At 70.3% G+C, this 57,671-nt stretch carries 37 protein-coding genes and 2 pseudogenes (2 of these 39 cut by a window edge); 17 read left to right on the top strand and 22 right to left on the bottom strand.

Annotation, left to right across the window (positions count from 1 at the left end):
- The 12 genes from QCN29_RS00425 to QCN29_RS00370 form a co-directional block, all read right to left on the bottom strand.
- Positions 1 to 839, bottom strand: partial view of a hypothetical protein gene (locus QCN29_RS00425; RefSeq protein ID WP_279925408.1) — the 5' portion only. The gene continues 460 nt to the left of window position 1, outside the view; only the first 839 of its 1,299 coding nucleotides appear in the window; it begins with the start codon at positions 837 to 839; its stop codon lies beyond the left edge, outside the window.
- A 281-nt stretch (positions 840 to 1,120) separates the two neighbouring features.
- Positions 1,121 to 1,447, bottom strand: a complete 327-nt coding sequence (locus tag QCN29_RS00420; RefSeq protein WP_279925406.1) for a helix-turn-helix domain-containing protein — start codon at positions 1,445 to 1,447, stop codon at positions 1,121 to 1,123.
- Complete coding sequence (locus QCN29_RS00415) at positions 1,444 to 2,565, bottom strand: tyrosine-type recombinase/integrase (protein ID WP_279925404.1); 1,122 nt, start codon at positions 2,563 to 2,565, stop codon at positions 1,444 to 1,446. The genes QCN29_RS00420 and QCN29_RS00415 overlap by 4 nt, the downstream gene beginning before the upstream one ends.
- 100 nt (positions 2,566 to 2,665) lie before the next feature.
- On the bottom strand, positions 2,666 to 3,037 hold the full coding sequence (locus QCN29_RS00410) for a DUF6415 family natural product biosynthesis protein (RefSeq protein ID WP_279925403.1): 372 nt from the start codon (positions 3,035 to 3,037) through the stop codon (positions 2,666 to 2,668).
- The gene (locus QCN29_RS00405; protein WP_279925402.1) at positions 3,034 to 3,234 is read right to left on the bottom strand and encodes a hypothetical protein; all 201 of its coding nucleotides are present in this window, start codon (positions 3,232 to 3,234) and stop codon (positions 3,034 to 3,036) included. Before QCN29_RS00405 ends, QCN29_RS00410 begins: the two co-directional genes overlap by 4 nt.
- Entirely contained in the window at positions 3,231 to 3,542 is a 312-nt protein-coding gene (locus tag QCN29_RS00400; RefSeq protein ID WP_279925401.1) for a hypothetical protein, read from the bottom strand. Before QCN29_RS00400 ends, QCN29_RS00405 begins: the two co-directional genes overlap by 4 nt.
- 38 nt (positions 3,543 to 3,580) lie before the next feature.
- Positions 3,581 to 3,964, bottom strand: coding sequence for a hypothetical protein (locus tag QCN29_RS00395; RefSeq protein WP_279925400.1), 384 nt, complete (start codon positions 3,962 to 3,964; stop codon positions 3,581 to 3,583).
- Between the two features lie 136 nt (positions 3,965 to 4,100).
- Positions 4,101 to 5,345 (bottom strand): helix-turn-helix domain-containing protein, encoded by a 1,245-nt coding sequence (locus QCN29_RS00390; protein WP_279925399.1) that lies wholly within the window; start codon positions 5,343 to 5,345, stop codon positions 4,101 to 4,103.
- Positions 5,346 to 5,721: 376 nt separating this feature from the next.
- Positions 5,722 to 7,932 (bottom strand): 1,4-alpha-glucan branching enzyme, encoded by a 2,211-nt coding sequence (gene glgB / locus QCN29_RS00385; RefSeq protein ID WP_279925649.1) that lies wholly within the window; start codon positions 7,930 to 7,932, stop codon positions 5,722 to 5,724.
- Between the two features lie 140 nt (positions 7,933 to 8,072).
- On the bottom strand, positions 8,073 to 9,569 hold the full coding sequence (locus tag QCN29_RS00380; RefSeq protein WP_279925398.1) for a maltokinase N-terminal cap-like domain-containing protein: 1,497 nt from the start codon (positions 9,567 to 9,569) through the stop codon (positions 8,073 to 8,075).
- A 254-nt stretch (positions 9,570 to 9,823) separates the two neighbouring features.
- A complete protein-coding gene (gene treS, locus QCN29_RS00375) occupies positions 9,824 to 11,536 on the bottom strand; it encodes a maltose alpha-D-glucosyltransferase (protein WP_279925397.1) in 1,713 nt (570 codons plus the stop codon).
- On the bottom strand, positions 11,533 to 13,542 hold the full coding sequence (locus QCN29_RS00370; protein ID WP_279925648.1) for an alpha-1,4-glucan--maltose-1-phosphate maltosyltransferase: 2,010 nt from the start codon (positions 13,540 to 13,542) through the stop codon (positions 11,533 to 11,535). Before QCN29_RS00370 ends, treS begins: the two co-directional genes overlap by 4 nt.
- Positions 13,543 to 14,012: 470 nt before the next feature.
- Here QCN29_RS00370 and QCN29_RS00365 point away from each other — a divergent pair, with 470 nt between their 5' ends.
- Genes QCN29_RS00365 through QCN29_RS00355 form a run of 3 tightly spaced genes read left to right on the top strand, consistent with a single transcriptional unit; the run spans position 14,013 to position 17,166 of the window.
- A complete protein-coding gene (locus QCN29_RS00365; RefSeq protein ID WP_279925396.1) occupies positions 14,013 to 14,231 on the top strand; it encodes a hypothetical protein in 219 nt (72 codons plus the stop codon).
- Complete coding sequence (locus QCN29_RS00360; RefSeq protein WP_279925395.1) at positions 14,228 to 15,067, top strand: RNA polymerase sigma factor; 840 nt, start codon at positions 14,228 to 14,230, stop codon at positions 15,065 to 15,067. Before QCN29_RS00365 ends, QCN29_RS00360 begins: the two co-directional genes overlap by 4 nt.
- 5 nt (positions 15,068 to 15,072) lie before the next feature.
- On the top strand, positions 15,073 to 17,166 hold the full coding sequence (locus QCN29_RS00355) for a M48 family metalloprotease (protein ID WP_279925394.1): 2,094 nt from the start codon (positions 15,073 to 15,075) through the stop codon (positions 17,164 to 17,166).
- On the opposite strand, the gene QCN29_RS00350 is transcribed toward QCN29_RS00355, so the two are convergent.
- Both QCN29_RS00350 and QCN29_RS00345 read right to left on the bottom strand, forming a co-directional pair.
- The gene (locus QCN29_RS00350; RefSeq protein WP_279925393.1) at positions 17,136 to 17,327 is read right to left on the bottom strand and encodes a hypothetical protein; all 192 of its coding nucleotides are present in this window, start codon (positions 17,325 to 17,327) and stop codon (positions 17,136 to 17,138) included. The genes QCN29_RS00355 and QCN29_RS00350 overlap by 31 nt on opposite strands.
- A 71-nt stretch (positions 17,328 to 17,398) precedes the next feature.
- Positions 17,399 to 18,328 carry an SDR family oxidoreductase gene (locus QCN29_RS00345; protein ID WP_240137985.1) on the bottom strand — a complete coding sequence of 310 codons (930 nt, stop codon included), beginning with the start codon at positions 18,326 to 18,328 and terminating at the stop codon, positions 17,399 to 17,401.
- A 118-nt stretch (positions 18,329 to 18,446) separates the two neighbouring features.
- Here QCN29_RS00345 and QCN29_RS00340 point away from each other — a divergent pair, with 118 nt between their 5' ends.
- The 6 genes from QCN29_RS00340 to glgP all read left to right on the top strand — a co-directional run bounded on the left by QCN29_RS00340 (position 18,447) and on the right by glgP (position 28,297).
- Complete coding sequence (locus QCN29_RS00340; RefSeq protein WP_240137986.1) at positions 18,447 to 19,418, top strand: AraC family transcriptional regulator; 972 nt, start codon at positions 18,447 to 18,449, stop codon at positions 19,416 to 19,418.
- 156 nt (positions 19,419 to 19,574) lie between these two features.
- Positions 19,575 to 21,065 carry a 4-hydroxyphenylacetate 3-hydroxylase family protein gene (locus QCN29_RS00335; RefSeq protein ID WP_279925392.1) on the top strand — a complete coding sequence of 497 codons (1,491 nt, stop codon included), beginning with the start codon at positions 19,575 to 19,577 and terminating at the stop codon, positions 21,063 to 21,065.
- A complete protein-coding gene (locus QCN29_RS00330) occupies positions 21,062 to 22,843 on the top strand; it encodes an MFS transporter (RefSeq protein WP_318036678.1) in 1,782 nt (593 codons plus the stop codon). The genes QCN29_RS00335 and QCN29_RS00330 overlap by 4 nt, the downstream gene beginning before the upstream one ends.
- A gap of 63 nt (positions 22,844 to 22,906) precedes the next feature.
- Positions 22,907 to 24,028: a monodechloroaminopyrrolnitrin synthase PrnB family protein gene (locus QCN29_RS00325; protein WP_279925391.1), complete on the top strand. Its 1,122-nt coding sequence runs from the start codon at positions 22,907 to 22,909 to the stop codon at positions 24,026 to 24,028.
- Between the two features lie 69 nt (positions 24,029 to 24,097).
- Entirely contained in the window at positions 24,098 to 25,432 is a 1,335-nt protein-coding gene (locus QCN29_RS00320; RefSeq protein WP_279925390.1) for an FAD-dependent monooxygenase, read from the top strand.
- Between the two features lie 177 nt (positions 25,433 to 25,609).
- Complete coding sequence (gene glgP / locus QCN29_RS00315) at positions 25,610 to 28,297, top strand: alpha-glucan family phosphorylase (protein WP_279925389.1); 2,688 nt, start codon at positions 25,610 to 25,612, stop codon at positions 28,295 to 28,297.
- A gap of 135 nt (positions 28,298 to 28,432) precedes the next feature.
- Here glgP and QCN29_RS00310 read toward each other — a convergent pair whose 3' ends face one another.
- Positions 28,433 to 28,786 carry a hypothetical protein gene (locus tag QCN29_RS00310; RefSeq protein WP_279925388.1) on the bottom strand — a complete coding sequence of 118 codons (354 nt, stop codon included), beginning with the start codon at positions 28,784 to 28,786 and terminating at the stop codon, positions 28,433 to 28,435.
- 179 nt (positions 28,787 to 28,965) lie between these two features.
- Here QCN29_RS00310 and QCN29_RS00305 point away from each other — a divergent pair, with 179 nt between their 5' ends.
- The 4 genes and pseudogenes from QCN29_RS00305 to QCN29_RS00295 all read left to right on the top strand — a co-directional run bounded on the left by QCN29_RS00305 (position 28,966) and on the right by QCN29_RS00295 (position 41,193).
- Positions 28,966 to 29,631 (top strand): hypothetical protein, encoded by a 666-nt coding sequence (locus tag QCN29_RS00305; protein WP_279925387.1) that lies wholly within the window; start codon positions 28,966 to 28,968, stop codon positions 29,629 to 29,631.
- Positions 29,632 to 29,953: 322 nt separating this feature from the next.
- Positions 29,954 to 40,555, top strand: a complete 10,602-nt coding sequence (locus QCN29_RS00300) for a LamG-like jellyroll fold domain-containing protein (RefSeq protein ID WP_279925386.1) — start codon at positions 29,954 to 29,956, stop codon at positions 40,553 to 40,555.
- 59 nt (positions 40,556 to 40,614) lie between these two features.
- A pseudogene (locus QCN29_RS36990) lies at positions 40,615 to 40,974 on the top strand (SMI1/KNR4 family protein); the annotation flags it as partial.
- Positions 40,975 to 41,007: 33 nt separating this feature from the next.
- Entirely contained in the window at positions 41,008 to 41,193 is a 186-nt protein-coding gene (locus tag QCN29_RS00295) for a hypothetical protein (protein WP_279925385.1), read from the top strand.
- A 429-nt stretch (positions 41,194 to 41,622) separates the two neighbouring features.
- Here QCN29_RS00295 and QCN29_RS36795 read toward each other — a convergent pair whose 3' ends face one another.
- Both QCN29_RS36795 and QCN29_RS36985 read right to left on the bottom strand, forming a co-directional pair.
- Positions 41,623 to 41,772, bottom strand: a complete 150-nt coding sequence (locus QCN29_RS36795; protein WP_318036677.1) for a Scr1 family TA system antitoxin-like transcriptional regulator — start codon at positions 41,770 to 41,772, stop codon at positions 41,623 to 41,625.
- 91 nt (positions 41,773 to 41,863) lie between these two features.
- Positions 41,864 to 42,073: pseudogene (locus QCN29_RS36985) on the bottom strand (hypothetical protein); the annotation flags it as partial.
- A 266-nt stretch (positions 42,074 to 42,339) separates the two neighbouring features.
- Here QCN29_RS36985 and QCN29_RS00285 point away from each other — a divergent pair.
- Positions 42,340 to 43,161, top strand: a complete 822-nt coding sequence (locus tag QCN29_RS00285) for a tyrosine-protein phosphatase (RefSeq protein WP_279925384.1) — start codon at positions 42,340 to 42,342, stop codon at positions 43,159 to 43,161.
- Positions 43,162 to 43,226: 65 nt separating this feature from the next.
- On the opposite strand, the gene QCN29_RS00280 is transcribed toward QCN29_RS00285, so the two are convergent.
- The 5 genes from QCN29_RS00280 to glgX all read right to left on the bottom strand — a co-directional run bounded on the left by QCN29_RS00280 (position 43,227) and on the right by glgX (position 54,283).
- Positions 43,227 to 45,257 (bottom strand): M4 family metallopeptidase, encoded by a 2,031-nt coding sequence (locus QCN29_RS00280; RefSeq protein WP_279925383.1) that lies wholly within the window; start codon positions 45,255 to 45,257, stop codon positions 43,227 to 43,229.
- A gap of 293 nt (positions 45,258 to 45,550) precedes the next feature.
- Positions 45,551 to 47,686, bottom strand: a complete 2,136-nt coding sequence (locus tag QCN29_RS00275; protein WP_279925382.1) for an FG-GAP-like repeat-containing protein — start codon at positions 47,684 to 47,686, stop codon at positions 45,551 to 45,553.
- A 139-nt stretch (positions 47,687 to 47,825) separates the two neighbouring features.
- The gene (locus QCN29_RS00270; RefSeq protein ID WP_279925381.1) at positions 47,826 to 49,784 is read right to left on the bottom strand and encodes an ATP-binding cassette domain-containing protein; all 1,959 of its coding nucleotides are present in this window, start codon (positions 49,782 to 49,784) and stop codon (positions 47,826 to 47,828) included.
- The gene (locus tag QCN29_RS00265; RefSeq protein ID WP_279925646.1) at positions 49,781 to 51,910 is read right to left on the bottom strand and encodes an ABC transporter ATP-binding protein; all 2,130 of its coding nucleotides are present in this window, start codon (positions 51,908 to 51,910) and stop codon (positions 49,781 to 49,783) included. The genes QCN29_RS00270 and QCN29_RS00265 overlap by 4 nt, the downstream gene beginning before the upstream one ends.
- A gap of 252 nt (positions 51,911 to 52,162) precedes the next feature.
- Positions 52,163 to 54,283: a glycogen debranching protein GlgX gene (glgX, locus tag QCN29_RS00260; protein WP_279925380.1), complete on the bottom strand. Its 2,121-nt coding sequence runs from the start codon at positions 54,281 to 54,283 to the stop codon at positions 52,163 to 52,165.
- A 503-nt stretch (positions 54,284 to 54,786) separates the two neighbouring features.
- Between glgX and QCN29_RS00255 the strand changes: the two genes are divergently transcribed.
- From QCN29_RS00255 to QCN29_RS00245, 3 genes are all read left to right on the top strand, one after another.
- The gene (locus QCN29_RS00255; RefSeq protein ID WP_279925379.1) at positions 54,787 to 55,998 is read left to right on the top strand and encodes a L,D-transpeptidase; all 1,212 of its coding nucleotides are present in this window, start codon (positions 54,787 to 54,789) and stop codon (positions 55,996 to 55,998) included.
- 239 nt (positions 55,999 to 56,237) lie between these two features.
- Entirely contained in the window at positions 56,238 to 57,515 is a 1,278-nt protein-coding gene (locus QCN29_RS00250; RefSeq protein WP_279925378.1) for a L,D-transpeptidase, read from the top strand.
- 99 nt (positions 57,516 to 57,614) lie between these two features.
- Positions 57,615 to 57,671 carry the 5' end (the start) of an enoyl-CoA hydratase/isomerase family protein gene (locus tag QCN29_RS00245; protein ID WP_279925377.1) on the top strand. The gene runs 711 nt beyond the window's last position, so only the first 57 of its 768 coding nucleotides appear in the window; it begins with the start codon at positions 57,615 to 57,617; its stop codon lies beyond the right edge, outside the window.

Genomic DNA, 57,671 nt, shown 5'->3' with positions numbered 1-57,671 from the left:
GGCTTGGTGACCGCGGCGACCGAGATGTTGATGTGCTCGGGCTCCAAGGGCTGGAGGATGCCGTACTCGCGCTGGCCGACACGGATGCGGCTGGTCGGGTTCTTGAAGATCGTGCCGTTCTTCTTCGCCTGGCGGAACAGCGACCGCAGCACGACGAGGGTGTGCTGCCGCTGACCGCCGTGGAGGGCATCGAGCTGGGCGAGGACGTCGTCGCGGGTCACCTCGCGCAGATGGTCGTAGCGAGTGGACCACTCCAGCAGGACGGGGCGGACCCGGTTGAGGTAGTTCCAGGCTGTGTTCTCGTCGCGGGGCTGGGACCGGGGACCGCCGTCGTGCAGGAGTCGGACCCAGTGCTCGACATCGCGGCGGATCCCGGGGGCGATGCCGTCGAGCTTGCGCTCCAGCCACTGCTCGAACGACGGTGTCCGGTCGTCGAGGAAGACGCCGATGTGGTCGAGGACCTCGATGGTCAGCTCCATGTTCAGCCGACGGGGTTGCAGGGCCGGGTGGAGCTCGGAATAGCGCACGACGTCACCACCGACATGCCGGGACATCAGGATGATCAGAGCTCGGTCGACGGCGAGGCGGATCTTTCGGGGCCAGCCGCGGGCCTCGCCGAGGCGGTGGGCGGTATGCCGTGCCCAGGCCAGCCAGGGGTTGTCGGGGCCCGTGTGCTGTTCGGGGTCGATGCGGGTGAAGTCGCGGCAGACCTCGAACAGGGCAGGCTGGAGCCAGCCGCCGGGCGGCGACGCCGGAGGGGGATCGGGTTTGCGGGGGCGGCCTCGCCGCTCGTACTTCGGCAGCCGCGGCCGCGCGACGCGTTCCCACAGCGGAGCCATGTGCGCGAAGAACAGCTGGTGATGCCGCAGCGTTGGCAGCAGCGACTCCGCCCTCGCGCCGGTTGTCGCTGCTTGCGTACGGGCCTGGCACCAGCACAGACGGCAGTACCCCTTCCGAAGGGGGCCGTTCCGGCGGCAGCCCGAGCATGGACTGTGCGGACCGGGACGGGCGAAAGAATTGCAGCCCCCGCACCACCGCATGAACAGCAGACCCCAGGCCAGGCAGTTCGAGCAGCTGTCAGGCTCCAGCACCAGCGAGTCGTCCTCTCGACCTGGCTGGGTCACATCGGCGGCAGCGACCGGCCGTCCCGCCGGCGTGGCACCACCGTCGGAGCCGGGCCGGACGCGACGGCAGCCTGCTGGCCGGTCTCCTCGCCGGGCCGGCGGACCCTGTCCGGCTCGGGGATCAGCAGGTCGCCGATCTCGCAGCCGAGCACTACGCAGATGACGTCCAGGTCGTCGAGCTTGAGGGAGACGGGCTGGCCCGACCACAGCCCGGACATCTTCCCCGCCGAGATCACCAACCCGTGCTCAGCCAGGCTCCGTTGGAGCTCGGACGCCTTCCAGATACCCTTGTTCGCGGCCGTCAGCCGCAGGTTCCACCTCATCGGATCAGCCCTTCCAGTCGCTTCGCGGCCCGCTCGGTCCCGGCGATCCAGGCGTCCTCGACCCGGGTGCGGTGGACATGGACGTATCGCATCGTCGTGGCGATCCAGGAATGCCCCAAAACCTCCTGGATTGAGATGAGGTCGAGGCCGTTCTCATAGAGCTGAGACGCGCAGAAATGCCGCAGGACATGCGGTGTCAGCAGGTCCTTCCAGCCCGGCAGATGCCTCTCAACCGCGGCCGAGAGCCCGTCTCGCAGGGCGTCGTCGCCCACCCGGCGGGCGGTGCCGTCGGCGTTCTTGCGCTCGGAGGGGAACAGCGGGGCACCGGGACGGGTGTGGTCGTCGCCGAACTGGCCCCACACGTCCTCGATGAACCACCGCAGGGTGCGGTCCGCGCCGTTGATCAGCGGGACCATGCGCTCGCGGGGCCCGGAGCCGCGGGCGCCCTTGCCGTGGCGGACATGGAGCTTGCCGAACCGGCCCAGGTTCCACTTGATGTCCGCCAGGTCGAGCTTGCGTGCCTCGCTCACCCGCAGCCCGACCTCGGACATCAGCTTGGAGGCCGTGTAGTTCCGCGCGGTCGGGGCGAACTTCCGGCAGGTGGCCAGCTCACCCGCCCAGCCGGTGAACAGATGCCGTGCCTCCGGCTCGGTCGGCGGGATCCGCAGCTGGGCGTCCTTGGAGCCGCGTGGCTGGTTCATCTCGTCGATCGGGCACTCGACCACGCGCCCGGTCATGCGGTGGATCTCGACCTTGTGCCGCAGCTCCAAGAAGAGGAAGTACGTGTTCAACGCCTGCGAGCGGGCCAGCCGGGTGCCGCTGGGCGAGCCCCGCAGCACCTTCCCGAAGTACGAGTCGGCGTCGGACGGCTCCATCTCCCACAGTGGCCGGCCGAACCAGGCCCGAATCTGCTCCAGATGCCCGATGTCCCCGCGGATCGTGCCGTCAGTCAGCCCGGCCGAAGCCCGCGCAAGGACGAACCCGGCCAGCACGTCGGTCTCGAACTGCTCCAGTTCCTCCGCCGAGACCGGCGCTCGGACCTCGCGCAGGTCTCGTACCACCGCCAGAGACAACCCGAGGCTCCTCACCTTCATGCCGATCGTGGATCGGTCGGACACGGTGAGAACGCTTCAAGAATCCCGAAGTTACGTCACAACGCCGCAGAGCACCTGAAGGTGGAAGAACCCCCTGGCCACGGGGCCGGATACTCAGCGGGGCTCAGGGGAACTCGCGGGATGTCGCACAATCGAGGCGGGCCAGGTGCTGGGTGAGCTCCACCACCGTGCGGGCGAGACGCTGTGCGTAGGCCACGGCCTGGGTGAGGCTCCCGTCCGGGGGGTCCACTGCCAGCTGCCGTTGGGCCCGTCCGGTACCCGCCATCGCCTGTGCCAGCGTGTCGTCGTTGCGCGGCCAGGAAGAGAACCGGTCAGTCACCGCAGGGATGAGCTGCATGATGTGCCCGCGCAGCCGCAGCGTCAGCTCGTGGAGCCCGTCATGCGTCGGACCGTCTGCGGTGGAGTCCAGCAGCTGTTCGGCGTCCGCCAGCATCTGCCCGGTGTTGAGCCGTGCCGGGCTCGCTGGGGGGCTCACGCGTCGCTCCCGGGGTTGTGGGGGTGGTTGCGGATCTCGATGCTGAGGTCGAGGGCCTTCGACTGGTCACCGGCGGCGAGGGCTTCGGCGCGCTGCTTGACCAGGGCAGCGCATACACCGCATCCCGGCGCGGGCTCGGCCGCGGGGAGCGGCTTGGGGTCCGGCAGATGGACGGGGACCGGCATGGATGCGGTCATGCGATCACCTCGCTGGGGTTGGGCAGCGCCGCTACGCGTTCGTGCGGGGACAGCACGTACGGGCGCACCAGCTCGCCGGAGTCCAGGTACACGTCGTGCGCGAGGACATGGGACACGGCGCGCGGGCGCGAGACGTTGCGCTGCCGCGTGTAGACCCGCGTACCGCCCGGCCTGCGCTGCGGTGGCTGGGGCAGGCGGTGCGGCTGATGGGTGTACTGGCCGTGGACGGGCCGGGCGTGCCGTCCGGGCGCGGCGGGCCTGAGCAGAACGGCTCTCAGCCACGCGAGCGCGTGTGATAGGCAGTGCATGTCGACTCCTTGCTAGTCGGCCATGCCCCGGGACCGTGTCAGGCGGTCGCCGGGGTCTCGTGGTGACCCGCAGGGCTGAGGCGCGCCACGAACGCGCCTCGCTGCTTGATCCAGTCGTCGATGTCGGCCTCGCTGGCAGCGAGGTCGGTGACGATGCCCTCGGCTCGGTGCGTCTCGAAGAGCGCAGCGATGCTCGGCCACAGGGGCTGGTCGGCCAGGACGGCGCCCAGAGCGAATTCGGCGTCGAAATGGCTGACGACGGTCCAGTCCCGAGCCGCCGCGTAGGCGCGCAGACTGCCCGCGGATCGGCCGTAGAGGACCACTCGGATTCGTGACACCCCGGTGGGAGCATCTGGGTGGATGCCGTGAGCGGCGTCTGAGAGCTCAGCTCGTCTGATGCGCTGCTGATGGGTGCGGGTCATACGGGTACGATCCCGCCGACTCGGCTGAGCATGAAGAAACGCCCCATACGACTCTGACGATTGATCAGTTCGTCAGTCGTACGGGGCGTATGGCTGATGCACGGTCAACTTGTCTTGCTCGTATGGGATGTACGACTCACAGGGCCGTGCTGGTCGTGGCGGGCTGGAATCCCTCCGCACCGGGGGCGGCCACACCGATCAGCTTCGATACCCGCCGCAAACGGGATGTGGACGCCTTGCCGACCCTCTGCACGATGATCGACGGCAGCGCCTGGTGGCGCGCCCACTCCGGCGCGTCGAGCAGCGCCGTTTCAAGGGTGTCCAGCGAGGTGTCCCACATCTTCGCGTCAGCTTGGGCCATGGCCTTGTCCATGGCGTACCGGTGGCGGGCTGCGCCGGACAGTGCGGCCTCGTGGTCCGGGTTGATGTCCTTCATCAGCGCGAGGGCTTTGCCCGACTGGCCGAGCGCAACGTTGATGCCGACCGCCTGCGTCGTCGCGGTCACCGGCCCGAAAACCGTGCCGTGTTCCCGAGCCTCCTTGCCCATGCGAGCGCCCGTTGCGTGGGACTGGGACAGATAGTCCTTCACCCTCTCCTTGTCCTTCATCCTGGACGCGACCACTGCGGCGAAGTTGATGTGCGATCCGTAGGCGACCAGGTCACCGGTGGTGGCCTTGGAGAAGCGTGGTTCGATGTCCGTAGCCGCCTTCTCTGCGAGCCGGAGAGCTTCCGGCAGACGGGCGTCCCTGAGATATACCCAGGACCTGCCGGACATGACGAGAGCGGTGCGCAGGCTGTCGGCGGCCTTCACGGCAGCGTGCTGGGCGTGCCCGATCGCGGCGTACGCGAGGTCTCGGGACCCCATGAGGTTGGCCACGTAGCTGGCGAGTCGATAGCCGTCTGCCAGCAGCCCCCATGCCTCTGCCTGCTCGCCGGCCGGCTGTTCGTGCAGACGGGCGGCGGCCTCGGTGAGCAGCGGCGCTGCAAGTGAACCTGCCTCGACGTATTTCCCGTTCCAGTAGAGCTTCCACAGCCTCTTGTTGCTGGCGACCAGGTTCTCGAGGCTTGGCGCGGTCACGGTATCGGGCAGGATGCCTGCGGCTACGTCATGAACGGTCTGGGACAAGGCGCGCATGACTGTCCGGTCGTCGTGCTCCATCGCCCGGCGCGGTCCCTGCTGGCCAAGGATGACGGAGGTGTCCACCCGAAGGGCGTCGGCGATCAAGAGGAGAGTCTGAAGGGTGAGCCGCTTGTCCTGCTCCGCTTGCTGAATTGTGGGCAGAGACAGCCCGGTCATCTCGGCGAGGTCGGACTGCCGGATGTCTTTGCCACGAAGGATCTTGATGCGTGCGCCTGTGGTGTAGTCACTCCAGCGGGGCATGCTGGTCTCCATTCCTAGCGTCCACTGGGAACGGTACCCCTGCTGAAGAGTTCGGGTAACGGCAACGGTCTTACGGTCACCGGACCGTAGGGCCGTTGCGTTTGGCGTTGTTGCGGCAAGTGACACGAGCCGCGCGCGATTGGTGCCCCGGCTGCCCCAGGGGTAGCTGGGGGCGTAGTCGCCGCTCGCTGCCGCGGGAAAACGGCAGATCTCGGCGAACCATCCCCTCGGCGGGGGGCAGAAGGGGCGGTACGCCGACCGCAATGTGCGGAACGCTGATTCCCCCAGCCCCCCAGCCCCCCAGGCCCCCGGCGCCTCCGGGGCCTCGCCTGGGCCGGTGTGAGGGCCCGGGGGCCCCGGGCCCTTCGGGGGGCTGTCAGGCGGGGCGGAGCCAGACCGTGGCGAGCGGGGGGAGGGTGAGCTGGATGCTGTGGCGGCGGCCGTGGCAGGGGGCGTCGTCCGGCTTCAGGGGGTCCGGGTTGGTCACGTCGCCGCCGCCGTAGCGCTCGGCGTCCGTGTTGAGGACCTCCGTCCAGGCCGTCGGCTCGGGCGGCACGCCCAGGCGGTACTCATGGCGGACCACGGGCGAGAAGTTGCTCACCGCGAGCAGCGGTGAGCCGTGGGCGTCGAAGCGCAGGAACGCGAAGACGTTGTCCTCGGCCGCGCCGCCGTCGACCCAGGAGAAGCCCTCGGGTGTGGTGTCGCGCTGCCACAGCGCGGGCGTGCGCGCGTAGAGCGTGTTGAGGTCGCGGACCAGGTCCCGCACGCCCCGGTGGTCCGGCTCCGCGGCGTACGAGGGGTCGAGCAGCCACCAGTCGGGTCCGTGGCCTTCGGACCACTCCGCGCCCTGGGCGAACTCCTGGCCCATGAAGAGGAGTTGTTTGCCGGGGTGCGCCCACATGAAGCCGAGGTACGCGCGGTGGTTGGCGCGCCGCTGCCACCAGTCGCCGGGCATCTTGTCGACCAGGGCGCGCTTGCCGTGCACCACCTCGTCGTGCGAGATCGGCAGGACGTAGTTCTCGCTGTACGCGTACACCATCGAGAAGGTCATCTCGTTGTGGTGGAACTTCCGGTGCACCGGCTCGTGCTCGATATAGCCGAGCGAGTCGTGCATCCAGCCCATGTTCCACTTCAGGCCGAAGCCGAGGCCGCCGAAGCCGCCCGGCCCCGCATGGTGGGTCGCGCGCGTCACGCCGTCCCAGGCCGTGGACTCCTCGGCGATGGTGACGACACCCGGGCAGCGGCGGTAGACGGTGGCGTTCATCTCCTGGAGGAAGGCCACCGCGTCCAGGTTCTCCCGGCCGCCGTGTTCGTTCGGCGACCACTCGCCGTTCTCGCGTGAGTAGTCGAGGTACAGCATCGAGGCGACGGCGTCCACCCGCAGCCCGTCGATATGGAACTCCTCGCACCAGTACGCGGCGTTCGCCACCAGGAAGTTGCGCACCTCCTTGCGTCCGTAGTCGAACTCCAGAGTGCCCCAGTCGGGGTGCGACGCCCGGGCCGGGTCCTGGTGCTCGTACAGCGGGCGGCCGTCGAACTCCGCGAGCGCCCAGTCGTCGCGCGGGAAGTGCGCGGGCACCCAGTCCATCAGCACCCCGACGCCGGCCCGGTGCAGAGAGTCGACGAGGTGCCTGAAGTCGTCGGGCGTGCCCAGCCGGGCGGTGGGCGCGTAGAAGCCCGTGACCTGGTAGCCCCAGGAGCCGCCGAAGGGGTGTTCGGCGACCGGCATGAACTCCACATGGGTGAATCCGAGGTCCTTGACGTACGCCGGGAGCTGTTCGGCCAGCTGGCGGTAGGTCAGACCGGGCCGCCAGGACGGCAGGTGGACCTCGTAGACCGAGAACGGCGACTCGTGCACCGGGCGGTCGCCGCGGTGCGCCATCCAGTTCTCGTCATGCCACACATGGTGGGATTCGGTCACGACCGACGCGGTGGCGGGCGGGGCTTCCGTGCGCCGGGCCATCGGGTCGGCGCGCAGGGTGTGCGAGCCGTCCGGGCGGGTGATGTCGAACTTGTACAGCGTTCCCTCGCCCACTCCCGGCAGGAACAGCTCCCACACCCCGCTGGAGCCCAGGGAGCGCATGGGGAGGCCGGTGCCGTCCCAGTAGTTGAAGTCCCCGGCGATCCGCACCCCGCGGGCGTTGGGCGCCCAGACCGTGAAGCGGGTGCCGGTCACGCCCTGGTGCGCCATCGGCTGGGCGCCCAGCGCCTTCCACAGCTCCTCGTGGCGGCCCTCGCCGATCAGGTGCAGGTCCAGCTCGCCCAGGGCCGGCAGAAAGCGGTACGGGTCGTGGACCTCGACCTCGTGCGAGCCGATGCCCTCCTCGCCGTCGTATGCGACGACCAGTCGGTATTCGGGGACCTTGCGCAGCGGCAGCACCCCGGAGAACAGGCCGTCGCCGTCCTCGTGCAGCTCGGCGCGCAGCCCCTTGGCGAGGACGGTCACCGAGCGTGCGTAGGGGCGCAGCACCCGCAGTTCCACCCCGCCGCGCACGGTGTGGGCGCCGAGCAGGGCGTGCGGATCGTGGTGGGCGCCGTGCAGCAGCCGTTGCCGGTCCTCCTCCGGGAGCGGCCGGGCGGGACGCACGCCATGGCTGCCGCGCTGCTTCGACGCTCCGGCGGGCGGCTTTCTGCGCTGTGCCTTGGGTGCGTCCGCGGGACCGGGGGACGAGGGGCGACGGGTCACGGGGGCAGCCTCCTGGAAGGGATGAGGGGAGGGGAGAGGAGTCAGGGGGTGAGGGCGGCGGCCAGACGGTCGATCGCGGCCATGGGGACCGGCAGCCAGTCGGGGCGGTGTCTGGCCTCGTACACCGCCTCGTACACCGCCTTGTCCGTCTCGTACGCGCGCAGCAGCTCCGTCTCCTGCCGCGGGTCCGCGCCGCCGACCTCGGCGTAGCCCTCGCAGTAGGCGCTGCGGCAGCGCTCGGCCCAGTCCGGGTTCCAGGGGCGGTGGGTGCGTGCGGCGTAGTCGAACGAACGGAGCATCCCGGCGACGTCGCGCACCGCGGGCTGCGGCCGGCGGCGCTCGGTGAGCGGCCGTGCGGGCTCGCCCTCGAAGTCGATGACCGACCAGTGCCCGTCGTCGGCCGGCCCGCCGGCCGTGCCGCTGCCGGACGGTCCCGGGGTCACCGGCCCGGGAGTCAACGGCCCCTCTCCGGGCGCCGTCTCCTGTGCGCCGCGCAGTATCTGACCGAGATGCAGATCGCCGTGTACGCGCTGGGCGCACCAGACCCGGCCCCGCCGGCCGAGCTCCGCGACCGCCTTGAACGCGGTGCGCAGCCGTGGCGCGTACGGCGTCAGTGCGGGCACGGCCTCGGCCGCCGCGTCCAGCCGTGCGTACATCCCGTCGGCGAGCTGCTCGATCTGCGGCCGGTGCAGGGTCACCGTCGGCAGCTCCTCCGCCAGCGCCCGGTGCACCTCGGCGGTGACCCGGCCCAGCGCCCGGGCCTCCGCGGTGAACGCCTCCCCCTCGGCCAGCGCCTTGAGCGCCAGCACCCAGGCGTCCTGCGAGCCCCTCAGGAACGGCTGGAGCACGCCCAGGGTGTACGGCTCGGGGGCGCGGGCCTCGTACCAGGCGACGGGGACGGGGGCCCGGCCGCACCCCGCGCGGGCGAGTGCGAGCGGCAGCTCCAGATCCGGGTTGGGTCCGGGGTGGATGCGGCGGAACAGCTTGAGGATGTAGGCGTCGCCGTAGACCAGGGAGGAGTTGGACTGCTCGGCGTCCAGCGGGCGCGGGGCGAGCCCGCCGGGGACGGCGGGTGAGCCGTCGAACCGGTCGAAGCGCAGCGGGCCGAGTGCGCCGGGGGCGCGCAACCGTTCCAGCAGGAGTTCCGCGAGCCGGGGATCGTACAGGCCTTCGTACACGGTCCGCCCGGCGAGCGGTCCGCTGGCCAGATGGCCGATCAGCGAGGGTGCGAGATGCGGCGGCAGGGTCTGCCGCACCCCGAGGAAGAGCTGGTAGCAGTCGTCGGGCAACGGGCGGCGGCCCGCCCCCGAGGGCGACCGCTCCTGCTGTCTGACCCTCAGCAGCAGATGGAGCAGCCCCGCGCCCGGCCCGTCCGCGGGGAGCAGCTCGGTGGCCGAGACCAGCGAGAAGCCGGTGACCGGGCGGCCCTTGCCCGCGAACCACCGCTGCCGCGGAAGCCATCGGTGCAGCAGCGGGGCGAGTGATGCGATGAGGGCGACGTGGGCGACCGGGGTCTGGGAGGATGCAGCCTCCGACATGGCATCGCGTCCTTTCCCCGGGATACACCCTAGAAGTGCTGCATGCGCAGAGTGTCCCGGATTGCAGCAGTGGCTGTCCGGCGGCGCGCGGGGGTGAGGGGGAGAGTGCCCCCGCCGGGGCGGCGGAAACCGCCCCGGCGGGGACATCCCTTCCATCGGCGGATGCGTCTGGGCATATCGTGACGGGTGTGCCGATCGCTCCTCAGGGCCGATCGCCGCTCGAGGTCGATCGCTCCTTTAGGTCGATCGCTCTTTCAGGACGGAGCCGTCGCCGCGTCCTTCCGCAGCCGGAACCAGTAGAAGCCGTGGCCCGCCAGCGTCAGCAGATACGGCCACTGGCCGACCGCGGGGAAGCGCACGCCCCCGATCAGCTCGACCGGGTGGTAGCCGCTGAACCGGCGCAGATCCAGCTCCGTCGGCTGGGCGAACCGCGAGAAGTTGTTCACGCACATCACCAGGTCGTCCTTGAACTCCCGGAGGAAGGCCAGGACGGACGGGTTCGACGAGGGCAGCTCGCTGTACGAGCCGAGCCCGAAGGCCGGGTTCTGCTTGCGGATCTCGATCATCCGGCGGGTCCAGTGCAGCAGCGAGGACGGCGAGGCCATCGCCGCCTCCACATTGGTGACCTGGTAGCCGTAGACCGGGTCCATGATGGTCGGCAGATACAGCCGTCCGGGGTCGCAGGAGGAGAAGCCGGCGTTTCTGTCCGGGGTCCACTGCATCGGTGTGCGCACCGCGTCCCGGTCGCCCAGCCAGATGTTGTCGCCCATTCCGATCTCGTCCCCGTAGTAGAGGATCGGGGAGCCGGGCAGCGACAGCAGCAGCGCCGTGAACAGCTCGATCTGGTTGCGGTCGTTGTCCAGCAGGGGCGCGAGCCGCCGGCGGATGCCGATGTTGGCCCGCATCCGCGGGTCCTTGGCGTACTCCGCGTACATGTAGTCGCGCTCTTCGTCGGTGACCATTTCGAGGGTGAGCTCGTCGTGGTTCCGCAGGAAGATGCCCCACTGGCAGTTCTTGGGGATCGCCGGGGTCTTGGCGAGGATTTCGGAGACCGGGTAGCGGGATTCGCGCCGTACGGCCATGAAGATGCGCGGCATCACCGGAAAGTGGAACGCCATATGGCATTCGTCGCCGCCCGCCGCGTAGTCGCCGAAGTAGTCGACGACGTCCTCGGGCCACTGGTTGGCCTCGGCGAGCAGCACCGTGTCCGGGTAGTGCGCGTCGATCTCCTTGCGGACCCGCTTGAGGAAGGAGTGGGTGGCGGGGAGGTTCTCGCAGTTGGTGCCCTCCTGCTGGTACAGATACGGCACCGCGTCCAGCCGGAAGCCGTCGATGCCCAGGTCCAGCCAGAAGCGCAGCGCGGAGATGATCTCCTCCTGCACCGCCGGGTTCTCGTAGTTGAGATCGGGCTGGTGGGAGAAGAAGCGGTGCCAGTAGTACTGCTTGCGCACCGGGTCGAAGGTCCAGTTCGACGTCTCGGTGTCGACGAAGATGATCCGGGCGTCCTCGTACTGCTTGTCGTCGTCCGCCCAGAGGTAGTAGTCGCCGTAGGGCCCGTCCGGGTTGGTGCGGGACTCCTGGAACCACGGGTGCTGGTCGCTGGTGTGGTTCATGACGAAGTCGATGATCACGCGCATGCCGCGCTGGTGGGCCGCGTCCACGAACTCCACGAAGTCGGCCAGGTCGCCGAAGTCCGGCAGTACGGAGGTGTAGTCCGCCACGTCGTAACCGCCGTCCCGCAGCGGGGACTTGAAGAAGGGCGGCAGCCACAGGCAGTCCACGCCCAGCCACTGCAGATAGTCCAGTTTGGCGGTGATGCCTTTGAGGTCGCCGATGCCGTCGCCGTTGCTGTCCTGGAAGGAGCGGACGAGGACCTCGTAGAAGACGGCCCGCTTGAACCAGTCGGGATCGCGGTCCTTGGCCGGCGTGTCCTCGAACGTGTCGTGGACGGGCTCATTGACGATCATGATGTGGGTGACCCTCCGATCGGCGGGGACGGTCGCAGAACGAGGATGTGCGCTGGCGTGATGCCCGGCTCGAGGCGCACATAGTTGGTTCTGCCCCAGTGATAGGTCTCGCCGGTGAGCTCGTCGCGCACCGGCGCGCTCTCGTGCCAGTCGAGGCCGAGGCGCGGCATGTCCAACGAGACCGTGGCCTCCTGGGTGTGGTGCGGGTCCAGGTTGGCGACCACCAGGACGACGTCGGAGCCCGGGTCTCCCGGGCGTCCCGAGTGCTTCGAGTACGCGATCACCTGGTCGTTGTCGACGTCGTGGAAGGTGAGGTCGCGCAGCTGCTGCAGGGCCGGATGGCGGCGGCGGACCCGGTTCAGCCGGGTGATCAGCGGGGCGATGCTGCGCCCCTCCCGCTCGGCCGACTCCCAGTCCCTGGGGCGCAGTTGGTACTTCTCCGAGTCGAGGTACTCCTCGCTGCCCTGCCTGAGCGGGGTGTTCTCGCACAGCTCGTATCCGGCGTACACGCCCCAGGACGGCGACATCGTCGCCGCGAGCACCGCCCGCACCTCGAAGGCGGGCCGGCCGCCCCGCTGGAGGTAGGCGTGCAGGATGTCCGGGGTGTTCACAAAGAAGTTGGGACGCATGCAGGCGGCCGAGTCGCCGGACAGCTCGGTCAGATACTCGGTCAGCTCCGCCTTGGTGTTGCGCCAGGTGAAGTAGGTGTACGACTGCTGGAAGCCGACCGCGGCCAGCGTGTGCATCATCGCCGGGCGGGTGAACGCCTCCGCCAGGAAGACCACGTCCGGATCGGTGCGGTTGATCTCCCCGATGACCTTCTCCCAGAAGACCACCGGCTTGGTGTGCGGATTGTCCACCCGGAAGATCCGCACTCCGTGGCCCATCCAGAAGCGCAGTACGCGCAGCGTCTCCTTGACGAGACCCGGCATGTCCGCGTCGAAGGCGATCGGATAGATGTCCTGGTACTTCTTCGGCGGGTTCTCGGCGTAGGCGATGGAGCCGTCGGCCCTGCGGTGGAACCACTCGGGATGCTTCTCCACCCAGGGGTGGTCGGGGGAGCACTGGAGCGCGAAGTCGAGGGCGACCTCCATGCGCAGCGAGCGGGCCGCCAGCACGAAGCGGTCGAAGTCCTCAAGGGTGCCGAGGTCCGGGTGGAGTGCGTCATGGCCGCCTTCGGCGGAGCCGATCGCCCAGGGCACGCCCACATCGTGCGGCCCGGCCGAGAGGGAGTTGTTGGCGCCCTTGCGGTGTGTGGAGCCGATGGGGTGGACCGGGGGCAGATAGACGACGTCGAAGCCCATCGCCGCGATCGCGGGCAACCGCTCCGCGGCGGTGCGCAGCGTGCCGGAGACCGGCGGGCGGCCGTCGTCGGCGACGACCGCGCCCTCGGAGCGGGGGAACATCTCGTACCAGGAGCCGTACAGCGCCCGCTTGCGCTCGACGAGCAGAGGCAACGCCGAAGAGGAGGTGACCAGTTCGCGCAGCGGGTGGCGGTCGAGGGCGGCGCGGGCGTCGGGAGCCAGCGCGGCGGCGAGCCGGGCGGCGGCCGGCCGGGCCTCGTCGCGCAGCGCGTCCACGGCGGCGAGCACGGCCTCCCGGCCGTCCTTCTTGGGCACACCCGCGGCGGCCCGCTCATACAGCTCCGCGCCTTCCGCCAGCACCAGCGCGGTGTCGATCCCGGCGGGGATCTTGATCTGGGCGTGCTGCCGCCAGGTGGCGACCGGGTCGCTCCACGCCTCCACGGAGTACGTCCACAGGCCCTCGGCATCGGCGGCGACCTCCGCACCGTAGCGGTCGGTGCCGGGCGCGAGCTCCCGCATCGGGGTGAAGGGACCGGGCCGCCCGCTGGGGTCGCGCAGCACGACATTGGCGGCGACGGCGTCATGGCCTTCGCGGAAAACGGTGGCGGTGACCTGGAAGGTCTCGCCCGTCACCGCTTTGGCGGGCCTTCTTCCGCAGTCGACGAGAGGGCGGACGTCCAGGACGGGGATGCGGCCGATCATGGGGTTCACGACATCACCTGAGGGCAGTGCGGGCAGAACGGACTGGGCCGTTTGCGTCGTTTTACTCGATTTTGGAGTGCTGGTTCTTTGTAGCTGCTCGGTCGTCGACTGGCGGGCTGCGGGCATGGCCGCTCCTGTCCGCGTTCACTCGGCTGGGCGGAAGAAATACTCAGAGGGACGCGCTCGCCTGCGTATGTACCGGATGAGCCTTCCCACGCCCGGTGGGTGGGCAATCCGGTGGTCGGGTGACTGCCTGTCCGGTGCTGTCGGCCTGTGCTGCCGGTGCTCCGAGAGACATTTGCACCACACCGGCGAGCGCGCCAGGGGCCCTGCAAAAGGTCGGACCACGACATCGCCGCGGTTTTCGGTCACGCGGTAAACACTTCGCCGCCGTACGGCTGTTACCGGGCGAGGGCGGGCGCACGCGGTGCGCCGCCCGCACGGTCCGGTGAACGAGCAGGGGAGTCCCGATGCAGGAATCGATGGTGGCGGTGGCGGCGGTCGGAGTGGTGACGGGTCTCCCGAGAATCCTGCTGTTCTGGCTGATGTCGAGGGAGCGGCGGCGTATCGTGGCCGCCGTCTCCGGGACGGGAGCCGCGGCCTCCGCGCTGGTTCTGGACCACCGCGGCCCGGGCAGGGCCAGCCTGACGCTGCTTCCGGCGCCGGCGCACGAGGGGGGAGAGCGTTGACCGGGCAGATCGAAGCGGACGAGGTGACGGCATCCGGGCTGACGTTCGACGCGTTCTTCGCGCGGACCTTCCCCGGCATGACGGCCAGGGCGCTGCTGCTGTGCGGAGGCTGCGGCCAGGACGCGGAGGACGCCGTGCAGGAGGCGTACACCGCCGCCTTCGTGCGCTGGGACCGGCTGCGGCACTACGACGCCCCCGACGCATGGGTGTACCGGGTGGTCCGGCAGCGGCTGTGGGCCGCCGCCCGCGACCGGGCGCGCACCAGGCCCGCGGAGCCGGACACCCTGCGGCCGCCCGCTGCCGCCGCCGTCGAACAGACCGTCGAGGCGCGTGCGGTGCTCTCCGCGGTGGCCGCGCTGCCGGCGAAGCAGCGGACGGTTCTGGTGCTCAACTGCCTCGAAGGCATGACCCAGGAGGCGATCGCCGAGGAACTGGGCATCACCAGAGGCGGCGTCGCCGCCCATGTGTCCCGGGCCCGCGACAAGCTGGCCAAGGCCCTGGGCCTGCGGGGGCAGCGGACCGCCGGCGGAGCGCGGCGGGCGCGGCACGAGGACGGCGACGCGCTGGTGCCCGCGCACACCTTCGCCGCCGCGGCGCGCCCGGTGGAACCGGCCGACCCGGTCACGGCGCTGCTGCGGCGCACCGAGCTGTGGCTGCGCGCCGCGGCAGCCCAGTCGGAGCGTCCGGCCGCCATGCTCGCCGCCGTGCGCCGCGCCGCCGCCGCGCGAGAAGCACACGGCGCGGGGGAAGTGCACGGCGCGCGAGAAGCACACGGCACAGGGGAAGTGCACGGCGCGCGAGAGGCCGACGGCTTGCGAGAGGCCGACGGGGCATGAGGAGGGTGAGCCGGTTATCCCGGCTGCTGCACACCGCGGTGGCGCTCGCACTGGTGGCGGGCTTCTATGTGCTGGCCGTCGCGCTGGTCGGGGGCTATGGCTTCTTCGGCGTCGTCATGGCCCGGATCGTGTTCGCACCGGAGGACGACGGCAGCCTGCCCGTCGCACTGCTCCAGATCGGATTTGCCGCGGCCGCCGTGGCGGTGATCCCCCAGATCTTCGCCAGAGCGGGCAGCACGGGGCCAAGGCCCCGCACGGTCGCCGTGGACGAGGACGCCGCCCCCGGCCTGTGGGACGAGGTGGTCGAACTGGCGGAGCGCACGGGCGTCGCCGTGCCCACCGAGATCCGGCTGACCGCCGAGGCCAACGCGGCGGTGGTCGAGGATGTGCGCACCGGCGCACGCGGCATCCGGGAACGGCGTCTGTATCTGGGCCTGCCCTTGCTGGCGGGCCTGCGCGCCGACGAACTGCGCGCCGTGCTCTGCCATGAACTGGGGCACTACGCCCAGGGGCACACCCGGTTCGCGGCCCGCGTCTACCAGGGCGCCGAAGGCCTGGACGCCGCCTGCCGGACCTTCGCCAAGCCGGAGGTCGGCAACCCGATCACCACCGCCTACACCGGATTCCAGCATCTGACGCTGCGTGTGTACGCCTGGCTGTACAACGTGCTCTCCTTCGCCGTCCGCCGCCGACAGGAGCTGGACGCGGACGCCGCCGCGGCGTATGTCGCGGGGCCGGAGGCGGCGGCCGCCGCCCTGACGTCCGCGGCCGCGCTGGGACGGGCGTGGGAGGACTTCCGCACCGGGCTGCTGGACCCGATGGCCGCGGCCGGGAGAATGCCGGACGATCCGCTGCGCGCCTTCGCGGCGATGCTCGACGATCCGGGGTACCGGAACCGGGTGGCGGCCCGGCCGGGTACGGCCCCGACCCCGGCCCGCCATCCCTTCGACTCCCATCCGCCGTTGGAGCGGCGGCTGGAGGCGCTGCGGTCGCTGCCCTGCGCGGTCGAGGCGGAGCGCGATCTGCGCCCCGCGTACCGGCTGGTCAACCCGGACGGAACCCTTCCGGAGCCGGTGCTCGCCGTGCTGCTGCCGACCCGGCCGCCGGGCCGCCGACGCCGGACGCGACCGTGGGCCGACTGGCTGGCCGAAGCGGCCGAGGTCCGGGCCGTCCGCGCCGTGGAGGAACTGCACAGGGCGGTGGGCCTGATCGCCATGGCGCGCCCCACGACGGGCGGAGTGCTCGAACTGCTCACCGGCGGGCGGGGCCCCGAACTCGTCGACGCACTGCGGGACGCGGGGTGGGGTGAAGGGTGGCGGGAGCTCTGGGGCGGCCAGGAAGTCGACGGCGTCATCCGGCGCGCGCACGGCGGCAGCGGCGGCGACGGCGGCGAGAGCAGCGAGGCCGACGGGGACATCGAGGACTGCTACGACGGCGGCCGGTGGGTCGGGGAGCCCTGGTGGCGCACGGCGCCGGAGCACCGGGCAGCCGCCGGTCCGCGAGCGCGCGAGGCCCGGCGGGCGGCACAGCGCGAGGCCGACGCCCGTCGCGCGGCCCTCGCGGTGGAAGTCCTCGTGGCACAGGCCCTCGTCGCCGCGGGCCGCGCCCGCTGGACCTTCCGCTGGGACGGTCCCGGACGGGCGGTGGCCGAGGACGAACAGGCGGCCGAGGCCCTGGAGCTCGCGCCGGGCGCGCCGGCCGACCCGCAGCGCGCCGCCCGGCTGCGCTCCTGCCTGCTGCTGTGCCGGGTGGGCATGGACGACGAGCTGAGCAGCGCGGGCCGGGGGTCCGCGCTGCGGGTTCCGCCGGAGCCCCCGCCCGCCGAGCCGGCGACGGAGCCCCCGCGGAAACTGTTCCCGGCAGCCGCTTTCCTCATGGCGCTGCTCACCCTGCTGTTGTTCGGTCTGCGCTGGCAGACCGTCAACAGGGAACCGCCGTCGCCGCCGCCCCTGCCCCGCGACGCGCGTACCGAGGCGCCCCTGTACCGGCCCGTCTGCCCGCCCGGCTACCGGCAGCAGGGGCTGTGGTGCCTGCCCGTCGACGAGGCGCCGTCCGGCGGGCCGCCCACTCAGGGCACGGCGCCCCAGCTGGGCTCCTGACCTCCTGCGCACACCGCGCCCCAGCTGGGCTCCGGACCCACGGCGGTCCGAGCGCCGGTGCTGTTGATCACGCCGGTTCTGGTGACGGCGCCGGTGCCGGTCCTGGTGACGGCGCCGGTTCCGGTGATGTCGTCGGTGCTGCTGCCGGTGTCGTGCGTCATGCCTGCCGTTCCCCTCGTTCCTCTTGCTTCTCGCGTTCCGCCTGTCTGGCATGCGCCGCCCATCACACCCATCACGCCTGTCCGCCGGCCCACATATGCCACGGCTGGGCGGCCACCCATGCCGCCGCCGGCAGCGGCTTCACCGACAGGGCGGCGGCCGTCGCCCCGTCGTCGCCCGCCATCAGGTCCGGCTCCACCCCGCTGGCCATGTAGTGGTAGAGCCCCGCGACCCCGCACGCCGCCGGAGCGCCGATCACCTGGGCAAGGCTCTGCTCGAAGACCGTCGGATCCAGCGGCACATAGCGCACCTCGCGGGCCAGCCCTTCGCCGAAGGCGGCCGCCAGCTCCTCGCCCGTCAGCGTCCGGCTGCCGCCGATGTCGAAGGCACGGCCCGCCACGCCGTCGACCGTGAGCGCCGCGTACACCGCCTCCGCCAGATCGCGGTGCGACATCCAGGAGACCGGCGCGTCCGCCGGCAGCGGATAGGCGAGCACGCCCTCGTCGACGAGGGCAGGGCCGTTCCACGGGCTGAAGAGGTTGTCCAGGTAGACCGGCGGTCGCACGACGACGAGCTCCACCTCGCTCTGGGCGAGGCTCTCGCGGAACACGGTCTCGGCGAGCCGGCGGGTCTCGAAGGCCGCGACATTGGTCGTACGGTCCGGGATGCGGGTGTTGGCGTTGTAGACCACCCGGCGCAGCCCGGTCTCCCGGGCCGCCTTCGCGATGTGCTGGGCGTACGTCATGACCTTCTCGGCCTCGTACACCAGCGGCAGCACCACGGCGGCGTGCGTGGCCTTCTCGAAGAGGGCGCGGACGTCGTCGTAGCGCCCCAGATCGCCCGGCGCGACGGTCACGCCCGGGATCTCCGGGCGGTCCGCCTCCGGCCGGCGGCTGATCGTACGGACCCGGTGGCCCCGCTCGGCCAGCAGACGGGCCGTCGCGCCGCCCTGGAAGCCGGTCGCGCCCACGACCGCGACCCGCATCGGAATGTGATCGGACATTTGTCTGAAGAGCCCTTCGATAGGGTGTGGCTGCTGCCGTGAACGGCTCTTCCAGGCTCGCGTCGGCGGCTTCGGCCGAGCAATTAACAAACCGGGGCGGAGGTTGAAGGATCGTCCAATGGACTCCACGGACAGCAAAGACGAGACCGACCTCGGCGACGACCTCCTCAGCGAACTGCTGAAACCGCTGCGGCTCACAGGGGTGTTCGACAGTCGCTGGCATGTGCGCGCGCCCTGGGCCATCGAGGGCGACGCCGAGCAGAGCTGCGCCGTCCTCCACTACATCACCGAGGGCGGCTGCTGGATCACCGGCGAGGACCAGACCCCGATCGAACTGCAGACGGGCGACCTCGCCCTCTTCCCCACCGGCACCGCCCACCGGCTCTCCGACCTGCCCGAGCGGCACGGCGGCGTCGCGCTCGCCGCCGTCCTGCCCGAGCGGCAGCCGGGCACCTCCGGAGAGATCAGGATCGAGGGGACGGGGCCGGAGAGCCGCATCCTGTGCGCAGGACTGCACTACGACGCCAGCGCCGCCACCGGGTTGTACAAGGCTCTCCCCTGGGCGCTGGTGCTGGACCGCTCCCAGGTCGACAAGGAGCCACTGCTGCGAGACACCCTGCGGCTGCTGGCCGCCACCGACCGGCCCACCGGACCGGGCGACCGGCTGATCACCCTGCGCACCTTCGAGATGGCGCTGGTGCTTGCGCTCCGCCCGCTGCTGCGTGAACTGGCCGAAAACCCCTCCTCGCTGCCCGTGCTCGCCAACCCCGGCATCAGCAAGGCGATGGTCATCATCGCCACCCGTTTCGCCGAGCCCTGGACGATCGAGTCGCTGGCCCGCGAGGTCGGGATGTCGCGGTCGGCGTTCACCGCAGCGTTCCGCGAGCTGGTGGGGGAAGCGCCGGCCCGGCACCTGACCGGGCGGCGGATGCAGGAGGCGGCCCGGCTGCTCGGCGAGACCTGTCTGCCGCAGTCGGCCGTGCCGGAGCGGGTGGGCTACCAGAGCGCCGTGGGCTTCCATCTCGCGTTCCGCAAGTGGTTCGGGATGACGCCCGGCGAGTACCGCTCGCAGAGCCTCAGCGCGGCATGACCGAGCAGCGGACTGGCCGGTTCTTAATCACCGGTGGACGGTCGTTCATTGCCTCGTGTGATGGCCGGAAGACAGGCTCGGCATCAGCCGGGAGCCAGTGTCACCGGGGCCGCGGCGGCCTCGGGGGGCCATGGAGAACTGAGAGAGGGAGGCACGTTGACCAGGTCTGGTCAGGAGTACCTCGAATCGCTGCGTGACGGGCGCGAGGTGTGGCTCGACGGCGAACGCGTCAAGGACGTCACCCGCCATGCCGCGTTCCGCAACACCGCGGCGTCCATCGCCCGCCTGTACGACCTGGCGCACTCCTCCGGGCACCGGGCGCGGCTCACCTCGGACGGGGAGCACCGGGCCTTCGCCGTGCCCCGCTCGTACGAGGATCTCGTCGCCCGGCGCGAGGCGTACAAGGTGTGGGCGGAGGCGAGCTTCGGCTTCCTGGGGCGCACGCCCGACTACATGGCGGGCGGCGCGGCGGGCTTCGCGGCCGCGCCCGCGGTGTTCACGACCGACTCCTTCGACGGCGCGGACAACGCCCTGGCGTACTGGCGGCGGCTTGCCGAGGGCGACCTGTACGCGACCTTCACCCTGGCCAATCCGCAGATCGACCGGACCAGGCCGGCCTCCGAGCAGGAGGAGGACGACCTGGTGGTGCGGGCGGTCGCCGAGAAGGACGGCGGGGTCGTCGTCCGCGGCGCGAAGATGATCGGCACGGCCTCGGTCTTCGGCAACGAGGTCGTCGTCGGCACGATAGAGCCCCTGGCGCCGCAGGACGTCGAACACGCGCTGTGCTTCTCGCTGCCCCTCGACACCCCGGGGCTGAAGCTGCTGTCGCGCACCTCGTACGAGGCGCAGGCGCGCAGCGTCTACGACAACCCGCTGTCGTCGCGCTTCGACGAGAACGACGCGTTGCTCGTGTGCGACGACGTCTTCGTGCCGTGGGAGCGGATGCTGACGTACCGGAACGTCGACACCACCTTCCGGATGTGGTGGCGGACGCCCGCGTACGTCAACTTCGTCCATCAGGCGGCCACCCGCTTCTGGACCAAGCTGGAGTTCCTCACCGGGATCGCGATCCTGCTGACGAAGGCGAACAACACCCACCGGCTGCCGCAGGTGACGCAGGCTGTCGGACGGCTGATGGGGAAGGTCGCACAGGCCAAGGCCTTCGTGCTGGCCGCCGAGGCGTCATACGAACAGGTGGACGGCGGGGACGGCGCGGCCGTCGGCGCCGGCGGGGTGATGCCGGGCAAGGAGATCTCCTTCGCCCAGCGCATCATGGCCGGAGAGCTGTACCCGCAGGCCGTCCAGGAGATCAGGATGCTGGCGGGCGGGGGACTCATCCAACTCCCCGCCTCCGGCGAGGACCTGCTCCACCCGGAGCTAGGCCCGCTGGTGCGCAAGTACATCCGCTCGCCCGGCCACCCGGCGGAGGACCGCGTCAAGCTGCTCAAACTGGCGTGGGACGCGCTGGGTTCGGAGTTCGCAGGCCGTCACGAACAGTACGAGCGCTTCTACCACGGCGCGCCGCACGTCTATCTGATGCAGCAGGCGTGGGAAGGGGACACCGCCGCGTGCGAGGAGCTGGCCCGCTCCTGCCTCGACGGCTACGGTCTGACGGGCCGCGCGGCCGGCGAGGACGCGGCCCGGTGACGGGCCGCCAGAAAGCCGCGGCCCGGTCCCGGTCGGGCGACCCGGCGCGGTCCCCCATCCGGACGGGCACTCGTGCGGGGGCCTCCGGGACGGGCAGGCCGGCCACGGCGGCGGCCGAGGACGCCCCGGCCACCGCGGCGGCCGAGGACGGGGCCACCCCGCCCGGGCGGCGGCACGGTACACGTCCGCGCGGGCCCGACGCACTCCGGCGGCCCGCCGTCGCGCTCGCCCTGCTGGCCGCCACCCAGCTGTTAATGATCATGGATACGGCCCTTGTCAATGTCGCGCTGCCGTCCATCGGCCGGGACCTCGGGTCCGGTTCGGCCGGGCTGTCGTGGGTCGCCAACGGCTATCTCATCACCTTCGGGGGGCTGCTGCTCCTCGGGGGACGCACCGCCGATCTGTTCGGACGGCGCCGGGTGTATCTCGCCGGGCTGGGCCTGCTCGCCGCCGCCTCCGCGGCCGGCGCCGTCGCCGGCTCCTCCGACCAGCTCATCGCGGCGCGCGCGGCGCAGGGCGTGGGGGCGGCCCTCGCCGCGGCCGCCGCCTTCGCGGTGCTGCTCGGGCTGTTCCCGGACGGCCCCGCCCGGCACCGGGCGCTCGGCGTCTTCGCCGCCATGGGCGGACTGGGCGGGGTCCTCGGCACCGTACTGGGCGGAGTGCTCACCGACATCCTCGGCTGGCGCTCCACCTTCTGGCTCAACGTGCTCGTCGCCGCGGCGCTCGGGCTGCTCGCACTGCGCGTTCTCGACGCCGGGACGCGCGACGCACGACCCGGCTTCGATCTGGCGGGGGCGCTCGGCGTCACCTCGGGCCTGGGGCTGGTCGCCTACGCCCTGGTCGGCGCGGGCGAGGCCGGCTGGACCGGCGTCCGCACCCTCGCCGCGGGCACGGCCGGCCTCGGGCTCCTCGCCGCCTTCGCCCTCTGGGAGCGCCGCACCGCGCACCCCCTCGTGCCGCCCGGCGTGCTGCGCCGGCCCGCCCTGCGCCGCGCCAACGTGCTGAGCGCACTGGCGCAGATGGCGCTGTTCCCGATGTTCTTCCTCGTCAGCCTGTATCTGCAGAGCGTCCTCGAACACTCTCCGCTGACCGGCGGACTGGGCCTGCTGCCGCTCTCCCTCGTGGTCGTGGCCCTCGCGCCGCAGACCGGCCGGCTCATCGGCCGCCTCGGGCTGCGTACGACCATGGCGGCGGGGTTCGCGCTGCTGCTCGGCGGCATGGTCTGGCTGGCCCTGTCGCTGTCCGCCGACGGGACGTTCGCCACCGCCGTACTCGCCCCGAGCCTCGTCCTGGGCGCGGCCCTGCCTCTGGTCATGGTCACCACCAATGTCGCGGCGACCGCCGAAGCCGCGCCCGAGGAGACCGGACTCGCCTCCGGGCTGATCAACACCAGCCAGCAGTTCGGCTCGGTGCTCGGACTCGCCGTCCTCGTCGCCGTCGCCACCGCGGGCCTCGGACCGGAGGCGGCCGACGCCGCCCGGACCGCGGGCTTCCGCGCCGCGCTCCTCGTCGGCGCGGGCTTCGCGGCCCTCGCAGTCCTCCTGTCACTGCGGCTGCGGCTCCCTGCGCCGCCGCCCGCCCCCGCATCCACGTCCGCGCCGGGGTCGCAGCACGCCGCCCCCGCGCCCTCGTCTGCGCCGGGGTCGCCGCACACGGCCCCCGCGCCCTCGTCCGCGCCGGGGTCGCCGCACACGGCCCCCGCGTCCTCGTCCGCGCCGGGGTCGCCGCACACGGCCCCCGCGCCGGACACCGACCGGGTCGGCGGCGCCGTGGAGTGACACGACGGCGCGCATCCCGCCTGCCGACCGACCCGAACCGACCCGCCCGAGGGGGCACCCACCGTGACGCTGTACGACCTGGCCGCGCCCGGTCTCGATCTGCGCGACGAACCGCGCTACCGCATCGCAGAGATACGCGCCGCCGATCCGCTCGCCGCCGACCCTGTCCTCGCCGCCGTCCCCGCCATGAACGCCGACGCCGACGTGCCCGCGCTCACCGTCGCCCTGCGCGCCCTGACGCCGACGCCCGAACGGGCAGCCTCCCTCGGGGTCGTCGACGCGCTCGCCGCCATGCGGGACCTCGGCATCCTCCTCGGCTCGCTCAAACGGCACGGCGTGCAGCCGGTCGCCGCCGTGCCCGAAGTGCTGCCCGTCCTCGAAGAACTGGGGAGGCGCACCGACATGGTGCCGCGCGACACCGTCCACCACTACACCGCGTGGAACCCGCTCGGCCGCCGACAGCGGATGTACACCGGGGACCCCATGGAAGGCAATCTCCAGGACGCCGTCCGCATGGTCTTCCCCAGCCTCGTCGCGGCGCTCGGCAGCTGCGCGGAGCTGGCCCGCCGCGAGCCGTACGAAGCCGGCTTCGCCCACACCCTCGACCGCATCGCGCAGCAGGTGAAGTCCATGGTCGAAGCCATCGACTTCACCATCGCCCAGGTCTCACCGGTCTTCTTCGCCCGGGAGATGCGCTCCTACTTCGAGGAGATCGACGTCGCGGGCAGTGACTACCTGGGCCCCGCCGCCGCCCAGGTGCCGCTCTGGCTGGTCGATCTGACGCTCTGGCAGTGCGACCGCGGCAAGGCCGAGTACGACGCCTTCCTCGACGACTCGGTGAGGTACAGCCTCCCCTCCTGGCGCGCCCACTACCAAGCGCACAAGGGCGGCGTCTCCGCCGTCTCCAAGCTCTCCGCCGCCCTCAGCTGGGAGTCCGCCAACCGGCTGCCGCCGCGGCTGGCGGCCTCGGCCGTCTCCCTGGCCCGCGTGCTGCGCATCCTCAAGACCTTCCGCGCCCGCCACATCACCATCGCCCGCAAGGCGTACGCCGACGAAGTGCGGCTGTACGACGCGGGCAGCGGCGGAGCGCCCATCGAGCTGCTGCGCTCGGTGCTCGACCTGACCCGGGACAACGAGACCCTGGTGCGCCGGTCCGCGCCGGTCCCCAGCCCCCGCGCCGCGTGACCGAGCCGCTCCCCGGCGCGGCCGCCCGGCCGTGCCGCTCGCATGACCGTCCCAGGAGGTCCGACCCCCATGCCCCAGATCCTCATCGCCGGCGGCGGCATCGCCGGGCTCACCGCGGCGCTGTCCCTGCACGCCGCCGGATTCGAGCGGATCACCGTCGTCGAGGCCGTCCGGGAGAACCTGCCCGTCGGCGCGGGGCTGAACATCATGCCCAACGCGGTGCGCGAACTCGACGCGCTCGGCCTGCTCGACCCCCTCGAAGAGCGCGCCGTACGCACCCGGGAGCTGCGCTACTACCACCGCAGCGGCGCCCTCATCTCGCGTGAGGCACGCGGTCTGGACGCCGGGTACCACTGGCCGCAGCTGTCCGTGGCCCGCGCCGAACTGCAGACCGTGCTCGCCGACGCCGTGGTCCGGCGGCTCGGCCGCGCCGCACTGGTTCCGGGTGTCCGCGTCACCGGCGTCGACACGCTCCCGGACGGCGGGGCGCGCGTCCAGCTGGAGCACCGGGACGGGGAGCAGCGCGCCCGGACCTGCCTGGAGCCGGACGTCCTGATCGGCGCCGACGGCATCCGCTCGGCGGTGCGCGCCGCGCTCAATCCGCGCGAGGGAGCCCCGCCGTGGAACGGCATGCTCGTCTGGCGCGGGGTCTCCCGCATGCCCGCCGCCGCCGCGGGCGAGTTCATGTTCATCGCGGGCGACGACCGGCAGAAGGCCGTGGTCTACCCGATGACCGAGCCGGACCCGATGACGGGCGACACGCTGGTCAACTGGGCCCTCGCCATCCCGGCCGACGACGTGCCCGAGGCGCGCGCAGCACACGCTACGCGCGGAGAACGCGGTGACGACAGAGCCTACGCGTACGGGGACTGGAACCGGCCCGTCCCCGTAGCGCAGATCCTGCCCTACTACGAGGGATGGGAGTTCGGCGGCGTCAGCGTCCCCGAGGTCCTCAAGGCGGCCGACGCGGCGTACGAGTATCCGATGGTCGACCGCGAGCCGCTGGAGCGCTGGACCCTGGGCCGCACCACCCTGATCGGCGACGCGGCGCACGCCATGTACCCGATCGGCTCCAACGGCGCGACCCAGTCCATCGTCGACGGCCGCGCCCTGGGGTACGCCATGGCCCTCAACCCCGACCCGGCCGTCGCCCTCGCCCTGTACGAGGCCGACCGCAGGCCCGCGACGGCCGAACTGCAACGGGCGAACCGGCGGCTGGGGCCCGAGGTCGTCATCAACCTCGCCCACGAGCGCGCACCCGGCGGTTTCGCCGACGTCCACGATGTGATCCCGCCCGACGAGCTGGCCCGGATCGCCGCCCGCTACGCGGCGACCGGGGCCTTCGACCCGCAGACCGTCAACCAGGGATCGCCCTACCGCCTCACACCGCGTTCGCTGCCCTGACCACGCGTGGGGCGCGCGCTCCCCCTTGCGCTCCGTCCCGCGCTCCCCATGATGCGCCGGGCGTACGGCCGCGCGCCGTGGTTGCCGGGGTCAGGTGCCATTACCGTCGGGTGACGGCGAGACGCACACCGCCGTGCGTCCACTCGGATGCGTACCTCCCCTGCGAAGGTGGAACCCGTGAAGGCAATCCGTCGATTCACCGTCCGCCCCGTCCTGCCCGAACCGCTGCGCCCGCTCAGCGAGCTGGCCCGCAATCTGCGCTGGTCCTGGCACACCGAGACCCGAGATCTCTTCCAGGCCGTCGATCCCGGGGGCTGGAAGGCGTCCGGCCAGGACCCCGTACGGCTGCTGGGCGCCGTGCCCGCCACTCGTCTGGCCGAATTGGCCGGCGACCGGCGATTCCTGCGCCGGCTGGCCGTCGTGGCCGGCGATCTGGACGACTATCTGCACGGCCGCAGGTGGTACCAGCAGCACAGCGCGCCCCAAGGCGCGGCCGGCAGCGGCTCCGGCGGCGACAGCGGGGAGTTCCCGTCCGCCGTCGCCTATTTCTCACCGGAGTTCGGCGTCACCGCGGCGCTGCCCCAGTACTCCGGCGGCCTCGGCATCCTCGCCGGAGACCACCTCAAGGCCGCCAGCGACCTCGGCGTCCCCCTCATCGGCGTCGGACTGCTCTACCGCCACGGCTACTTCCGCCAGTCCCTGTCCCGCGACGGCTGGCAGCAGGAGCACTATCCGGTGCTCGACCCCAACGAACTGCCGCTCCGCCTGCTGCGCGAGGAGGACGGCGCGCCCTGCCGCATCGCGCTCACCCTGCCCGGCGGCCACGCGCTGCACGCCCAGATCTGGATCGCCCAGGTCGGCCGTGTCCCGCTGCTGATGCTCGACTCGGACGTGGAGGAGAACGGCCCGGGCGAGCGCAATGTCACCGACCGGCTCTACGGCGGCGGCAGCGAGCACCGGCTGCTCCAGGAGATGCTGCTGGGCATCGGCGGCGTCCGCGCCGTACGGGCGTACTGCCGGCTCACCGGCCACCCCGCGCCGGAGGTGTTTCACACCAACGAGGGCCACGCCGGCTTCCTCGGCCTGGAGCGGATCAGGGAGCTGGGGCTCGCCCCCAAGGAGGGCGGCGCGGGCCTGGACTTCGCCGCCGCGCTCGAAGCCGTACGGGCGGGAACGGTCTTCACCACGCACACACCCGTCCCCGCCGGCATCGACCGCTTCGACCGCGAGCTGGTCGCCCGCCACTTCGGCGACGGCGCGGAGCTGGACGGGGTGCCGGTCGACAGAATCCTGGCGCTGGGGCGGGAGACCTACCCGGGCGGCGACGCCAGACTCTTCAACATGGCCGTGATGGGACTGCGCCTGGCACAGCGCGCCAACGGCGTCTCCACCCTCCACGGCTCCGTCAGCCGCGCCATGTTCGCGGGCCTCTGGCCGGGCTTCGACCCGCAGGAGGTCCCGATCACCTCCATCACCAACGGCGTGCACGCCCCCACCTGGATCGCCCCGGAGGTGCTGCGCCTCGGCGCCCGCCAGATCGGCCTGGGCCGCGCCGAGGACAAGCTGGCGGTCGGGGCCGCCGAGCGCTGGGACGCCGCCGCCGACATTCCGGACGCCGACATCTGGGAACTCCGCCGCGAACTGCGCGAACAACTGGTGCACGAGGTGCGGCGGCGGCTGCACGCCTCCTGGCGCCAGCGCGGCGCCGGGGCCGCGGAGCTCGGCTGGATCGACTCGGTGCTCGACCCGGACGTCCTCACCGTCGGATTCGCCCGCCGGGTGCCCTCGTACAAACGGCTCACGCTGATGCTGCGCGACCGCGAGCGACTCGCCGAGCTGCTGCTGCATCCCACGCGCCCGGTGCAGATCGTCGTAGCCGGCAAGGCCCACCCGGCCGACGACAGCGGCAAGAGGCTGGTGCAGGAGCTGGTGCGGTTCGCCGACGACCCGGCCGTACGCCACCGGATCGTCTTCCTGCCCGACTACGGCATGGGCATGGCGCAGAAGCTGTACCCCGGCTGCGACGTCTGGCTCAACAACCCGCTGCGGCCGCTGGAGGCCTGCGGCACCAGCGGCATGAAGGCGGCGCTGAACGGCTGCCTCAACCTGTCGGTGCTGGACGGCTGGTGGGACGAGTGGTTCGAACCGGACTTCGGCTGGGCCATCCCCACCGCCGACGGCTCCGCCACGGACGAGGAGCGGCGCGACGACCTGGAGGCGGCCGCGCTCTACAAGCTGGTGGAGGAGCGGATCGCGCCGCGCTTCTACGACCAGGGCGCCGACGGGCTGCCCGGCCGCTGGATCGAGATGGTCCGCAGGACGCTGACCTGCCTGGGCCCCAAAGTGCTCGCGGGGCGCATGGTGCGCGAGTACGTCGAGCGGCTGTATGCGCCCGCCGCACAGGCCCACCGGGCGCTGGACGCGGACGCCGCGCGGGAACTGGCGGCGTGGAAGGCGACCGTCCGCGAGGCCTGGCCGCGGGTGGGGATCGACCATGTCGAGGCCCTCGACCAGTCCGCCGCGGCCGGGACGGCGGAGCTGGGCGCCACCCTGTCGCTGCGGGTGCGCGTCACGCTGGGCACACTGCGGCCGGACGACGTCGAGGTGCAGGCGGTGGCCGGCCGCGTCGACTCCGACGACACGATCGGCGACGCCGACACCTTCCCGCTGAAGCCGGCGGGCGGGCCCGATCTGGAGGGCCGCTGGGTGTACGAGGGGCCACTGGCCCTGGACCGCACCGGACCCTTCGGCTACACCGTCCGCATCCTCCCGGCCCACCGGCTCCTCGCGTCGAGCGCCGATCTCGGACTGGTGGCCCTGCCGACGGAGGCGGTGGGGGAAGGGGCGGGAGTGCTGATGCGGTGACCGGCCTACGGGCGGCTCATCGGCGGCTCATGAGCGTGTCCAGCCCTGTTCGCCGGCGTACCGGTATCCGGCGTGGGGGGGGTGGGGGGGACACGGCACTGGTGCGGAAGGGCCGGCCGTCGTCGTCGACGCGCATCATGCCCTTCCCCCCGCTCGTCCAGGCCAGTTCCAGGTACCAGTCGCAGTCACAGCGGGCGGTCCTCGTCTCGACCCGCAGCACCAGCGGATCGCCAGCCGCCACCTGATAGGCAGCCGCGGGGCGGGCAGTTCCTTCACCTCACCGGCGGCGCCGGACACATCGACCCCGTCGACCGGCCGGGCGGCCGGCCGGTCCGCGTCGAGGTCGACCTCGTACACGGCCGGGGTGAGCGCCCCGCCGCAGCCGTCGGCCATCGCATACGCCGTCCACGGCAGCGGCACGCGGCGCTCAGTGACCCGTACGTGCAGCTCCTGTACGACGACGGGCCCGGCGTCCTCGACCGGACGCACCGTAACCCGGGTGATGGCGTCACAGGCAGTTGGCGTTTCCGCAGGCCAGAGTACGCGCAGCCATTCCAGGCGTTCCGTATCTGACGGTGGTCATTGCGGCGCGTCCGGCCCGCCGCCCACGCTGGGACCACCGAACGACACGGAGTCATCCGACCCATCAGAAACGGGGAAACGCACCCATGACCACCGCACGCGGCAACGCCCGCACCACCGCCCGTACGGCCCTCGTCGCCACCGTGAGCGCAACCCTCGCCGGCGCCCTCGCGGTGACCGTCGACGGGGAGGTCCGGGCGCAGCCGCAGCCGCAGCCGCAGCAGCCCGCGAAGCGCGCGGCGTCCGCTGTCCCCGGCTTCCTCGCCGCGAAGGACCTGCCGCCCGTCGAGGGCACGCCCTGGTACGCGGGCAAGGTCACCAGGGGCATGCCGGAGTTCCCGGTGCTCTGCCTGGAGGACGTCCTCCCCGCCGACGGCGCGACCTGGCACCGCACCTTCCGCACAGACCTCGACGCAGAGGCCCTCCAGGTCACCGTGGTGATGCCGAGCGCCCGCGCCGCCGAGCGCCTGGCCGCCGCGGTTGACAAGGTCGTCGCCGACTGGCTGCGCGCCAACCCCGGTTCCACGGCCGCCTGGGACGACTACGGCCGCCTCCCGGTCGAAGACGGCGCCCACGCCTACGGCACGTACTTCGCCCCACCGGAAGCCGGAATGAGCGTCAACCTCCACGGCGTCGGCCGCGACGGCAACACGGTGACCTTCGTCGACTGGGGCTGCCTGGGCGCCTTGAAGGACGCACCGGTCTCCGCCTTCGAGCAGACCACGACCACCGCGGTCGACAAGCTCCGCTGATCACTCGTCCCCTGGGAGTCCGGCCGAGCTGCGCAAAACAAGGTGACAGACGGCCTCAACCAACAGCGCTCCAGATAGGTTGATTTGCCGCCCAGTGTGAAGTGATCTTTCTCACTTCGAGTGCAGGAACCCTGTGAGTATCTTGTGGATCTCCCGTCCAAGTCGTGAACATCAGTTCTCTTGTTGGCTTGGTGGGGGGAAGCCTGTGCGCGCAGCACGTCCGCTTGTTGTCGCCGTCGCGTTTGTGATGGCTGTATTGACCGGTTCTGAGCAGACCGTCCTGGCAGCCTCGCGAGGTTCCGGCGGTTCGGTCGTTGGGCGGATGGATGCCCCCGCTCAGCGCTGGGGTTCTGCCGAAGGGCGCGGGCACAAGGCGTCCGGCGAGGCGACGCGAGCAGCCGCTGAGGGTGGGCGCAAGGGTGCACTGACCGCGCCGGGACAGTTGGCGGCCGAGCAGCCCGCCCCCTCCCCGGACCTCGACGGCAGTGCCACAAAGCTGCCTGACGTTCAGCACGTCGAGCAGACCCAGGCACCCGCCACGCCTGAGCCTCGGGGTTTTGAACCTGGAAGCAGCGAGGAGCTGAAGGACGCGCGTAAGGAGCGCGAACAGACCTTCCGGAACTCCGACGGCACCTACACCACCCGCTTCTACACCGAAGCGGTGAACTTCCTTGATGGCAAGGGGAGCTGGCAGCCGATAGACACGGTCCTAATCAGAGCCGAGCCCGAGGGCCCGCGGACGATGACCGGTCCCGGCGAGACATGGGAGACGCGCTCCACACAGACCGCGATCAGCTTCGCCGACACCGCGGATGCCGACCCCATCGTCAGGCTCGGACTCGGCGACGGAGCAGCGCTCGGGTACTCCGTCACCGGGGCGCACCCCTCGCCTGGTCAGGCGGACGGCAGCGTGATGACCTACGCCGGAATCCGCGAGGACGCCGACCTTGAATTCGTCGCCGGCAACGAGTCGGTCAAGGAAACCATCGTTCTCAAGAGCAAGGACGCCCCCAGAGAGTGGCGCTTCCCTCTGGAGCTGACAGGGCTGACCGCGAGCATCGGCGACCAGGGAGGCGTGCTCTTCACGGACGCCGACGGCAAGCACCGTGCGTGGACCCCGCCCGGTTGGATGGAGGACTCCAACCTCGCCGAGAACGCCAATCAGGGCGAAATCTCCTCGGGCGTGACATACAGCCTTGCTCACGAGGGCAGCCGTCAAGTCCTCGTCGTCAAGCTCGACGAACAGTGGCTCGCCTCCCCGGACCGCGTGTTCCCTGTGCGCGTCGACCCCTCGGTGAAGTCGTTCGACTCGACGTCGGGCACGTACGTGCAGCATCCGTACAACGTGAACTTCTCGACCGACACCATTCTCAAGGTCGGTACCTATGACCGAGGATCTCACAAGGCGGCCTCGTTCCTCCGTTTCAACGGAGTCGAGAGCACACTGAAGAACGCCTGGGTCCTCAACGCCAGTCTCGCCCTGTACAACACATGGTCCTACTCGTGCAATGCCCGTCCGGTGACCGTGCACGCCGTGACATCCAACTGGTCCGAGAGCACCGCCACCAAGTACCCGGGCCCCGCGACCGGCCCGTCGCTGACTTCGAAGAGCTTCGCCCACGGCTGGCGTCCCAGCGGGTCCAGCTCCTGGGCCTGTGCACCGAAGTGGGAGAATCTGGGCCTGGGATCGGCAGGACGAGCCCTGGTGGACGACTGGACGCACGGCCGCAAGAAGAACTACGGCCTGGCCGTCAAGGCGTCGACGACGGACTCGTACGGGTGGAAGCAGTTCGGCTCCGACGACTATCCGAACGGCAAGCCCAGCCTCGATGTGACGTGGACCAAGTACGGAGCCACCTACAAACTAGGTGCCTTCACCACGCCGATGACCGCGACGACGGAAGGCGAACAGACCGTCACGGTGACCAACCGCGGGCAGCAGACCTGGCCCAAGGGCGGCAACTACAAGCTGCGCTACAACCTCTACGACGCAAGCGGCAAAGAGATCAAGGACTCCGCGAAGATCCGCTGGACTTTGATGCCGAGCGACGTCTCTCCAGGCGAGAGCGTGACCCTCAGCGCGAAGATCGCTCCGCTGGCCCCTGCCACGTACATCCTCGAATGGACGATGGACGACTACGGCGTCAGCCGATTCACCAGCGCGGGTGTTCCAGGTGCCGCCATTAAATTCTCCGCGGTGAATGTGCCGCCGAAGCTGACCAAGGCGTCACCGGGTAGCGGCGTGGTCGTGGACTCGCTCACCCCCACACTCTGGGCCCAGGGTCAGGACGTCGATCACTACCCCGGAGGCGCGCTCCAATACACCTTCGAGGTGTGCGAGGTCAGCGGCAACGACATGCGCAAGAACTGCCGTACGGGCAACAGGAGCCCGGCTCAGCAGTGGGCAGTGCCAGACGGCTGGCTGTCCTGGGGCAAGACCTACGCCTGGTACGCCTATGTCTACGACGGCAAGAGCACATCCGTGCGCCCCGGACCCACACAGTTCACCACCGAGGTGCCGCAGCCGCCTGTGACCGGCCACCTCGGCGGCGACGGCGACCGCGAGTTCTCCGCTCGGGCGGGCAACTACGCCACTGCCGCCACCGATGCCGCGATACCCACCGTTGGCCCTGAGCTCTCCGTCACGCGTACCTACAACTCTCTCGACCCCAGGCGCGACAACGCGTTCGGCCTCGGCTGGACCTCGGCCTACGACCAGCGTCTCGATGCCTCTGCCGGAGGCAAGACCCTCCTGATCACCCTGGGAGACGGCTCCAGGATGCGCTTCGGCCGCAACCCCGACGGCTCGTACGCTGCTCCGTCCGGCGGCACGATGACGCTGACTCATCCATCCAGTGGACCGGACCGCTGGACGCTCCGGCAGCGGTCCGGCACGACATACGAATTCGGGGACGACGGCCGACTCGAAGCCGTCATCGACAGTGCCGGCCGGACGCAACGGCTGTTCTACAGTGCAGACGGGCAGCGGCAGCTTCAGAGGGTGACCGACGGGCTGTCGGGCCGGTCGCTAACGTTCACCTGGTCAGGCGGACACATCACATCCGTCACCACGTCCGCGGTGGGGCCGAATGCACCGGGCCTGACCTGGCGCTACAGCTATGTGGGCGACTGGCTGACGCAGGTGTGCCCGCCGTCGTCCGACACCGCGTGCACCACGTACACATATGAGAACGGGTCGCTCTACCGGTCCATGGTGCTGGACGAGAGCCCGGTCTCGTACTGGCGGATGGGCGAGGAACACGGCTCAGTGGGCGTCAGCCACTCCCCGTCCCGCACTGGTCTGAACGAAGCTTCCTACCAGGACGTCCAGCTCGGCCGGCCCGGCGCCCTCGCGGGCACCTCGGACAAGGCCGCCGGTTTCAACGGGACCGACTCGTACGCGGAACTCCCTGACGACACCCTGAGAACCTCGACCTTCCTCTCCGTCGAGCTCTGGTTCAAGACGACTGAGCCCGGTGTGCTCATGGGATTCCAGGGAGGTCCCCTGGAAGACGGCAGGCCGGTCTACTGGAGCCCGATCGCCATCGGCGACGACGGCCGTCTCCGCGGGCAGTTCGAGATCACCGGCCGGTCCATCACTCCCATCACATCGAGCGCCCCGGTCACGGACGGCGAATGGCATCACCTCGTCCTCGCCGGAGCAGGCACCACGCAGACCATGTACTTGGACGGGTCACCGATCGGCACCCTGACCGGACCGATCGACCACCACATCAAGGTGAACACCTATATCGGCGCCGGCTGGTCCAGTCCGGGCTGGGACGGCAAGCCGCTCGGCGTCCGCCACTTCTCGGGCCTGATCGACGAAGTGGCCGTCTACCACCACCCCCTGGATGCCGACGCCGTCGCCGCGCACTACGCCGGCCGCGCCGCGACCGGCCGGATGACCAAGGCGACCCTGCCCTCCGGGCGAGTCCACGCGCAGGTTTCATACGACGAGGCCAGCGGCCGCGTCCTCAGCACGACGGACGAGAACGACGGCGTATGGAACATCTCCGCCCCGTCGTACTCATCGGCCTCCGGCTCATACGAGCAGCGGATTCTGCAGACCGGGCCCACCGGCTACTGGCGGCTCGGCGAGCGCAGCGGCTCCCAGGCATTCAGCCCCCTCCGTGAAGAGCTGAGTGGGAACTACGACGGCGTGCGCCTCGGGAGCGCCGGCATCTTCGCGGACGGCGACGACACATCGGCGACGTTCACCGGAAAGAGCGTGCTCAAGGTGCCCGCCGAGGCGGTTGGCGAGGGCGACGAGATGTCCGTGGAAATGTGGTTCAAGACCACGGAGCCGGGCGTGCTCGCCACGATGCAGAACGCGGAATTCGGCGAGACGCCTACTGCGTGGCAGCCCATGCTGCTCATCGACTCTGAAGGAAAGCTGCGCGGTCGGTTCACACATGAGGCCACCAGCCTCATGTCCCAGCAACCTGTCACCGACGGGGAGTGGCACCACGTCATCCTGGCGGGCAATGAGGCGGCCCAGGCCCTCACCTTGGACGGGGCACTGCAGGGCTTCACCCGCACCGGTGTCGGTACCGGTCGTCAGCCGCACGTGTACATCGGCGGTGGCTACGCCTCGCCGGACTGGGACGGCCAGCCGGTCGGCGGCTACCGGAATTTCAAGGGACAGATCGACGAGGCTGCGTTCTACAAGAAGTCGCTGACCCGGTTCCTCCGCTCGGGGGCAGGATGGGTGATATCGCCGCTGGACGCAGCCCATAGGACGACGACCGCACAGCTGCACTACCAGGCGCGCCGCGCGTTGGTCTCGGGCACCGGCGATCAGTATCAGGGTGCGGTTGTCGGCGATGCGCCAACCGCGTACTGGAGGCTCGACGACAGCAGTTCCACACTGAGCAGCGAGGTCGGTGGCCGGGACGCCGACGCGAACTTTCACGCCGATGGCAGCGACCTTCTCTCCTACTCCAAGCCCCGGGAAACCGGAATCTTCGGACCGGGGGATGACAGATCCGTGCGGCTCGGCAGAGGCGGCCATATCCAGCTGCCCGGTTCCGTCCTCTCCGGCACCACCGACATCTCCGTCGAGATGTGGTTCCGCACCAGAGACCACTCCGGTGTGCTGATGAGCTTCCAGAACGCACCGATCGGTGAGAAGCCGACATCCTGGCGTCCCGTGCTGAACATCGACGGCTCCGGGAAGCTACGCGGCGAGTTCTACCTCTCCGGCGTCTCCGGAGCGACGCCGATCACATCTGCTCAGCCCGTGACCGACGGCCGTTGGCACCACGTGGTGCTGTCCGGGACGAACACGACGCAGTCCCTCTACCTGGACGGTGTGAAGGTCGGCTCGCTGAGCGGCACGATTTCCGAGCAATCGCACCCCTACGCCTACATCGGCGGCGGCTACGGCAGCTCCGGCTGGATGGGTCTGCCTGAGGACACGTACCACTTCCGCGGCCATGTGGACGAGGTCGCCCTGTACCGCAAGGCGCTCACCGATGAGAAGGTGGCCGCCCACTATCGCGCCCAGACCGACTCCGCCGACTCCGGTCTGGTGACCACGGTGCAGGTCACCAACCCGCTCGGGCACGTAAGCAGTACCAGTTACGACGCGGTGCGCGGCCAGCGCATGGTGTCGCGGACTGACGAGACCGGCGCGGTGACCTCGTACGCCTACGACACCGGTGGATTCCTGCACACCGTCACCGATCCCAATGGCCACTCCGTCATCACGGGCCACGACGAGCGAGGCAACGTCGTCGCGACGACCACATGCCGTGACGCCGACTCCTGCTGGACGTCGTTCAGTTCGTACTTCGTCAACGACAAGGACCCTCTGGATCCGCGCAGTGACAGGCTGCTGACCTACCGCGACCAGCGTTCGCGTGACTACCGGGACGATGCCTATCGCGTGGCCTACACGTACAACGGCGAGGGGCTGCCGACGAGCACCGTGCGTCCTGACGGAAGCACCGCCGTCACCACATACACGACTGGCGCCGAGCCCGCGGTCGGCGGCGGCATGATGCCCGCAGGACTGGTGTCCTCGGAGAAGACGCCGGAAACCGCGGCGACCCGGTATGCCTACTTCGCCAACGGAGACCTGGCAGAGATCACGTCCCCCAGCGGCCTCGTCACCAGATTCACCTATGACGGTCTTGGCAGGACGACCAGCGAAACCCAGGTGTCGGACGCGTTCCCCGCCGGAGTGACCACCACCTATGCCTACGACAGCATGTCCCGGATCACCGCTGAGGCGGGCGCGGAGATCCGCAACGAGATCACAGGGCAGGCGCACACCGCGAAGATCGCGCGATCCTTTGACGCCGATGGAAACCTGCTGACGGAGACAACGGAGGACACCTCTGGCGGCGATGCGGATCGCATGAATGCCTACCACTACAACGCCGTCGGCCTGAACGACAGCGTGACCGACGCCGATGGCAAGACGGCGAGCGCCGCGTACGACAAGCTCGGTCGCCTGGCGAAGGAGACTGACGCGGCAGGCAATGTCTTTACGCACGCCTACACGCCAAGGGGACAGCACTACCAGACAGTCTTGAAGGACTGGTCCGGGGACCCCTCGGGGGAAAACCGGGACCTGGTACTGATCGCCAACGCCTATGATCCGGCGGGCAGGCTGGCGTCCACCACCGATGCGATGGGGGCGACCACCGCCTTCACCTACTTCGATGATGGACTCCCTGCCACGACCACTGCCCGTCATGTCACACAGGTCGATGGCACAGCCCATGACATCGTTTTGGAGTCGAATGCCTACGACCCCGCGGGCAATCTGGTCAAGCAGGTGACGGGCGGGGGCCGGACCACTGTCACCCATGCCGTCGACGCACTGGGCCGTACGACGCGGACGGTGCTCGACCCCGATGGGCTCGACCGCATCACGACCTACGCCTATGACCGCGACGACCGCATCACTCGGCAGACTCAGTCGATCGACAGCGACCGGCAGTTGATCAGCGACTCGGAGTTCGACCCGGCAGGCAATCTCAAGAAACAGACCATCACCGACGGGACGAGCACGCACACCACAACCCACACCTACGACGACCGCGGCCTGCTGCTGACCACCATCAGCCCGCGCGGCACGGTCGCGGGAGCAGATGCTGCCGCACACACGACGGTCAACCGCTACGACGCACTGGGTCGGCTCGTCGAGCAGATCGCCCCGCGGATACAGGTCGATGAGAAGGGGAGCGAGACCCAGACCTTCACCCCCAGGACGCTCACCGGCTACAACACGTTCGGCGAGATTGTCGCGATCAAGGATGCGAACGGTGCGGTGACACGGCTGGAGAACGACCGGCTCGGACGGACCGTGGCGGTGACGCTGCCCGACTACACCCCGCCGGGCGGCGCGAAGATCTCCGCAGTCGCCCGCACGACCTATGACGCGCTGGGACGGGTCACCGCGACCGCCGATCCGCTGGGCCGTACCACCCGGTACTCCTATGACCAGCTCGGCAACCTGACCTCCAAGACGGACCCGCTTGCTGAGACGGAAGGGCTGAAGCAGACCAGCCCGAGCCTGCTCGACGGCACGGTGACCGACTTTAACGGCGCGGGGGTCTCCGCCTACACATGGACGCCGACCGGACTGCAGCTCTCGGCGACGACGCCGACCGGCGCCCGGACCGAAGCGACCTACGACGAACTGGGGCGACAGCTCACCGCCACGACCGTCGAGCGCTTCCCGTCGCCGCAGGATCTGGTCAGCCGCTACACCTGGGATGACGCGGACAACCAGATCGCAGTGACCACACCGGCGGGCCGCACTTCCTCTGCCACCTACAACGCCGCCGGGGAAGAGCTGACCATCACCGATACAGCGGGCGGTGTCACTACGTTCGTGTACGACGGACTGGGCCGTGAGACCGAGACCGTCGACCCCACACAGCGCAAGGTCAAGGCGACGTACGACGCGCTGGACAACGCGACGGAGATCGCACACTTCGGCACCGGCGGTACGGCCGTGCGCACCATTAGGGCCACGTTCGACGCTGAGGGCAATCAGCTTTCCGAGACGCTGCCGACCGGCGGTCGCACCGATCTGACGTACGACGCTCTCGGCCGGCTGACCAAGCGAGTGGAGAAGCTGTCGGACAGCGATGCCATCACCATGACCTTCGGCTACGACGCCATGGGCAACCGCACGCGGATGACCGACGGCCGGGGCAAGACCACGTACTACACCTTCAACTCCTGGGGGCTGCCGGAGTCGACCGTCGAACCGGCCACGAAGCAGCACTGGAGAGAGGACGTCCGCACCTGGACCACGGTGTACGACGCCGCGGGCCAGCCGGTCACCGAACTGCTGCCCGGCAACGTCAAACGTGAGCGGACCTTCGACGGTCTTGGTCGGCTGACCCGGGAGACGGGTTCCGGAACCCTTGTGGCGACACGGCCGAGGAGCCTGACGTACGACTTGGACGGTCGGCTGACCGGCGTCGGCACGGACGTCATCTCGCGTAACTCCTACACCTACAACGACCGCGGCCTGCTGCTGAGCGCACAGGGCCCTTCCGGCGAATCGCAGTACACGTACGACGCCGACGGAAACATGACCTCGCGTAAGAACGCCGCAGGGTCCGCGTCCTTCGGCTACGACGCCGGAGGACAGCTCGACCAGGTCAACGACCCTGTGACGGGCACGCAGATCCGGCTGGACTACGACGCCGCCGGCCGTCCCACCCTGCAGCAGTACGCCCGCCCCAGTGGCGAAGGGCAGTACACCGTCAACGCGGAGCGGACCTTTGGTTACGACAGCCTGGGTCGGCTGGCCTCGGACAAGGTCCAGCAGACCGGCGCGGGCGGCACCGACGTCGCGGGCACGGCATACGAGTACGACCTTGCCGACCTGCTGGTGAAGAAGACCACGACGGGAACGGCCGGTGCGGCGGAACACCGATACGGCTACGACCTGGTAGGCCGCCTCACCTCGTGGACCAGTGGTGGCACCACCGTGCCCTACGAGTGGGACAAGGCCAGCAATGTCATCCGGAAGGGAGAGGTCAACGGATCGTACGACTCGCGCAACCGCCTGGAGACCTGGGGCGAGGACAGCTTCATCTACAGCGCGCGTGGCACCGAGAAGGTGATCACGGAAGGCGACGGGGACACCCGGAGGATCAACTCCGATGCCTTCGAGCGGACCGTCGACAACGGGACGAGCAGTTTCACCTACGACTCCCTCGACCGTGTCCTGACACACAACGGGACGGCTTTCACCTACGACGGCGGCTCCAACAACCTGGTCACGGACGCCGACACGGTCTACAGCCGCTGGCCGGGCGGCTCATTGCTGGCCAGCGCAGCAGCCTCCTCCGGATCTGAAGGCGCGAGCCTCGCGGTCACCGATATGCATACCGACCTGGTCGCGAGCCTAACCCCTGACGGCACGCAGGTCTCGGCCTCCCGCGCCTACGACCCCTTCGGCACTGTCATGGCGAAGGACGGGGCCAACCCGGCGGTCGGCTACCAGTCCGGCTGGACCGACTCCAGCACGGGCGAGGTCAACATGGCGGCCCGCTGGTACCAGCCGGGAATCGGCGGCTTTACGTCGCGCGACACATGGCTGCTCGATCCGAGCCCGTCAGCGCAGGCGAACCGATACACGTACGCCAACGCGGAGCCGCTGATCGGCACGGACCCCACGGGCCACTTCCGTCCCTGCGCCTGCGGCGGCAGCAGTGTCCTGTTGCGGAGTGGCGGCTTCAGAGGCGGCGGCGGAGGCACTCGGGGCCTTGGAGGGAAGACGACGAGGACGACGAAGAGCAAGGGCTCCCGCACCAAGTCCGCCTACCGCGATCCCCGTTCTGACCTCTGCAACAGCAGCCGCTGCGGTGCCGGCCGCACCCGCCCCAACCGCACCACGCAGCAGCCCAAGTCCACCCGCTGCACCTACAACTGCAAGCCCAAGGGCTCGGGTCGCTCGACTGTCAACAGAGGCCCCGGGGGCGGAAACGGATACGCGGGCGGCCGCGGGAGCGGCTCGGGCTCCAGGGGATCCAGCTCGTACACCCGCAAGGGAACCTCGACCTCGCCCCAGAGGCCGACCCGGCCTAGAAGGCCGACTCCACCGCAGAACCCGAACCGCGGCAAGAATCCCGTTCCCGCGCCGACGCGTACGATTCCCAAGCCTGATTGGAATCCGAGGACTGCAGGCCTGCCACCTACAGCGGCGCTACAGATGGTCATCGGCGCTGCGGAGATGCAGGAACTCGCAGAGATCATTACAAGCTTCGCTCCCGAAGCGATGGAGGCGCTAGGTGCGTCGCCGGCAAATGGGAATGGAAGTGGCACCTCCCGGCAAGGTGACTGTCGAAGAGGTGGGACTGGGTGGGTCGACCACGGCAGCGTGGATGCTGCTCATGGAAATCGTGCTACTGGGGTTGAAGCCTGCTTGGACAGTGCGTATCTTGCGAGTCATCAGGGAACGTCGACAGATCCGCAAAAGATTGCCCCGCCTGGATACCAGTGGGCGCGGCGATATGCTGGCTACCTTGGCAATCGCCCACCTTCGCAGTGGGTCAATGCCTGCCATCTTCTCGCCGCCCAGCTGAGTGGAGATGGCCTCCAGCCGGAGAATATTTCCACATGTGCACGGAGTGCCAATGCCAATCGGGTTTCAGCGATGGACCCTGGTCTTCCGCAGAACATGTATACGGTTGAGGCTAAGGTCAAGCGTGCGATTGATGCGCAGGAGGTTGTTCACTACAAGGTCATCCCGGTATATGCAGGAGGTCGCACCGTTCCGGTCGCCTACGAAATGTCGGCTCGCGGAGTGTCTCCCAACGGCGAACCGGGGATCATCCTTGATGAAGTGATTCCAAACTTTATGTATAGTGCGAAGTTTGCGGACTATCGAAATATAGGGCTGGTTAGTAGAAATGGTGCCCCAGTGCCGGTTGGGGCTACCCCGTGAAAGGCAAAGGAGGTGATGGTGGCGTGAATTGGGGTGCATTTCAGGAGCTGCGGGACCTCATGTCGCCCCACGAGAATGCAGGAGACGAAGTTGATTGGTCTGCTGCCGCTGAAGAGGTCGGTCTCCTATTTCCGGGAGATTATCGAAAGTTCGTTACTGTATATGGGGCTGGGACTATTAGTGACAGCATTGCCGTTGCGATCCCACCCCCAGACGCTCCGGAATCGTTGACCGTTGATCGATTGCCTCGCGATACGCGAACCTCTCCCGAGATGCAGGACTGGCAAGATCCGAACTTGGGGGGTAGGCATAGCCTCGACGACATGTTGGTATGGGGGCAGACTGCGGGAGCAGATGCTCTGTGTTGGCTGACGTCGGCTGCTTCGCCGGAAGATTGGCCAGTTGCCGTGTGGGCTCGTCACGGCGGGGGGTGGGCCCTGTACGACTGCGGGATGGTGGAATTCCTGCTCAGGATATTCCGTGCGGACTTTCCCAAGTGCCCGATCAGCGATACCTCGCTGTGGGGGAATTTCAATCCTAGGTTTCTGCACATCCGTGAAGAGCAGAGGCTGTGGGATGCGGGCCTTGACCCATGGACGGGTGAGGTTGATCTGATCGCCGGAACGGAATTCGATTAACGCAGGCTCGCGAAAGTCTTCACGGTCCATAGAGGGTGGCTGACGTGTCCGTGATGGATGACCTTCAGAGGCTCCTGGGTGCCGGGCCCTTCGGTGAACCCCGCGCGACGGAGCCTCGAGGGCGACGTGGCCACCGACTGGATGCCTGAGTGGCCTGAGCGTGACTGGTTTGAGTAGTGGGTGAGACTCGCCGTCGGCCGCCGCGCTTGCCGTTGAAGCGTTCGGTGCTCACATGGTTGAGGGATGCGAAGTGAGCGAGGCTATGAGCGCTCCGAACGCTTGCTGTGCGGTCGGGGTCATTAGTTCAGGAGCCTTGGTGTCACCGAGGAGGATCGTTCCGTTGGGAGCGAGGGCGATGCGGACGCAGTTTGCGGCTTACGCGCTGTAGGAGGAGGTTCTCCAGGAGAGTTCGGCCATGGGAGTTTCCAGTCAGATTTCTTGGGCGATCTGGTGGATGAGGTTGTGCGACTTCGCAGGGGAGAGCGCGCGGGACTGCTTACGGTCGAGAGCTGAGCGGTAGCGATCCAACTGGGTCTCCGCGTCCAGAAACTCGCAGCCGTGGTCGGTGTCGAGGACCACGGTGTCGAGCCTGTGGCACCGGGCCTGAAGCGCAGGTGATGGGCTGGCCGGAGGCAGGGAAGGAAGCCTCGCCGAAGGGGATGGTCCGAACAGTGACGTTGTCCCGCTCGCTCGTCCCCAGGAGGTGGGCGAGCTGGCCGCGCGCGACCTCGCGGTTCCGAACCCCATCCGTAGCGCGGCTTCGTGGATGATTGTGCGTACGGCGTGGGGGTTCCCTCGAAGAGGATCGCCTGGCGCTTGATGCGGTACGAGACTCGGTGCTCGATCTCGTATGGGCGCAAGGCGGGACACTCTCCGTCATTATGGCGCGAGCGTGGTCGGTTGTCTGGAGCAGGCCGGGCATGTGGATGACCACGTGCGACATGCAGGGCCATGGCGTGGTGCTCGAGTTCGGCGAGGTCGATGAGGCCGGGGGAGAGCCGCTCGCGGTAGTCGTCCCACCATCCGCGGGCACGGTTGCCCGTCATCGCGGCCAGAGCCTCGATGTACTGCTCGTCGGTGCATGTGTAGTTGCGGGCCAGGGCGCGCACGCGATCTGCGCTCACGGCGTATCGGCCGGCCTCGATATTGCTGATCCGGGCCTGCGGGCCGCCCAGGAGGGCGGCGGCTGCTCCGCTGGAGGGCGCGGTCAATGTCCGCGATCTGGTCGGCTATCGGACGTACGACGGTGAGCGGGTGCGGTACGGCAGGGTGTGCCGCGCCGACGAGCTCGGCAAGTTGACCGAGGCCGACGTCCGCACCGTGGCCGGGCTGGACCTGGCGCGGGTGGTGGACTTCCGGGTGCCGTTCGAGGTCGGCTACAACGGCCCCGACCGGCTGCCCCCCGGTCTGACCCCGGTGGCCAGGCCCGTCAGCGATCTGGGGCTCTTCGCCCAGTTGCTGTCGGTGATCGGCTCCCCGGACCCGGTGCGGCAGGAGGAGGTGCTCGGCGGCGGGCGCGGTGGGGAGCTGATGCGCGCGATCTACCGGGCGTTAGTCACTGATCAGGACAACCGCGCGCGGTTCGCCGAGACCCTGCGCGATCTGTCGGGCGAGGTGCCCGGGCCGCTGCTGTACCACTGCACGTCGGGCAAGGACCGCACGGGCTGGACCAGTTATGTACTGCTCCGCGCCCTGGGTCTGCCGGACGCGTCGGCCCGGCAGGACTTCCTGCTCTCCAATGCCTTCCGCGCGGATGCGGACCGGCGCACCCGCGATGCGGTGCGCGACCGCGGTCTCATGGAGAACCCGGATCTGCTGATCCCGGTCCAGGAGGTGCGTTCCAGCTACCTTGATGCGGCGCTCGACCAGGCCGAGCGGGACTACGGCGGCCTGGTCGGCTATCTCAGGGACGATCTCTCCCTGAGCACCTGGACCCTGCTCGGCCTCCGCTTCCGGCTGGTGAGCTGACCGACCGCGAAGGGGCGCTGCCCCGGGCTGGTGGCCCCTGGACAGCGCCCCGCGTGCTCAGCCGGTCAGAAGGTGAGCTTGAAGCTGTTGATGTAGCCCGTGTCCCAGCGCGCCAGATCCTGCACCCGCAGTTTCCAGGTGCCGTTGGCCGTCTCGCTGGAGGCGTTGACCGTGTATGTCTCCTTGACGTCGTCCGCGGAGTCGCCGCCGCTGGCGTTCTTCAGGCGGTAGGTGCTGCCGTCCGGAGCCACCAGGTCGATGACCAGGTCGCCGCGCCAGGTGTGCACGATGTCCACGCCGACCTTCAGTGCCGAGGGGGCGTTGCCGCTGCGGTCCGAGACGGTGATCGAGGAGGTGACGGCCGCGCCGTAGTCCGGGATGGAGACGTCGGAGGTGTTCTCGTACACGTCGCCGCCGGGCTCGCCGGGGTCTCCGGGCCGGTCGCCGACGTTGACGCCCGCCCAGGCGTGGGCCACGGCCTTGGCCTCGGCGCTGTCCGCCCCGTAGATCTCGTTCGCCACGGCGAGTGTGCCCTCGCGGGCGCCGTGGTAGTTCGTACGGGAGTTGAACTTCGTGGTCAGCGCCTTGTACCAGATCAGCGCGGCCTTGTCGCGGCCGATGCCGGTGACGGGCAGCCCGTCGGAGGTCGGCGAGTCGTAGTCGACGCCGTTGACGGTCTTGGGGCCGCTGCCCTCGGAGAGCAGATAGAACCAGTGGTTCGCGGGTCCGGACGAGTAGTGGACGTCCACGTTGCCGATGCCCGAGTACCAGTAGTCCTTGGACGCGCCGTCCCTGCTGGGCTTGTCCATATAGCGCAGCGGGGTGCCGTTGCCCCGGATGTCGATCTTCTCGCCGACCAGGTAGTCGCCCTTGTCCTGGGAGTTGTTCGCGTAGAACTCCACGGCCGCGGCGAAGATGTCGCTGGTCGCCTCGTTGAGGCCGCCGGACTCGCCGCTGTAGATCAGGCCCGCGGTGTTGGAGGTGACGCCGTGGGTCATCTCGTGCGCGGCGACGTCGATGGAGGTGAGCGGCTTGGCGTTGCCGGAGCCGTCGCCGTACGTCATGCAGAAGCAGCTGTCCTGCCAGAAGGCGTTGACGTAGTTGTTGCCGTAGTGGACGCGTGAGTACGCGCCGACGCCGTCGCCGCGGATGCCGCTGCGGCCGTACACGTTCTTGTAGTAGTCCCAGGTGACGCCCGCGCCGAAGTGCGCGTCCGCGCCCGCGGTCTCCATGTTCTGCGGGGTGCCGTCGCCCCAGACGTCGTCCGGCCCGGAGAAGAGCGTGCCGCGGCCTGAGGTGCCGCGGTTGAGGTTGTACGTCTTGTGGTCGCCGCGACCGGTGTCGGTCAGCGTGTACGACGGGGCCGTGCCCAGCGTGACCTGGCCGCTGTACTGGGTGTTGCCGGTGCCGTTGTGGACGGCCTGCCACTCGAAGAGCTTCTCGCCCGTGGCGGCGTCGGTGACGACGTGCAGCTCGTTCGGGGTGCCGTCATGCTGCAGGCCGCCGACGACGGTCTCGTACGCGAGCGTCGGCTCGCCCTGGCCGCCCATCCAGACCACCTTGCGCGGGGCGCGTTCGGCCTTGGCCGCCGTGGAGCCCTCGGCCTTGGCTGCGGCCACGGCCTGCTTCTCGGCCGCCGAGGGCGAGACGCGGGCGGCGCCGGTGTCGATGGAGCGGAGGGCCGCCTGTGAGGCGCGGGCGACCGACTCCGTCGCTCCTGCGGTGGTCTCGGCGACCACCAGATCGCCGCCGAGGACCGGCAGTCCGTCATAGGTGCGCTCGTAGCGCGTGTGCGTGGTGCCGTCGCGGTCCTGGACGACATCGCGGACGAGGAGCTTCTCCTTGGCGGACAGGCCGAGTTCCTTGGCCGTGGCGGCCCTGGTGGCGTTGGCCTCGCGTATCAGCTCGGCGCGCTGGGACGGGGTCAGATCGGCGGGCAGGGCGCCGGGGTCGGCGCCTTTCGCAGCCTGGGCGCGGGGTGCGGCGTCAGCAGTCTCCGCGGCAGAGCTGCTGGTCTGGAAGCCGACCGCGAGGAGGGCGGCGGCAGCGATGAGAGCTCCGGTCGCGGTGGCGCGCCGGCGGGGCGTGGGTCTCACGCGAACTCCTTCTGCGATGGGGGGACCGGCCCGTTGGGTGGGCGGGCCGGGCAGAACGCTGGTGCGTGGACGTGCCGTGACAAGTCTTCAGTTGTGTCTTGGTCGTGGGGGAAGGGTGACAGCCGTGGACCCATTCTGTCAGGACCGCGTCAAATACTTGGCCGAAACTCGTCCGTTGGCTGCATGGTCGTGTTCGTTAACCGGACGTTTCCCCGGGGCGGCCGCGGCTTACGGCGATATGACGGCGGGGCCCGCCGTGGTGCACGGCGAGCCCCGCTCTCAGGCGCTCCAGGTCAGTTGTAGGGCCTGAACAGCTCCGTGGACGCATACACCCAGCTCTTGGCCGGGGCCGTCCAGCCCGCGATGGCGCCGTTGAACATCGCGTTCGGCCGGGCCGTCCAGGTCCACATCTTCACCGCGCCGTCCGACTGGTGGTTGAGGATGGCGAGGTCGTCGCGGCCGTCGCCGTCGTAGTCGCCGACGACCTGCTGCATACGCCCGGCGTCCAGGTTCCCCGGCTTGCTGGCGAGCGTGATCCTGGCGGAGCCGAAGCGGTCCCTGCCGCCTGACTTCTCCGACAGCATGGTCGAGGTCCTGTCGCTGCCGTCGGGGTAGTCGTACCAGACCAGGGCGTCGTCGCGGCCGTCGCCGTTGAAGTCCCCGGCGTGCGGGGTGGTGCGGTTCCAGTCCAGCGAGGGGCTGTGCCACCACACGGCCGGGTCGGCGAAGCCGCCGTCCGGCCTGCCCGTGAAGACATACGTCTTCACGGAGTTGTCGCCCTGCCCGTAGAACACGGCGAGGTCGTCGCGGCCGTCGCCGTTGAAGTCACCCGTGGTGAACTTGGCGCGGCTGCGCAGCCAGGTGCCCTTGGGCGCGGACCAGGAACCGACCGGGGCGTTGAACTTCCCCTTGCCGTCAGCGGTGAACGTCCACAGCTTGCTGGTGCCGTCGGCGTACGCGTACCAGACGGCCAGGTCGTCGACGCCGTCTCCGTTGAAGTCACCCGCCTGCGGGGTCATATAGCTGATGTGGAAGCTGCCGGCGGGCGCGCTCCAGGCGGTGTACGGGGTGCCGAAACCGCCGTCCGGCTTGGCGAGCGCCACCCACACCTTGACGCTGGTGTCGCTGTAACCGTAGGCAGCGGCCATGTCGCCGCGACCGTCCCCGTTGAAGTCGCCCGTGACAAACTTCATGTACTTCGCTTCCCAGGCCCCGACGGCGGCCGTGAACGACTTCTTCGGCGCGCTGATCGCGCCGTCCTCGTTGCCGAAGAAGGTGTACGTGGCGTCGCTGCCCGCGGAGAAGTCGTACCAGGCGCCGAGGTCGCTGCGGCCGTCGCCGTTGTGGTCGTGGCGCACGGCGGTGCCGCTGGACCACTGGGACACGCCCTGGCCGTTCAGCACGACCAGGTCGCCGCGGTCCCGCAGGACGACGGAACCGCCGGCCGCGCCGGTCCCGGACTCCCACAGGGTGTCGGCGCCGGCCGCGTCGCGCACGACGAGGTTGCCGTCCTCGCCGAACAGCGCGGTCGCGCCCGCGTTGCCCGCGGTCCCCGCCGACCACAGCGTCTTGCCCGCGCGTGAGGTGACGACCAGGTTGCCGTCGGCCCTCATGGTCAGCCGGGCCGCCGTGGAGGAGAGGGAGTCACCCGGCAGCAGCCGCTGCCCGGCGGTGAGACGGGAACCCAGCGCTATGCCGTCGGCGCGGGCGGCCACCGCGCCGGTACGGGTCTCGGACTCGGGTGTGCCGAAGCAGCCCCCCTGCCAGGAGCGGCTGCTGACGCCCACGAGTTCGGTCCTGCCGTTCGCCTGCCGCAGCACGGGACCGCCCGTGTCGCCCTTGCAGATCGCGTCGGCGGCGGTCTTGCCGGAGATGCCGAGCGTGCCTTGCTCGACGGCGTCCACCGCGAAGGAGGCGGTGTGCAGCCGATCAGGCGCCCACTCGGTCCTGGTCCTCCCGAACCCGGCCGCCGTCAGCGTGTCGCCCGCGCCGGCGGAGGTGGCCGCGACGGCGACCGGGGCGATGCCGGCCGCCGGCTCGGCCAGCCGCGCCAGCACCAGATCGCGGCCGGCGCGGGGCACCAGGTCCACGATCTCGCTGACATGGCCGCCGTCGCCCGACGACGCGGTCAGGCCGACGGTGGCGATGGTCTTCAACGCGGGCTTGCCCGGTGTGATCTCGGTGCTCCGCAGCGGGTTCTCCGCGAAGCAGGACGCGGAGGTGAGGATCCAGCCCGGCTCGACCAGGGCCCCGGAGCAGGCGCGTTGCGCATCGCCTTCGCCGATCTCGAGCCGTGCGGTGAACGCGTACGCGCTATCCGTGGCGGGTGTGCCGACGACTGCCTGCGCCGGCCCTCCGGCCAGCATGCCCGCCGTGACGGCCGCGGCGGCCAGGGCCGCGGTCCGTGCGGGGCGTGGACGTATTCGCATCAGAGTCAGTGCTTCCTTAGCGCGATTGGCTTGCCAGAAGGTGCCAGATGGGCGGCGGAACCCTCACGGGGCTCCGCTGAAAGGACGTCAAAAGACGGTGTCCAGAAAGATATCCTATGGAATGATCTGCTCCGGATCGTCAGCCCACCACGCTCTCCCGCCACGCCCGGTGCAGCCCTGCGAACCTGCCCTCGTCCGTGACCAGGTCGGCCGGTGCGCCGTCCTCCACCACCCGGCCGTCCTCCATCACCAGCACCCGGTCGGCGATCTCCACCGTCGACAGCCGATGGGCGATCACCACCGCCGTACGGCCGTGCAGCACCGTGTCCATCGCGCGCTGCACCGCACGCTCCCCGGGGATGTCCAGCGAACTGGTCGCCTCGTCCAGGATCAGCACCGCCGGATCGGCGAGCAGCGCCCTGGCGAAGGCCACCAACTGCCGCTGGCCCGCGGAGATGCGGCCGCCACGCTTGCGCACGTCCGTGTCGTAGCCGTCCGGCAGGCTCATGATGAAGTCGTGCGCGCCGATGGCCTTCGCCGCCTGCTCGATGTCCGCGCGGGTGGCGTCCGGCCGGCCGATCGCGATGTTGTCGGCCACCGTCCCGGAGAACAGGAACGCCTCCTGGGTGACCATCACCACCCCGCGCCGCAGCTCCGGAACCGCCAACCCGCGCAGATCGACCCCGTCGAGCAGCACCCGGCCCTCGGTCGGGTCGTAGAACCGGGCCAGCAGCTTCGCCAGCGTCGACTTGCCCGCACCCGTCGAGCCGACGACGGCGACCGTCTGCCCGGCCGGGATCGTCAGATCGAAGCGGGGCAGCACCTCGCCGCCCGTACGGTAGGCGAACCGCACCCCCTCGAAGACCACCGCCCGCCCCGGCTCGCCGCCCCCGCGCGGCGGCAGCTCACGCGGCGCGGCAGGCTCCGGAACCGTCGGCCTCTGGGCCAGCAGGCCCGCGATCTTCTCCAGCGAGGCGGCCGCCGACTCATAGGAGTTCAGGAACATCCCGAGCCGGTCGATCGGGTCGTACAGCCGCCGCAGATACAGCACGGCGGCGGCCAGCACGCCCAGCGCCAGCGTCCCGTCGGCGACCCGGTACGCGCCCCACAGCACCATCCCCGCCACCGACACGTTGGCGATGAGCCGGGAGCCGACCACAAAGCGGGCCATCTCCAGGATCGCGTCGCCGTTGCTCCGCTCATGGCGTTGGTTGAGCCGCCCGAAGTGCGAGTCGTTGGCCTGCTCGCGCCGGAAGGCGCGCACCGGACGGATGCCGTTCATGGTCTCCGCGAACTTCACGATGACGGCGGCGATCGCGGTCGAGCGCTCGCTGAACACTCGTGCCGCGCGGCGTCGGTAGAGGCGGATCAGCAGATACAGCGGTACGAACGACGCCAGGGCGAGCCCGCCGATCCCCACGTCGAGCCAGAGCAGCAGCACCGTGATGTACAGGGTGGCGAGGACCACGCCGACGAGCTCCTGCAGACCCTCGCTGAGCAGTTCGCGCAGCGACTCCACGTCCGTGGTGGAACGGGAGATCAGCCGGCCCGAAGTGTAGCGCTCGTGGAAGTCCACGGACAGGGCCTGGGAGTGGCGGAAGATGCGGCCCCGCAGATCGAGCAGCGCGTCCTGGTTGACGCGCGCGGACGCCCGGATGAACGCGTACTGGAACACGCCCGCCCCGGCCGCACACACCGCGTAGCCGACGGCGACCGCGATGAGCGGGCCGTAGTGGTCGGCCCGGTACGCGGGCACGCCGCGGTCGATGGCGTACGCGACGAGCAGCGGCCCCGCCTGGGCGGCAGCCTGCTGGAGCAGCAGGAGCAGCGCGGCCACGGCGACGAGCCCGCGGCGCGGCGCGAGCAGGGACCGCAGCAGGGCTCCGGTCGCACCCCTGGGCGAGGGCAGCGCGTCCCGGTCGAACGGGTCGCCGCGGTCGTCGGCTCCGTCGCCGGCTGTGCCGCCGGACGCGGGCGCGGCGGCGGATCCGCCGACGGCCGGAGGCGACGGCGTCTCCGGTCCGTCCGGCTGCTGCCCGGCGCTCGCCGTGGGCTCTTCGTCGGGGACGGAGTGCCGGCTCGTCGTACTGCTGGTCATCGGCTGCCGCCCTTCTCCGTGCCCGTGCCTGCGCTCGTGTCTGTGCCTGTGCCTGTGCCTGTGGCTGCGCCTGTGCTCGTGTCTGTGCCTGCGCTCGTGCCTGTGGCTGCGCCTGCGCCTGTGCCTGTGCCTGGGGCTGCGCCTGTGCCTGTGCCTGGGGCTGCGCCTGCGCCTACACCTGTGCCAGCGCCTGTGGCTGCGCCCGGGCTCGTGCCCGCTCCCGTGGCTGCGCCCGCTCCTGTATCCGTGCCTGCTTCCTGACCTGACCCCGGCTCCGGTCCCGTCACGGACCCCGGCTGTGGCCACGAGACCGGTTGGCGCTCCGCCCCCGGTACCGACTCCGGTGCCAACTGCGCCCCCTTCGGCGCCGGTCCCCGGCCCCGTTCCGACCCGGGGCCCGTCTCCAGACCCGACATCAGCCATGCGTACTCCCCGTTCGTACGCAGCAGCTCCTGATGCGTTCCCACCGCCGCGATGCGCCCGCCCGAGAGCAGCGCCACCCGGTCGGCGAGCATCACGGTCGACGGGCGGTGCGCCACCACCAGTGCCGTCGTGTCCTGAAGCACCCGGCGCAGCGCCGCCTCCACCAGGGCCTCGGTGTGGACGTCCAGCGCGGACAGCGGGTCGTCGAGGACGAGGAACCGGGGCCGCCCGACCACCGCCCGCGCCAGCGCCAGCCGTTGCCGCTGGCCGCCGGAGAGGCTCAGACCCTGCTCGCCGACCTGTGTGTCGACACCGTCCGGCAAGGTGTGAGCGAAGCCGGCGTGCGCCACCTCCAGCGCGCGGTCCAGCGCCTCCGCCCCGGCGTCCGCCCCGCCCATCAGCACGTTCTCGGCGACGCTCGCCGAGAACAGCGTCGGCTCCTCGAACGCCACCGACACCAGCTCCCGCAGCCGTTCGCGCGGCATCGCGGCGATGTCCTCGCCGTCCAGCAGAACGCGCCCGGCGGTCACCTCGTGCAGCCGCGGTACGAGGGCGGTCAGCGTCGTCTTACCGGAACCGGTCCCGCCGACCAGCGCCATCGTCTCGCCGGGACGGATCCGCAGATCGACGCCGTCCAGCACCGGCGCGGACTCGGGGCCGGCGTCCGGGTAGCGGAACCGCACCCGCTCGAACACCAGCCCGCCGCCCTCCCGGGCGCGCCCCGCCGCCGGCGCGGACGTCCCGTGCGACTCCGGCTCCGCGTCCAGGACTTCGAAGTACCGCTCCGTCGCCGTCGCCGCCTCCTGGCTCATGGCGATCAGGAAGCCGATGGACTCCACCGGCCAGCGCAGCGCCAGCGCCGTGGAGAGGAAGGCCACCAGCGTGCCCGCCGACAGCCCGCCGTCGGCGACCTGCACCGTGCCCAGCACCAGCGCGGCGCCGATGGCCAGTTCGGGAATGACCGTGATCAGTGCCCAGATGCCCGCCAACAGCCGAGCCTTGAGCAGTTCCGTGCCGCGCAGCCGCCCCGCCAGCGCGCGGAAGGCATGCGCCTGGCTGCGGTGCCGTCCGAAGCCCTTGACGATCCGGATGCCCAGCACGCTCTCCTCGACGACCGTCGTCAGATCGCCGACCTGGTCCTGGGCGCGCCGCGCGGCCAGCGCGTACCGTGACTCGAACAGCGAACAGATGATCATCAACGGGATGACCGGGGCCAGCAGCACCAGCCCCAGGGCCCAGTCCTGAGCCAGCAGCAGCACCACGCCGACAAGGATTGTCACGCCGTTGACGAGCAGGAACGTCAGCGGGAAGGCCAGGAACATCCGGATCTGCATCAGGTCCGTCGTGCCGCGCGAGAGTAACTGGCCGGAGGCCCAGCGGTCGTGGAAGGCGATCGGCAGCCGCTGAAGATGCCGGTACAGATCGGTGCGCAGCGCCGCCTCGACCCCGGCCAGCGGCCGCGCCACCAGCCATCGCCGCAGCCCGAACAGAACCGCCTCCGCGATGCCGAGCACCAGCAGGAGCAGCGCTCCGAACCAGACCCCGCCCGGGTCGCCGTGGGCCACCGGTCCGTCCACGATCCACTTCAGGACGAGTGGGAAGACGAGACTGAGACAGGAGGCCATGACGGCGACCACGGCAGCGGTGAACCACCGTGCGCGGACGGGCCGGACGTACGGCCACAGCCGCAGCAGCGTGCGCACGGCGGACTGACCCGCCGGGGCGTCGGCGTTCGGGGACTCCGCAGACGGCCGATCGGCGGTCGGCGTGTCACCGGTCGGTGAGTCGGAGGGCAGCGTGTCACCGGTCGGTGAGTCGGAGGGCAGCGAGTCGGCGGTCGGTGAATCGGAGGGCAGTGAATCGGAGGGCGCTGAGTCAGTCGGCATCAGGTGTGAGCGTACGGTTCACCACTGACATACCTCATGTGGTTTTCCACGCACCCCGCGCCGTGTCTCCTACGACCGCACCCGCAGCAGCAGCACCGACCGCCCCGGCGCCTCGATCGCCTCCCCGCCCGGGTACACGCTGCCCGGCGCGTGTGCCTGGTCCTCACGCGAGGTGTCCACGACCAGCTCGTAGGACTGCGCCCACGGAGGCCCCGGCAGCAGGAAGTCGAGCGGCTGCTCCCCGGCGTGCAGGATCGTCAGGAAGCTGTCGTCCGTCACCTGGGCGCCGCGTGCGTCGCGGCCCGGGATGTCGCGGCCGGAGAGATACAGCGCGAGCGACGACGACGGCGCGTACCAGTCGCGCTCGGTCATCTCCGCGCCGTGCGGGGTGAACCAGGCCAGATCGCGCAGTCCGTCGGGAGCCTGCGGCCGGCCGGTGAAGAAGGCGCGGCGGCGCAGCACCGGGTGGGCGTGGCGCAGGGCGAGCAGTCGGCGGGTGAGCTCCAGCAGGTTCCGCGGGCCCGGCCGGCCGAGCAGCGACCAGTCCAGCCAGCCGATGTCGTTGTCCTGGCAGTACGCGTTGTTGTTGCCCCCCTGCGTGCGCCCCATCTCATCGCCCGCGACGAGCATCGGCACCCCCGTCGACAGCAGCAGGGTGGTCAGCAGATTGCGCACCTGCCGGCGGCGCAGCGCGTTGACGCGGGGATCCTCGGTCTCGCCCTCGACGCCGCAGTTCCAGGAGCGGTTGTCGTCCGTGCCGTCGCGGTTGCCTTCCCCGTTGGCCTCGTTGTGCTTGTGCGCGTAGCTGACGAGGTCCCGCAGGGTGAAGCCGTCGTGGGCGGTGACGAAGTTGATGGAGGCGTACGGCCGCCGCCCGCCCCAGGCGTACAGGTCGCTGGACCCGGACAGCCGGTAGCCGAGGTCGCGTACGTCGGGGAGGGCGCCGCGCCAGAAGTCCCGCACCGCGTCCCGGTAGCGGTCGTTCCACTCCGCCCACAGCGGCGGGAACGCCCCGACCTGATAGCCGCCGCTGCCGACGTCCCATGGCTCCGCGATCAGTTTCACACGCCGCAGAACCGGGTCCTGGGCGATCACCGCGAGAAACGGGGACAGCATGTCGACGTCGTGCATGGAGCGGGCGAGTGCCGCCGCGAGGTCAAAGCGGAAGCCGTCCACGCCCATCTCGGTGACCCAGTAACGCAGGGAGTCGGTGATCAACCGCAGGACGTGCGGCTGCACCACATGGAGGGTGTTGCCGCAGCCGGTGTAGTCCGCGTATGCGCGGGCGTCGGACGGGAGGCGGTAGTAGCCGCGGTTGTCGATGCCGCGCAGGGACAGAGTGGGGCCCCGCTGGTCGGCCTCCGCGGTGTGGTTGTAGACCACGTCGAGGATGACCTCGATGCCGGCCGCGTGCAGCGCCCGCACCATCCGTTTGAACTCGCCGACCTGTTGCCCGCGGGTGCCGCTCGCGGAGTACGCGGCGTGCGGGGCGAAGTAGCCGATGGAGTTGTAGCCCCAGTGGTTCTTCAGACCGCGGCGCAGCAGATGGTCCTCGTGGGCGAACTGGTGCACGGGCAGCAGCTCGACCGCGGTCACCCCGAGGGCCGAGAGATGGCCGATCGCGGCCGGGTGCGCCAGACCCGCGTAGGTGCCGCGCAGCGGTTCCGGGATGCCGGGACACCGCCGGGTGAAGCCGCGTACGTGCAGTTCGTAGATGACGGAGTCCGCCCACGGAGTCTTGGGCCTGCGGTCGTCGGACCAGTCGTCGTCATCGTGGACGACGACCCCCTTGGGGACGTACGGAGCCGAGTCCCGCTCGTCGCGCACGGTGTCGGCGACATGCTGCTGCGGCCAGTCGCGCACATGCCCGTACACCTCGACGGGCAGCGAGAACTCGCCGTCCACCGCGCGCGCGTAGGGGTCGAGGAGCAGTTTCGCGGGATTCCAGCGGGCCCCGGTCCACGGGTCCCAGCGGCCGTGCACCCTGAATCCGTAGCGCTGCCCGGGGGCCACGCCCGGCACGAAGCCGTGCCAGACCTCGTGGGTCAGCTCGGTCAGCGGCAGCCTGGTCTCACCGCCGCCGTCGTCGAAGAGACAGACCTCGACGGCCTCCGCACCGCCCGACCACAGGGCGAAGTTGGTCCCGGCGACGCCGTCCGGCCCCACCCGGTACCGAGCCCCGAGCGGCATCGGCGCACCGGGCCATACGGCGGGCGCGGCCCGTCCGGCATGCGCGCTCCCTCCGGTATGCGTGCTCCGTTCGGCATGCGCGCTCTGCGCAGTGTGCGCGGTCCCTTCGGCGTGCGCGGTCCTCCGCGGTGGCACGGGCTCCGCGCCCGGCGGCTCTCGGTAGAGCTCCCCGGACGGCTGTCCGAAGGGTTGTCCGGTCGGCTGATGGGGCGGCTCTTCTGACGGCTCTCCCGGCGCGTGCGGCGGCATGTCCCCGGCCCCGGGCGGCTCACCCGGTTCGCCGGGGCCCGCCGGGGCACTCTCCGTCTGCTCTTCGGCTGCGCTCGACACCTGGCCTCCCGCGGCTCGTCGGGCCCCCGTGGCGGCAGCGCCGACGGCGTCCCGGCCGTCGCGTCCCACGTGCGGTCCTCCCACCTGTTCTGCCCGCGCGGCAAGCGTCCCAACATCGGCTGGCCGGCCCGCATGGACGTTTCCCCCGGAGGGGGCCCGTCGTTGGGGCGTACGTGAAACTCGTATTGAACCGGACAAGGCGGGCGGCAGCGGCTCTCGCCGGAGCCCTCACCCTCGCCCTCCTGACGGGCTGCGACGCCGGCGCGCTCGACGTCATCACCGGGAAACAGCGGGCGCCCGAAGAGACCATCCGCATCACCCCCGAGGACGGCGCCAAGGACGTACGCACGGACGGCGAGGTGGAGGTGCGGCTGCCCAGCGGCCGGCTGGAGCGGGTCGAGGTGCGGCAGATCGAGGGCGGACGCCCCGTCGACATCCCCGGCACGGTCTCCGAGGACGGGCTGCGCTGGACCCCGGACGACGGCGTCAGGCTGGAACTCGCCGCGAAGTACAGCGTGGACGTCGTGGCGCTCGACGCCCGCGCCCGGCGCACGGCCCGGCACACCACCTTCACCACGTACGTTCCCGAGAAGCGCTTCATCGGCTACCTCAAACCCGAGAACCGCTCGACGGTCGGCACCGGGATGATCGTGTCCTTCTCCTTCAACCGGGCCGTCGAGGACCGGGCCGCCGTGGAGCGGGCGATCCGCGTCACCGCCGTGCCGCCGGTCGAGGTCGTCGGGCACTGGTTCGGCGGCAAGCGGCTCGACTTCCGTCCGCGCGCGTACTGGAAGCCCGGCACCAAGGTCACCGTCGACATGCGGCTGCGTGACGTCGAGGCGACGCCCGGCGTGTACGGAATCCAGCAGAAGAAGATCTCGTTCACCGTCGGGCGCTCCCAGTCCTCCCGTGTCGACGCGAGCGAGCACACGATGGAAGTGCGGCGCGACGGCAAGCCGGTGGCAACCGTGCCGATCACGGCCGGCGCGCCCAAGACCACCACGTACAACGGGAAGATGGTGGTCACCGAGATGTACGACGTGACCAGGATGAACGGGGCGACGGTCGGCTTCGGCGGGGAGTACGACATCAAGGACGTGCCGCACGCCATGCGGCTGACGACGTCGGGGACGTTCCTGCACGGCAACTACTGGGCCCCCGCGGACACCTTCGGCGCGGCCAACGTCAGCCACGGGTGTGTGGGTCTGCGCGATGAGCAGGGCGGCAGCCCGGACGCCCCGGCCGGCTGGTTCTTCGACCGCACGCTCGTCGGGGACGTCGTCGAGGTGGTCAACTCCAAGGACCGGCAGGTCGCCCCCGACAACGGTCTCGGCGGCTGGAACCTGGGCTGGAAGGAATGGAAGGAGGGGTCCGCCCTGCGCTGAGCTGCCGGCCGAGGCCCTTCGCCGGCCCCTTTGCCGACCTCTTCGCCGGCCCCTCCCGGTGACCGGCTCCCCGGTGACCTCCCCTCTCATCTGAGCCCAGCGGACAAGTTGGGACTGAACGGTGACATTCGAGGGGAGTTGTCCCGGACTCCGGTGTGATTATCTGTCGCCGTGCGCGCGTCAGGCGTGCGGGGTGCGGGTCGTGGCGGGGCCAGGCCGTGCGAGGGGAGAGCACAGAAGTGAACGGGCAGCCGATATCGGGGGCGTCGGCCGGGGGCGCGGGCGAGGAGCGGGCGAGCAGGCGTCGCCCCAGGGGGCTGAGGCACGGACTGGTCGCACTCGCGGCGAGTGCGCTGCTGGTGCTGGCCACGGCCTGTGGAGGCGGAGGCGGCTCCTCCGGCAAGGGCAGCGGCGAGAAGGGCGGCAAGGACGCCGGCAAGGTCGAGAACGCGGCCTCCCGCGCGGTGGTGACCATCGCCCCCAAGGACGGCGCGGAGGCCGTCGACACCAGCGGGACCCTGAAGGTCACCGCGAGCGGCGGCAAGCTGACCACCGTCAAGGTGCAGGACGACGAGGGCGTCGAGGTCGCCGGCAAGATATCCGAGGACGGCGCGAGCTGGCAGCCCGCCATGCATCTCGCGGGGGCCACCAAGTACCGGGTCCACGCCGTCGCGAAGGACGCGGAGGGCCGTGAGTCGGCGAAGGACACCACCTTCACCACACTCGTCCCCAAGAACACCTTCATCGGCCACTACACGCCCGAGGACGGCTCGACCGTGGGCGTCGGCATGCCGGTCTCCATCAACTTCACCCGCGGCATCACCGACCCGGAGGCCGTCGAGAAGGCCATCGAGGTCACCGCCCAGCCGTCCGTGCCCGTCGAGGGCCACTGGTTCGGCAACGACCGGCTCGACTTCCGCCCCGAGAAGTACTGGGCCACCGGCACCAAGGTGACGGTCAAGCTCAATCTGGACGGCGTGGAGGGACGCCCCGGCGTCTACGGCACGCAGGCCAAGTCCTTCTCGTTCACCATCGGCCGCAGCCAGGTCTCCACCGTGGACGCCGCCGCCCGCACCATGACCGTCGTACGGGACGGCAAGACGATCAAAACCGTGCCGGTCACCGCGGGCGCGCCGTCGACGACCACCTACAACGGCCAGATGGTCATCAGTGAGAAGTACAAGGTCACCAGGATGAACGGGGCGACGGTCGGCTTCGGCGGGGAGTACGACATCAAGGACGTGCCGCACGCCATGCGCCTGTCGACCTCCGGCACCTTCATCCACGGCAACTACTGGGCCTCCGCGGGAACGTTCGGCTCGGCGAACGTCAGCCACGGCTGTGTCGGACTGCGCGACGTCCGCGGCGGCTACGACGGGAACATGCCCGCCGCCTGGTTCTTCAACAACTCGATCATCGGCGACGTAGTGATCGTGAAGAACTCCAAGGACAAGCAGATCCAGCCGGCCAACGGCCTCAACGGCTGGAACATGCCCTGGTCTCAGTGGGTCGAGTAGGGCCTTCGCGGTGCGGGCCCGGTGCCGTGACGGGACCCCGGACGCAGTCCGGGGGAGGCACCGGGCCCGCCGCCGTTAACGGCAGCTAACCTGCCCCGTATGACTGTGAATCTCGAGGTCTCCGAGGGCGTCGGCACCGTCCGTCTGGACCGCCCC

It is taken from the genome of Streptomyces chengmaiensis (genome assembly GCF_029846775.1).
In the GTDB taxonomy this organism is placed as follows: Bacteria; Actinomycetota; Actinomycetes; order Streptomycetales; family Streptomycetaceae; genus Streptomyces; species Streptomyces chengmaiensis.
This window is presented reverse-complemented; position numbering and strand designations above follow the sequence as displayed.

Bases quoted from the DNA above. Each gene is read 5' to 3' on its own strand.
- QCN29_RS00420 (WP_279925406.1), bottom strand. From the start codon at position 1,447: ATGAGGTGGAACCTGCGGCTGACGGCCGCGAACAAGGGTATCTGGAAG.
- QCN29_RS00405 (WP_279925402.1), bottom strand. From the start codon at position 3,234: ATGACCGCATCCATGCCGGTCCCCGTCCATCTGCCGGACCCCAAGCCG.
- QCN29_RS00400 (WP_279925401.1), bottom strand. From the start codon at position 3,542: ATGCACTGCCTATCACACGCGCTCGCGTGGCTGAGAGCCGTTCTGCTC.
- QCN29_RS00395 (WP_279925400.1), bottom strand. From the start codon at position 3,964: ATGACCCGCACCCATCAGCAGCGCATCAGACGAGCTGAGCTCTCAGAC.
- QCN29_RS00390 (WP_279925399.1), bottom strand. From the start codon at position 5,345: ATGCCCCGCTGGAGTGACTACACCACAGGCGCACGCATCAAGATCCTT.
- QCN29_RS00380 (WP_279925398.1), bottom strand. From the start codon at position 9,569: ATGTCGGAGGCTGCATCCTCCCAGACCCCGGTCGCCCACGTCGCCCTC.
- treS (WP_279925397.1), bottom strand. From the start codon at position 11,536: ATGATCGTCAATGAGCCCGTCCACGACACGTTCGAGGACACGCCGGCC.
- QCN29_RS00370 (WP_279925648.1), bottom strand. From the start codon at position 13,542: ATGATCGGCCGCATCCCCGTCCTGGACGTCCGCCCTCTCGTCGACTGC.
- QCN29_RS00365 (WP_279925396.1), top strand. From the start codon at position 14,013: ATGCAGGAATCGATGGTGGCGGTGGCGGCGGTCGGAGTGGTGACGGGT.
- QCN29_RS00350 (WP_279925393.1), bottom strand. From the start codon at position 17,327: ATGACGCACGACACCGGCAGCAGCACCGACGACATCACCGGAACCGGC.
- QCN29_RS00345 (WP_240137985.1), bottom strand. From the start codon at position 18,328: ATGTCCGATCACATTCCGATGCGGGTCGCGGTCGTGGGCGCGACCGGC.
- QCN29_RS00340 (WP_240137986.1), top strand. From the start codon at position 18,447: ATGGACTCCACGGACAGCAAAGACGAGACCGACCTCGGCGACGACCTC.
- QCN29_RS00320 (WP_279925390.1), top strand. From the start codon at position 24,098: ATGCCCCAGATCCTCATCGCCGGCGGCGGCATCGCCGGGCTCACCGCG.
- QCN29_RS00305 (WP_279925387.1), top strand. From the start codon at position 28,966: ATGACCACCGCACGCGGCAACGCCCGCACCACCGCCCGTACGGCCCTC.
- QCN29_RS00300 (WP_279925386.1), top strand. From the start codon at position 29,954: ATGGATGCCCCCGCTCAGCGCTGGGGTTCTGCCGAAGGGCGCGGGCAC.
- QCN29_RS00295 (WP_279925385.1), top strand. From the start codon at position 41,008: ATGGTGGAATTCCTGCTCAGGATATTCCGTGCGGACTTTCCCAAGTGC.
- QCN29_RS00275 (WP_279925382.1), bottom strand. From the start codon at position 47,686: ATGCGAATACGTCCACGCCCCGCACGGACCGCGGCCCTGGCCGCCGCG.
- QCN29_RS00270 (WP_279925381.1), bottom strand. From the start codon at position 49,784: ATGACCAGCAGTACGACGAGCCGGCACTCCGTCCCCGACGAAGAGCCC.
- glgX (WP_279925380.1), bottom strand. From the start codon at position 54,283: ATGCCGCTCGGGGCTCGGTACCGGGTGGGGCCGGACGGCGTCGCCGGG.